Source organism: Massilia niastensis DSM 21313 (assembly GCF_000382345.1).
In the GTDB taxonomy this organism is placed as follows: domain Bacteria; phylum Pseudomonadota; class Gammaproteobacteria; order Burkholderiales; family Burkholderiaceae_D; genus Telluria; species Telluria niastensis.
Genome location: NZ_KB908088.1, coordinates 80,342 through 124,371, shown reverse-complemented (window position 1 = coordinate 124,371; position 44,030 = coordinate 80,342). Strand labels below are relative to the sequence as shown.

General features: G+C 68.7%; 37 protein-coding genes and 2 pseudogenes (1 of these 39 cut by a window edge). 7 read left to right on the top strand and 32 right to left on the bottom strand.

Features of this window, described 5'->3' with window-relative positions:
• The 8 genes and pseudogenes from H162_RS0110170 to H162_RS0110130 all read right to left on the bottom strand — a co-directional run.
• A pseudogene (locus H162_RS0110170) lies at window positions 1–228 on the bottom strand (NAD(P)(+) transhydrogenase (Re/Si-specific) subunit alpha); the annotation flags it as partial.
• A gap of 66 nt (window positions 229–294) precedes the next feature.
• Entirely contained in the window at window positions 295–1,086 is a 792-nt protein-coding gene (locus H162_RS0110165) for an enoyl-CoA hydratase/isomerase family protein (protein WP_026354475.1), read from the bottom strand.
• 101 nt (window positions 1,087–1,187) lie between these two features.
• On the bottom strand, window positions 1,188–1,802 hold the full coding sequence (locus tag H162_RS0110155; RefSeq protein ID WP_020653354.1) for a TetR family transcriptional regulator: 615 nt from the start codon (window positions 1,800–1,802) through the stop codon (window positions 1,188–1,190).
• A 44-nt stretch (window positions 1,803–1,846) separates the two neighbouring features.
• A complete protein-coding gene (locus H162_RS0110150) occupies window positions 1,847–3,475 on the bottom strand; it encodes an electron transfer flavoprotein-ubiquinone oxidoreductase (RefSeq protein WP_040787014.1) in 1,629 nt (542 codons plus the stop codon).
• Between the two features lie 29 nt (window positions 3,476–3,504).
• On the bottom strand, window positions 3,505–4,431 hold the full coding sequence (locus H162_RS0110145) for an electron transfer flavoprotein subunit alpha/FixB family protein (protein ID WP_020653352.1): 927 nt from the start codon (window positions 4,429–4,431) through the stop codon (window positions 3,505–3,507).
• A gap of 46 nt (window positions 4,432–4,477) precedes the next feature.
• Window positions 4,478–5,230, bottom strand: coding sequence for an electron transfer flavoprotein subunit beta/FixA family protein (locus H162_RS0110140; RefSeq protein ID WP_026354474.1), 753 nt, complete (start codon window positions 5,228–5,230; stop codon window positions 4,478–4,480).
• A 42-nt stretch (window positions 5,231–5,272) separates the two neighbouring features.
• Window positions 5,273–7,675 carry an efflux RND transporter permease subunit gene (locus H162_RS30515; RefSeq protein ID WP_040786998.1) on the bottom strand — a complete coding sequence of 801 codons (2,403 nt, stop codon included), beginning with the start codon at window positions 7,673–7,675 and terminating at the stop codon, window positions 5,273–5,275.
• Window positions 7,672–8,685, bottom strand: coding sequence for a WD40/YVTN/BNR-like repeat-containing protein (locus H162_RS0110130; protein ID WP_026354473.1), 1,014 nt, complete (start codon window positions 8,683–8,685; stop codon window positions 7,672–7,674). Before H162_RS0110130 ends, H162_RS30515 begins: the two co-directional genes overlap by 4 nt.
• Before the next feature lie 184 nt (window positions 8,686–8,869).
• Here H162_RS0110130 and H162_RS0110125 point away from each other — a divergent pair, with 184 nt between their 5' ends.
• Window positions 8,870–10,084: a thiolase family protein gene (locus H162_RS0110125; RefSeq protein ID WP_020653348.1), complete on the top strand. Its 1,215-nt coding sequence runs from the start codon at window positions 8,870–8,872 to the stop codon at window positions 10,082–10,084.
• Between the two features lie 2 nt (window positions 10,085–10,086).
• Window positions 10,087–11,028: a bifunctional OB-fold nucleic acid binding domain-containing protein/MaoC family dehydratase gene (locus tag H162_RS0110120; RefSeq protein WP_020653347.1), complete on the top strand. Its 942-nt coding sequence runs from the start codon at window positions 10,087–10,089 to the stop codon at window positions 11,026–11,028.
• 210 nt (window positions 11,029–11,238) lie between these two features.
• On the opposite strand, the gene H162_RS0110115 is transcribed toward H162_RS0110120, so the two are convergent.
• Both H162_RS0110115 and H162_RS0110110 read right to left on the bottom strand, forming a co-directional pair.
• On the bottom strand, window positions 11,239–12,837 hold the full coding sequence (locus tag H162_RS0110115; RefSeq protein ID WP_026354472.1) for a DUF1302 domain-containing protein: 1,599 nt from the start codon (window positions 12,835–12,837) through the stop codon (window positions 11,239–11,241).
• Between the two features lie 38 nt (window positions 12,838–12,875).
• Window positions 12,876–14,255, bottom strand: coding sequence for a DUF1329 domain-containing protein (locus H162_RS0110110; protein WP_020653345.1), 1,380 nt, complete (start codon window positions 14,253–14,255; stop codon window positions 12,876–12,878).
• 313 nt (window positions 14,256–14,568) lie between these two features.
• Between H162_RS0110110 and H162_RS0110105 the strand changes: the two genes are divergently transcribed.
• Window positions 14,569–16,407, top strand: coding sequence for a long-chain-acyl-CoA synthetase (locus H162_RS0110105; protein ID WP_020653344.1), 1,839 nt, complete (start codon window positions 14,569–14,571; stop codon window positions 16,405–16,407).
• A gap of 97 nt (window positions 16,408–16,504) precedes the next feature.
• Here H162_RS0110105 and H162_RS0110100 read toward each other — a convergent pair whose 3' ends face one another.
• The 16 genes from H162_RS0110100 to H162_RS0110025 form a co-directional block, all read right to left on the bottom strand.
• On the bottom strand, window positions 16,505–17,569 hold the full coding sequence (locus H162_RS0110100; protein WP_026354471.1) for an alkene reductase: 1,065 nt from the start codon (window positions 17,567–17,569) through the stop codon (window positions 16,505–16,507).
• Window positions 17,570–17,580: 11 nt separating this feature from the next.
• A complete protein-coding gene (locus H162_RS0110095) occupies window positions 17,581–18,204 on the bottom strand; it encodes a nuclear transport factor 2 family protein (RefSeq protein ID WP_020653342.1) in 624 nt (207 codons plus the stop codon).
• Window positions 18,205–18,212: 8 nt separating this feature from the next.
• Complete coding sequence (locus H162_RS0110090; RefSeq protein WP_020653341.1) at window positions 18,213–18,995, bottom strand: SDR family NAD(P)-dependent oxidoreductase; 783 nt, start codon at window positions 18,993–18,995, stop codon at window positions 18,213–18,215.
• A gap of 10 nt (window positions 18,996–19,005) precedes the next feature.
• Window positions 19,006–19,746: an SDR family NAD(P)-dependent oxidoreductase gene (locus H162_RS0110085; RefSeq protein WP_026354470.1), complete on the bottom strand. Its 741-nt coding sequence runs from the start codon at window positions 19,744–19,746 to the stop codon at window positions 19,006–19,008.
• Between the two features lie 106 nt (window positions 19,747–19,852).
• On the bottom strand, window positions 19,853–21,451 hold the full coding sequence (locus H162_RS0110080) for a FadD3 family acyl-CoA ligase (RefSeq protein ID WP_020653339.1): 1,599 nt from the start codon (window positions 21,449–21,451) through the stop codon (window positions 19,853–19,855).
• A 5-nt stretch (window positions 21,452–21,456) separates the two neighbouring features.
• On the bottom strand, window positions 21,457–22,491 hold the full coding sequence (locus tag H162_RS0110075; RefSeq protein ID WP_020653338.1) for a ferredoxin--NADP reductase: 1,035 nt from the start codon (window positions 22,489–22,491) through the stop codon (window positions 21,457–21,459).
• Window positions 22,488–24,230 (bottom strand): FAD-dependent oxidoreductase, encoded by a 1,743-nt coding sequence (locus tag H162_RS0110070; protein WP_020653337.1) that lies wholly within the window; start codon window positions 24,228–24,230, stop codon window positions 22,488–22,490. Before H162_RS0110070 ends, H162_RS0110075 begins: the two co-directional genes overlap by 4 nt.
• A gap of 142 nt (window positions 24,231–24,372) precedes the next feature.
• The gene (locus H162_RS0110065) at window positions 24,373–26,064 is read right to left on the bottom strand and encodes a class I adenylate-forming enzyme family protein (protein WP_020653336.1); all 1,692 of its coding nucleotides are present in this window, start codon (window positions 26,062–26,064) and stop codon (window positions 24,373–24,375) included.
• Window position 26,065: 1 nt separating this feature from the next.
• Window positions 26,066–27,202: an acyl-CoA dehydrogenase family protein gene (locus H162_RS0110060; RefSeq protein ID WP_020653335.1), complete on the bottom strand. Its 1,137-nt coding sequence runs from the start codon at window positions 27,200–27,202 to the stop codon at window positions 26,066–26,068.
• A gap of 22 nt (window positions 27,203–27,224) precedes the next feature.
• Window positions 27,225–28,409, bottom strand: coding sequence for an acyl-CoA dehydrogenase family protein (locus H162_RS0110055; protein ID WP_026354469.1), 1,185 nt, complete (start codon window positions 28,407–28,409; stop codon window positions 27,225–27,227).
• 26 nt (window positions 28,410–28,435) lie between these two features.
• Window positions 28,436–29,482 carry an MBL fold metallo-hydrolase gene (locus H162_RS0110050; protein ID WP_020653333.1) on the bottom strand — a complete coding sequence of 349 codons (1,047 nt, stop codon included), beginning with the start codon at window positions 29,480–29,482 and terminating at the stop codon, window positions 28,436–28,438.
• A gap of 1 nt (window position 29,483) precedes the next feature.
• Window positions 29,484–30,662 (bottom strand): acyl-CoA dehydrogenase family protein, encoded by a 1,179-nt coding sequence (locus tag H162_RS0110045; protein WP_020653332.1) that lies wholly within the window; start codon window positions 30,660–30,662, stop codon window positions 29,484–29,486.
• Window positions 30,663–30,678: 16 nt separating this feature from the next.
• Window positions 30,679–31,857, bottom strand: coding sequence for a lipid-transfer protein (locus H162_RS0110040; RefSeq protein WP_020653331.1), 1,179 nt, complete (start codon window positions 31,855–31,857; stop codon window positions 30,679–30,681).
• A 25-nt stretch (window positions 31,858–31,882) separates the two neighbouring features.
• Window positions 31,883–32,284 (bottom strand): MaoC family dehydratase, encoded by a 402-nt coding sequence (locus tag H162_RS0110035; RefSeq protein WP_229452004.1) that lies wholly within the window; start codon window positions 32,282–32,284, stop codon window positions 31,883–31,885.
• A complete protein-coding gene (locus H162_RS0110030) occupies window positions 32,274–33,404 on the bottom strand; it encodes an acyl-CoA dehydrogenase family protein (protein WP_020653329.1) in 1,131 nt (376 codons plus the stop codon). The genes H162_RS0110035 and H162_RS0110030 overlap by 11 nt, the downstream gene beginning before the upstream one ends.
• 10 nt (window positions 33,405–33,414) lie before the next feature.
• Complete coding sequence (locus H162_RS0110025; protein WP_020653328.1) at window positions 33,415–34,311, bottom strand: Zn-ribbon domain-containing OB-fold protein; 897 nt, start codon at window positions 34,309–34,311, stop codon at window positions 33,415–33,417.
• A 180-nt stretch (window positions 34,312–34,491) separates the two neighbouring features.
• Between H162_RS0110025 and H162_RS0110020 the strand changes: the two genes are divergently transcribed.
• Entirely contained in the window at window positions 34,492–35,589 is a 1,098-nt protein-coding gene (locus H162_RS0110020) for an aromatic ring-hydroxylating dioxygenase subunit alpha (RefSeq protein ID WP_020653327.1), read from the top strand.
• A gap of 36 nt (window positions 35,590–35,625) precedes the next feature.
• Here H162_RS0110020 and H162_RS0110015 read toward each other — a convergent pair whose 3' ends face one another.
• Genes H162_RS0110015 through H162_RS0109990 form a run of 6 tightly spaced genes read right to left on the bottom strand, consistent with a single transcriptional unit; the run spans window position 35,626 to window position 40,756 of the window.
• Window positions 35,626–37,095 carry an FAD-dependent oxidoreductase gene (locus tag H162_RS0110015; protein WP_020653326.1) on the bottom strand — a complete coding sequence of 490 codons (1,470 nt, stop codon included), beginning with the start codon at window positions 37,093–37,095 and terminating at the stop codon, window positions 35,626–35,628.
• A 13-nt stretch (window positions 37,096–37,108) separates the two neighbouring features.
• Entirely contained in the window at window positions 37,109–37,567 is a 459-nt protein-coding gene (locus tag H162_RS0110010; RefSeq protein ID WP_020653325.1) for a MaoC family dehydratase, read from the bottom strand.
• A 7-nt stretch (window positions 37,568–37,574) separates the two neighbouring features.
• Window positions 37,575–38,360, bottom strand: a complete 786-nt coding sequence (locus H162_RS0110005; RefSeq protein ID WP_026354467.1) for an SDR family oxidoreductase — start codon at window positions 38,358–38,360, stop codon at window positions 37,575–37,577.
• 28 nt (window positions 38,361–38,388) lie between these two features.
• Complete coding sequence (locus tag H162_RS30510) at window positions 38,389–38,577, bottom strand: hypothetical protein (protein WP_020653323.1); 189 nt, start codon at window positions 38,575–38,577, stop codon at window positions 38,389–38,391.
• Window positions 38,578–38,580: 3 nt separating this feature from the next.
• On the bottom strand, window positions 38,581–39,426 hold the full coding sequence (locus H162_RS0109995; RefSeq protein ID WP_040786992.1) for an SDR family NAD(P)-dependent oxidoreductase: 846 nt from the start codon (window positions 39,424–39,426) through the stop codon (window positions 38,581–38,583).
• 16 nt (window positions 39,427–39,442) lie between these two features.
• Window positions 39,443–40,756 (bottom strand): spinster family MFS transporter, encoded by a 1,314-nt coding sequence (locus H162_RS0109990; protein ID WP_020653321.1) that lies wholly within the window; start codon window positions 40,754–40,756, stop codon window positions 39,443–39,445.
• A gap of 102 nt (window positions 40,757–40,858) precedes the next feature.
• Between H162_RS0109990 and H162_RS35225 the strand changes: the two are divergent.
• The 3 genes and pseudogenes from H162_RS35225 to H162_RS0109980 form a co-directional block, all read left to right on the top strand.
• A pseudogene (locus H162_RS35225) lies at window positions 40,859–41,905 on the top strand (acyl-CoA dehydrogenase family protein); the annotation flags it as partial.
• 150 nt (window positions 41,906–42,055) lie between these two features.
• Window positions 42,056–43,180 (top strand): acyl-CoA dehydrogenase family protein, encoded by a 1,125-nt coding sequence (locus H162_RS35220; protein WP_051109911.1) that lies wholly within the window; start codon window positions 42,056–42,058, stop codon window positions 43,178–43,180.
• Window positions 43,181–43,255: 75 nt separating this feature from the next.
• Window positions 43,256–44,030, top strand: partial view of an amidase gene (locus H162_RS0109980; RefSeq protein ID WP_020653319.1) — the beginning only. The gene runs 788 nt beyond the window's last position; the window shows 775 of its 1,563 coding nt (coding positions 1–775); the start codon lies at window positions 43,256–43,258; the stop codon falls past the right edge of the window.

The following is a 44,030-nucleotide window of genomic DNA, read 5'->3' as shown; positions in this document are numbered from 1 at the left end:
CGCATCCGGTGCGCGCACCTTGAGCACGATATCGGCGCCGAGCGCCTCGCCGGCGCTGCCGATCCGCGCGCCGGCCGCCGCGTAGGCCGCATCGGCCAGCGAGGCCTTTTCCCCAGCGCCCGCCTGGATGATGATCTCGTGCCTGAGCGCCAGCTTCTTGACGGTCTCCGGCGTTGCTGCGACGCGGGTCTCGCCTGACCGCGTCTCGGTGGGTATGCCAATTTTCATGCGTTTCTTTCCGTAGTGTTTCTACATGTTGGGATAGGCCTGGCTAACGCTGGCCAGGATCGGAGCTCAGCGCCCCGCGAACAGCGGATGACGTTTCTCCAGGAATGCGCTCACGCCTTCCCTGAAGTCGGCCGTCCGGGTAGCGGCGACGAATGCCGACCGCTCCGCCTCCAATTGCGCTGCCAGGGACAGGCTTGGGGCTTCATCGATCAGGTGCTTGAAGCGTCCGAAGGCAGAGGTGGGGCCGCTGGCGATCCTGCTGGCCAGTGCACTGGCGCGCGCGTCCAGGGCGTCGTCGGCAACGATCTCGTTGACGATCCCGTAAGCAAGCGCGTCGTCGGCGTTCAAGCGTTTACCTGTGAACATCAGTTCGAATGCACGGCCGCGTCCGACCCGGCGCTCCAGGAACCAGGTGCCGCCGCAATCCGGCTGCGCGCCCAGGCGATCGTAGGCGATCTGGAAGATCGCGTTGTCGGACGCCAGCACGACATCGGCGCTCAATACCAGGCTCATTCCCGCCCCTGCCGCAGGTCCACGGACCACGGCGACCACCGGGGCCGAAACCCTGCGCAATGCCAGCAGCGCGGGGTTGAGGGCGTCCAGCAGGCCATGGATGAGCGCGCTGGCATCGTCGATATTCCGGGCAAACGCGCCCACGTCGCCGCCTGCGACGAATGCCTTGCCGGTCCCTGCAAGGACGATGCAGCGTGTGCGCGGATCCGCGCACACGCACTGCACCGCAGCATGAAAGGCCGTGGCGCTCGACAGGTCGATCGCATTCAGGACTGCGGGACGCGCGAAGCGGATGGTCGCGACACCGGAAACCTCATCCAAAGTCCACGTAACGGGAGCGTTCATTTCACATCCTTTGTCAGCGTCATTGCAATACCGAGGGAAGCCAACGGGCTGTGCGCTTCCTCTGCGGCGAAATCCATCATCATCGGCTTGCCGGGCATTGGTCAGGTTCGAAGCGCGTCGAGATGCGCACCAATGATTTTTTCGCCCATCACGGTCAGGCCGAAAGACTCCGGAGCGATCATCCAGGCGCGCAGCAGGCCGTCGATCAGCGCCCAGAATGCCAATGCGGTCTCGCGGGGGTCCGTGCTGGACCTTGCCACCCCGATGCGCGCGGCGACCGATACGCTCCGCTCGGCCATGGCGATGCAGCGTGCGGCCATGTCGGCGCGGCGCTCCCGTACCGCTGCCATCTCATGGGTATACTCGAGCTTCAATGTGGCAATCTCGAATACGCGGCGCGCCCGCGGGTCGTTTTCCATCAAGCGAAACGCAGCCATCGCATAGTCCTGCAAATCGGCCAGCGGGTCTTCAAGGCTTGAAGACTGCAGGATCTGCATGGCTGATTCCAGCGGCATCTTCACTCGCTCCATCATTGCGTTGAACAGCGCCGCCTTGTCGTCGAAATGCCAGTAGATCGCACCGCGGGACACGCCAGCCTTCACGGCAATATGATGCAAGGTAGTACGGGAGACACCCTGTTCCGCAAACAGGCACTCGGCGCAATCCAGGATATTCATGCTTGTGGCCAGCGCATCGGCCTTGGTGCGGCGGACCATTTCCCCTCCTCTAAGGTGTGGTGGTGTCGGGCAGCAGGCCAGGCCTACATGGCCGCGTAGCCCGGTCCGCCACCGCCCTCCGGCGTGGTCCACACGATGTTCTGCGTCGGGTCCTTGATGTCGCAGGTCTTGCAGTGCACGCAGTTCTGCGCGTTGATCTGCAGCCGGTCCCCGCCCTCGTCGCCGGGGACGAACTCGTACACGCCGGCCGGACAATAGCGCGCTTCCGGCCCCGCGTACCGGGCCAGGTTGATCTCCACCGGCACCCTCGGGTCCTTCAGCGCCAGGTGGACCGGCTGGTCTTCCGCATGGTTGGTATTCGAGATGAAGACCGACGACAGGCGGTCGAAGCTCAGCTTCCCATCCGGTTTCGGATAAGCGATGGGCTTGTAACCGGCTGCGGGCTGGATGCGCTCGTGGTCGGCGTGCGCATGGTGCAGGGTCCACGGCGCCTTCCCGCGGAAGACCAGCTGGTCGATGCCGGCCATGACCGCGCCGAGGACCAGGCCTTTCGACAGCCAGGGTTTCACGTTGCGCGCCACGTGCAGTTCTTCCTTCAGCCACGACTGCTCGAACGCGGCAGGATAGCCGGCCAGTTCATCGTGCCGGCGGTGTTCGCCCAGCGCCGCGAACGCCGCTTCGGCGGCCAGCATGCCGCTCTTGATCGCGGCGTGGCTGCCCTTGATGCGGCTCATGTTGAGGAAGCCGGCATCGCAGCCGATCAGGGCGCCGCCCGGGAACACCAGCTTCGGCAGCGACTGCAGGCCGCCGGCGGCAATCGCGCGCGCGCCGTACGAGATGCGCCTGGCGCCCTCGAAGAAGTGGCGGATCGCCGGGTGGGTTTTATAGCGCTGGAATTCCTCGTACGGCGACAGGAAGGGGTTCTCGTAATCGAGGCCCACCACGTAGCCGACCGCGACCTGGTTGTTCTCCAGGTGGTACAGGAAGGAGCCGCCGTAGGTGTCGGCGTCGAGCGGCCAGCCGGTGGTGTGGATCACCAGGCCGGGCTGGTGCCTGCCTGGCGCGATTTCCCACAGCTCCTTGATGCCGATGCCGTAGGACTGGGGGTCCTTGCCCTTGTTCAGGTCGAACCTGGCCATCACCTGCTTGCCGAGATGGCCGCGCGCGCCTTCGGCGAACAAGGTGTAGCTCGCATGCAGTTCCATGCCGGGCTGGAAGTCCGGACCCGGCATGCCGTCGCGCCTGACGCCCAGGTTGCCGGTAGCGACGCCCCTCACCGAGCCGTCCTCGCCGTACAGGATCTCGGCTGCGGAAAAGCCAGGAAAGATGTCGACGCCCAGGCTGTCCGCCAGCTGGCCCATCCAGCGCACCACCTTGCCGAGCGAGATCACGTAGTTGCCGTGGTTCCCGAAGCACTTCGGCAGCATGAAGCCCGGCGTCCGGTAAGCCCTGGTGCCGGTCAGGAACAGCACGCGGTCTTCGGTGACGGGCGTGTCCAGCGGCGCCCCGCGTTCCTTCCAGTCCGGCACCAGTTCGGTCAGCGCGCGCGGATCCATCACGGCGCCGGACAGGATGTGCGCACCCAGCTCGCCGCCTTTCTCCAGCACGCACACCGACACCTCCCTGCCCTGCGCGGCAGCCATCTGCTTGAGCCGGATCGCGGCCGCCAGGCCGGCGGGGCCGCCGCCGACGACGACCACGTCGTACTCCATCGCCTCGCGGGCGCCGTGCGCGTCGATACTCACAATGCCTCGGCGAGTTGGGGAACGATATCGAACAGGTCGCCGACGATGCCGTAGTCGGCAACACCGAAGATCGGCGCTTCCGGATCCTTGTTGATCGCCACGATGACTTTCGAGTCCTTCATGCCGGCCAGGTGCTGGATCGCGCCCGAAATGCCGACCGCGATATACAGCGTCGGGGCGACGATCTTGCCGGTCTGTCCGACCTGCCAGTCGTTGGGCACGAAGCCGGCGTCGACCGCCGCGCGCGAGGCGCCCATGCCGGCTTTCAATTTGTCGGCAAGCGGCTCGAGGATCTTGAAGTTGGCGCCCGATCCCATTCCCCGGCCGCCGGAGACGATGATCTTCGCGGCGGTCAGCTCGGGACGGTCGGAGGCGGCCAGCTCGCGCGCGACGAAGCGGCTGCCGCCGTCCGGCGCAACCGGCTCGACCGCCGTCACCGGCACGGCGGGACCGCTGCCGGCGGCATCGAACCCGGTGGCGCGCACCGTGATCACCTTGACCGGGTCGGTCGAGCGCACCACGGCGATCGCATTGCCGGCGTAGATCGGCCGCTCGAAGGTATCCGGAGCCACGACCCTGGTGATCTCGGAAATCTGCGCCACGTCCAGCAATGCGGCGACGCGCGGCAGGATGTTCTTGCCGTAGGCGGTGGCGGGCGCCAGGATGTGCGAATAGCCTGGCGCCAGCGCCAGCACCTGGCTCGCCACGTTCTCGGCCAGCCCGTGCTCGAACTGCGCGCCGGCGGCGACCAGCACCCGGCCCACGCCGGCGATGCGCGAGGCCGCGTCGGCCGCGGCCTCGCAATCGTGGCCGGCGACCAGCACATGGACCTCGGCGCCGCAGGCAAGCGCCGCGCTGACGCAGTGCAGCGTGCTGGCTTTCAGGTTGAGATGATCGTGTTCCGCAATGACTAATGCTGCCATGGTAATGTTCCAATCAGGAGTGAAGATGCTGCGATGGGAGTGCGATTCACGCGATGACCCTGGCTTCGTTCTTGAGCTTCTCGACCAGGCTGGCGACATCCTTGACGATCACGCCGGCGCCGCGTGCGACCGGCTCGTGCATGCCCAGCGTCTGCAGCCGCGGGGTGCAGTCGACCCCGAGCGCCGCCGGCGTCAAGCTGTCGAGCGGCTTCTTCTTGGCCTTCATGATGTTCGGCAGGGTCACGTAGCGCGGCTCGTTCAGGCGCAGGTCGGTGGTCACCACCGCCGGCAGGCGCAGGCACAGGGTCTCGAGGCCGCCGTCGATTTCGCGTGTCACCGTCACCGTCTCGCCTTCGATCGCCAGCTTCGAGGCAAAGGTGGCCTGCGGCCAGCCCAGCAGGGCCGCGAGCATCTGGCCGGTCTGGTTCGAATCGTCGTCGATCGCCTGCTTGCCGAGGATGACCAGCTGCGGCTGCTCCTGCTCGGCCACCGCCTTCAACAGCTTGGCCACGGCCAGGGGTTCGAGCGGATCGCCGGTCTCGACCAGGATCCCTCGGTCGGCGCCGAGCGCCAGCGCGGTGCGCAGGGTTTCCTGGCACGGGCCGGGGCCGCACGACACCGCGACCACCTCGGCCGCCTGCCCTCCCTCGCGCAGCCGGATCGCCGCCTCCACCGCGATCTCGTCGAAGGGATTCATCGACATCTTGACGCCGGCAAGCTCGACCCCGCTGCCGTCGGACTTGACGCGTACCTTGACGTTATGATCGACCACGCGCTTTACTGGCACTAACACTTTCATGCATGACTCCTTTTGATGAATTGAACGAACGGGCGCCGACCATCAGATATGACTGCTTGCCTGCTCATGCCGCTTTCCTGTCGCACTCGATCGCGCCAGGCGCCGGGTTCCGACATCGAGCCAGCACGCCAGCGCCGGCAGCAGGAAGATCGCGCCGAGCAGGTTCACCAGGAACATGAAGGCGAGCAGGATGCCCATATCGGCCTGGAACTTGAGCGCCGAGAAAGCCCAGGTGCCGACGCCGAGCGACATCGTGATGGCGGTGAAGACGGCGGCGGTGCCGCGCTGGCGCATGGCCTGGTAGAAGGCTTCGCGCAGCGTCGCGTTCCCGTGCGTGATCTCGTGCTGCATCCGTTCGAACAGGTAGATGCCGTAATCGACGCCGACGCCGACGCCCAGCGCGATTACCGGCAAGGTCGATACCTTCAGCCCGATCCCCAGCAGCGCCATCTGGGCGTTGCACAGGATCGACACCAGCAGCAGCGGAATGATGATGCACACCACCGCCTTCCAGGAGCGGAAGGTCAGCCAGCACAGCAGCGAGATGGCGCCGAAGATCGCCGCCAGCATCTGCACCTCGGCCTGCTCGACCGCCTCGTTGGTGGCGATGGCGACGCCCGCATTGCCTCCCGCCAGGCGGAAACGCACATCCGGCGTGCGGTCGGCCGCGATGAACTTGCGGATCTCGCCCACCACGTGCCGCAGGGTGGCGCCCTGGTGATCCTTCAGGTAGACGATCAGGTTGATGGCGGAGCAGCCTTCGGTATTCAGCCCGAGATCCGGACTGGCCGCGCGGGCGCCGGTGCGCAATGCCGCTTCGGTGCGCTGCAGCGCCGCCCAGCGCGGATTGGCCTCGTTGTTGGCGGCCGCCGCCAGCTTGGCCAGGCCGGCCACCGTGCTGACCATCTGCACGCCGTCGACCCCGCGCATGGCGAAGTCGAAGCGCTCCACCGCATTCATCACCGGCCACTGCAGGCAGGCCTCGCCGGATTTTCCGGCTTCGACGTAGACGGACAGGGTATCCATGCCGATCGAGTAGTTGCGCACGATCTGCTCGTTGTCGCGGTTGTAGCGCGAATCGGCGTGCAGTTCCGGCACCCCGACCCCGATGTCGCCGGTCTGCAGGCCGCGCGAGTAGATGGCGCCGGCGGCGAGCAGCAGCAGCGACAGCGCCAGCGTCGCCAGCGCGCCGCGCGGCTCGGCCAGCGCCGATACCGCCCACCAGGCGCGGTGGCGCGCACCCGCGGCGGCGCGCACGGCGGCCGGCACGGGTGCGGGACGCAGGTAGGACAGCACGATCGGCAGCAGCAGCTTGTTGGTGGCGATCATCAGCAGAACGCCGAGGCAGGCCGTGATCCCCAGTTCATGCACGATCGGGATGTCGATCAGCATGATCACCATGAAACCGAGCGCGTTGGTCAGCAAGGCCACCGAACCGGGGATCGCCAGCTTGCGGAACGCGCTCTCGGCCGCCATGGCGGCGCCCTGGCCGGCGGCCACTTCCTGCTTCCAGGCGTTGGTCATCTGTACCGCATGCGAGACCCCGATCGAAAAGATCAGGAAGGGCACCAGGATCGACATCGGGTCGATTCCCATGCCGATCAGGGGCAGCAGTCCCAGCAGCCAGACCACCGGCAGCAGGGCCACGACCAGGGCCAGCAAGGTCAGGCTGGCCGACCTGGCGTACGCCAGCAGCAGCAGCGCGGTGATGGCGAAGGCGATCGCGAAGAAGGTGACGACGCTGGACAGGCCGTCCATGACATCGCCCACCACCTTGGCGAAGCCGATGATGTGGATCTCGACCTGGTCGCTGGAGAAGCGGCTGCGGATCTCCTCGAGCTTGCGCGCCACCGCGCTGTAGTCGAGCCGCTTGCCGGTCTGGGGATCGACCTCGAGCAGGTCGGCCTGCACCAGCGCAGACTTCTGGTCATTCGCGACCAGGCGCCCGATCACGCCCGACTTGGCCACGTTCGAGCGTACCTGCGCCATGCCCTGGGCGTCGGCGACGAAGTGCGAGGGGACCAGCACTTCGCCGACGAAGCCATCCTCGGTCACCTCGATGTACTTGACGTTCGGCGTGAACAGCGAGAACACCTGGCCACGGCTCACGCCCGGCGTGAAGAACACCTCGTCGGTCACGCCGCGCAGGGTTTTCAGGAAGTCCGCGTTGTAGATGTCGCCCGGTCCTTTCCAGCGCACGCTGACCAGCACCCGGTTGGCGCCGGAAAAGGTGGAGGCATATTGCTGGAACGCCGCCATGTATTCGTGCTTCAGCGGGATCAGCTTGTTGAATCCCGGATCGAGGTGGGTGCGGGTGGCGGACCAGCCCAGCAGCACCGTGACGATGACGAACAGGCAGCCGAGCGGCTTGCGCCAGCCGATCAGGGCGGCGGCGATGCGCGCCACCATGGCGTCGGCGCGGGAAACGGAAGAGTGCTGCTTCATTGGGAAGGTCCTTGGTTCGGTTGCGCGGCCGCCGCGCTCGTGGAAGGAGTCGGCGCGATGGAAATATCGCGCTTCAGGCCGCGGTCGCTGGCGAACAGCCAGTCGCCACTGCGCAATTGCGTCATGTCGGTCAGGGTGGCGCGCCCGCCGGCCTGCACCACCTTGAAACTGGCGCCGTCGTCATCGCTGGCCACTACCATCCCGCCCTGCCCGGCCAGCAGCAGCCGGCCGTCCGTCCCGAGCCCATGCGCCAGCAGCGAGACCGGCGCCGGCAGCGTCGACTTCACCCAGCTGCGGCCGTCGTCGGTGCTGCGAAAGACGTTGCCGCGCATGCCATGGACGACCCAGGTCGACTTGCCCAGATGCACGGCGCCATAGAAGGAGCCGGCATAGAAGGGCGTCACCGTTTCCCAGGACTCGCCGCCGTCGCCGGAGCGCAGCACCAGGCCGCGCTCGCCGACGATCAGCCAGTGCCGCCCATCGCCGGATGCCGCGATCCGGTTCAGGTGCCGGTCCTCGACCGCGGCCAGCGCCAGGCGCCGCCAGCTCTTGCCGTCGTCGTCGGAAGCGAGCGCGCGGCCGAACGCGCCGACCGCCATCCAGCGTCCCGACGGCAGCCTGGCCACGCTCATCAGCGGCTCGCCGTCCTTCCGGTCGAAAGCCTGCTCTTGCCAGCTGCGGCCGCCGTCCGTGGTGCGCAGGATCCATCCCTCGTGGCCGACCGCGATGCCGGTCGCCGCGTCGGCGAACGCCACCTGGGTGATCAGCGCCTGGCGCTGCGCCGGCAGGACGGCCGGCTGCCAGGTCAAGCCCTGGTCGCGCGACAGCATCAGGTAGCCGAGTTCGCCGCCGGCCACCAGGCCGGCCCCGGACCGGGCGATGCTGTTCAACTGCATCCGGTCGACCATGTCCGGTATAGTCGGGATGGATTGCGCCTCGCGCGGCGAAAACGACCACAGCGCGGCCATGATCACGACGCTCGCTACTGCTACACCAACTGGCGTACGCATCATCTGTCTCCTTTGTTGTAGTGCCGTGGTCCCGAATCGGCCCGGCATGTCGAGATTCTTGGCCAACGGCGGTGGAAAACATCGTCCGAAAGGAGTACGGTCAGGAACGTAGTCCGCCCGGACGATGGCAGGCGGGCAGCGGCTGGCACACTACATCCATAGCCAGAGACGATGAAGGAGACACATGGGACTCAAAGGACACGCCGCCCTGGTCGGCGCCGCACAATACAAACCAGAGAAATACGCGACCGCACCGCGCATGTTCCACCTCGAGCAGGTGGCCGACCTGGCGCGCCAGGCGCTGGACGATGCCGGCCTCGCCTTGAGCGATGTCGACGGGCTGGTCGTCCCGGGCGCGCAATTCCATGAGGCGAGCATGTTCGTGCCGGCGATGGTGGGCGAATACCTGGGCGTGCAGCTCGACTTCGCCGAGGTCGTCGACCTGGGCGGCGCCAGTTCGGTCGGCATGGTGTGGCGCGCCGCCGCCGCGATCGAGCTGGGCCTGTGCAATACCGTGCTGTGCGTCCTGCCATCGCGCATGGCGCCGGTCGGGATCCAGGACGACCATGCCATCCAGGTGATGAAGGCATCGCGTTTCGGCGGCCACAGCACCCACTTCGGTGCGCCGGAAGCCGAGATGGACCTGCCCTACGGCCACATGGCGCAGAACACCGGCTATGCGATGATCGCGCAGCGCTACGCCGCCGTGCATGGCTACGATGCCGCCGCGCTGGCGCGGATCGCCGTCGACCAGCGCTTCAATGCCTGCGCCAATCCCCTGGCGATGTTCTACGGCCAGCCGATCACGATCGACGACGTGCTGAATTCGCGCATGGTGGCCGAGCCGCTGCGCATGCTCGAAATCGTCATGCCGGTCGCGGGCGGCGCCGCCGTCATCGTCACCCGCGCCGACATCGCGCGCCGCTGCCGGCACCGCGCGGTGCAGGTGATCGGCTGCGGCGAGCACGTGCAGTCGAAGTCGCCCACCTATGCGCGCGACATGCTGTCCACGCCGATCGGCCCGGCCTCGCGCAAGGCCTTCGCCATGGCCGGCCTGGCGCCGGCCGACATGCACATGGCGCAGGTGTACGACTGCTACACCATCACCGTCATGCTGACGCTGGAAGATGCCGGGTTCTGCGAAAAGGGCCAGGGCATGCGCTTCCTGCTCGACAACGATTTTACTTACAAGGGCAACTTCCCGATGAATACCCATGGCGGACAATTAAGCTTCGGCCAGACCGGCACGTCCGGCGGCATGACCCAGGTGATCGAGGCCCTGCACCAGGTGCAGGGCCGGGCCGGCCAGCGGCAGCTGGCGCGCCACGACCTGGCCTACGTGTCGGGAACCGGCGGCGTGATGAGCGAACAGGGCGCCCTGATCCTGCGTGGAGCCTGAGCATGGACTGGAACAAGCCCCTGCCCCAGCCGACCCCCATCTCGGCGCCCTTCTGGGACGGCCTGAAAGCGCACCAGGTGCGCCTGCAGCAATGCGCCGACTGCGACCACTGGATCTTCTTCCCGCGTGCGCATTGCCCGCGCTGCGCGTCCGACCGGCTGGCCTGGCACGATGTGTCGGGCGCGGCCACCCTGTACACCTACACCGTGGCGCGCGTACCGACCCTGCCGGAATTCGCCGACGAGATGCCGCAGATCCTCGCCGTGGTCGCCTTCGAACAGGGCCCGCACCTGAACACCACGCTGGTCGGCATCGATGAAGCCGCGCTGCGCATCGGCATGCGGCTGCGGCCCGTGTTCGACGAGCGCCCCGGCGCCGTGACGCTGCTGCGCTATACCGCGCTCGAATCCGGGCAGCCCGGCGTGATCGCCGCCGCCACGGCCGCGCCCGCGCCTGCCGAAGCTGTGCCGGAGGCGCCGCGCCGCCAGGTCAGCTGCAAGGACCTCGCGGCCATGCGCGCGCTGGTCAGCCAGGAGTTCTCGGGCTGGTCCAACCAGTTCGTGGTGACCCAGGACCTGATCGACCAGTTTGCCGCGCTGACGGGCGACGATTACTGGATCCACACCGATCCGCAGAAGGCGCGTGCGCAGAGTCCGTTCGGCGGCACGATCGCACACGGCGCGCTGGTGCAGGTGCTGATCAGCCGGCTCACGCTGCCGCTCGATGTCGAGGTCACCGGCTTCAACAACATGGTCAACTATGGCTCCGACCGGCTGCGCTTCGCGGCGCCGGTGCTGGCCGGCAGTGCGATCCATGCGCGCTACCGCATCAAGGCGGTCGAGCAGGTCAAGAGCGGCCTGCAGATGACCATGGAGATCAACATCCATGTGGTGGGCGAACCGCGGCCGTCGGTCGTCAACGACCTGATCGTGCTCTACATGTAGACACGGCGTCGGCACCTCATCCGCCTCTTCCCAGGCGCCAGTGCCGGCAACGGCCTGGCGCCTTTTCCTTGGGCGCCGTCACCGTAACCTGTGGGTGCGCCATGAACTGTCGGGCTTCTGCCCGTTCAACGTCCATCGCATCGACGCTGACATCGTGAAAAAGCCCGCCGAACTTCCGTTCGGCGGGCTGGCGCCTGGTCGCGGGGAGGCTTAGAACGCGTACTTGACCACCATCGACAGCTGGTCCCTGTCGGTCAGCAGGCGGTTATGCGGCAGCGTCAGGTTGGGCTCTCCGAAGAAGCCGAGATAGGTCAGGCCGATCTGCAGGTTGCTGCGATAGGTCCAGGTCATGCCGATGCTGGTGCGCCGGTCGCCCTGCCCGCCGACGCCGCCCACCAAGGTCCGGCCGCGGAGCTGGTGCGAATAGCTGATCGGCACCGACAGGTCCCAGCCCTCGAACACGCCCGGATAGCCGAGCACCATCTGGACGGTGGCGGCGACGCCCGAGCGGGTGAAGCTGAGCGTGTCGCTGGCAGGGAAGAATGCGGCCGAGGCCCCCAGCGCTTCGACCCCCGGCGCCTTGCGGGCCTCGACGCGCGACACGCGCACTGCCGAGATCTCCCCCAGCAGGATGGTCGAATCGGCCAGCGGGTTGCGGCCAAGGTTGGCGAACGCATTGATGTTCAGCTGGGCGACGTCGGCGCGGGTCGGGGTGGGGATGCTTGCACGCGTGGCCGGATTGACGACCGTATCGACCAGCACGGGCGCACCGCGCTTGTACGACAATTCGCCCGCCAGGGTGGTCTTGCCGAAGGTGGTGCTCAAGGTCGCGCCGGCCAGCTTGATATCGTCGAAATAGCGGATCCGGTAGGAACTGTTGAATGCGTTAATCTCCGGTATCGGCGAACGGTCATGGTAGTTCAGGTAATACAGCCCCACCTCGGTCTCGTCGGTGACGCGGTAGCGGCTGCCCACGCCCCACTGCCCGGTCTTGCCAGGCAGGATATCCGGGCCGCGCAGGCCGAAGCTGCACCTGTCGTTGATGTAGGGATTGAGGCAGGTGCCGCCCTCGCCGACACCGTCCGAAGTGCTCAGGTACGAACCCGGCGCCGGCGCCAGGGTCTCATGGAAGTTGAACTGCGCATGCGCCAGCAAGGACCAGCTGGGGGACACTTCGATGATGGCCGATACCTGGTCCTCCGGCAGCAGCTGGTCCTTGGTCTCGGTGCCCGGAATATTGGTCTTGGTGCCGTCGGCCGGCCCCTGTGCCAGCGAAATCCCCGGGAAGAACAGCGCTTCGCCCCATGACACCGCGTGCCGGCCGACCCGCACGGTGGCGCGGCTGGTGCCGCCCAGCGAGAACGAGGTGTAGCCGTAGGCGTCGAGCAGCCGGCTATAGCCGCCGTGATAGCGGCGCGCCTCGTCGGTGAAGACGTTCACCGGCCCCGGCTTGTTGACCGGTCCCCGGTTGTCGTTGGTGCGATGGTAGGCGTCGTCGTAGAAGGTACTGCCCGACAGCACCAGGCCGCTCTCGCCGCGCGACAGGGTCGCATCGATCAGGACCGCGGCGCGGTTGGCGGTCAGCGCATGCCGGTCGAAGTTGTTGTCGCCGTCGTTGCTGCCGGCGGCGCCCTTCAGCACCGGATCCTGAGACTCGAGCCGGGTCGCCACCGTGTACGAGGCGTTGGCGCGCCAGTCGAGCTTGAAGCCGTTGCCGAATTCGATCGGCTCGCCCGCGAACGCCGGTCCGCCGCCCCACAAGGCGAGCATGGCGGACGCGATCAGCGTCGGTTGTGTCTTGATTCTCATTGTACGATTCCCGTAATGGCTTTTTTATGTGACAGGATTCAGTTGCCGGCGGAGCGCGCGGCCTCCGGCGTGAACATCGATGCCTTCAGGTCGCCGCGGTTGAGGATGGGACCGAGCTTGGCCTGCTGGAACAGGTTGTAGGCCACGTAGCCGCCCGAGTTGAGGTCGTAGTAGAAGCTGCTCCCCGCATGCCAGGCCTGCATGTCGAAGGCATAGTAATAATTGATCAGCCCATGCTGCCACAGCTGCCCGCGCGCATCGTAGTAGTCGGCCATCACCGCATGCCAGGTATCCTCGTCGAGGAACAGCACGCGCCTGGCGTACAGGTGGCGATAACCTTCCTTGAGGTTCGCTTCGAGCACCCAGACGCGGCGCAGCTCGTAGCGCATGAAGTCCGGATTGGCGTGGCCGGGCTTGATCAGGTCGGCGTACTTGACGTTGCTGGCGTGGATCCTGTAGCTGTTGGCGGGAATGTACATTTCGCGCTTGCCCACCAGTTTCCAGGTGTAGCGCTCGGGCGAACCGTTGAACAGGCGATCGGAGTCGATCGTCATCTTGCCGCCCGTGCCATTCATGGGTTGGTCGAAGCCGTATTCCGGCAACTGGCGTACGCGCCGCGTACCCGGGTCGTAGCTCCAGGCCAGCCGCTTCGACTTGGCGAAATTGGTCGGCTCGGACGACACGCTGATGATGCCTTTCTCGCGTTCCGGCAGCAGGGTCAGGCTGCGCGTGAAGGCCTGGACGCCTTCCATCGGCTGGCCGCGCCGCTCCGGCGAATTGACCTCGTTCAGGCTGCGGTTCCAGCCGCGGCCCCACGACACGCCGCCCTTCGAATCGACGTTGGCGAAGTCGCGCACCGTCTCTTCGTTATAGGCGCGGAACGGGTAGGTATGGTTCATCACCGCCTCGTCGCCATTCTTCGGGATCGGGAAAGGAATGCCGCCCTTCAGGCCCTTGAAGCCAAGGCCGCCATCGGTGATCTCGGCCTCGATCGCGTTCTTCTTCACCACCGCGCAGACCGCGTCCGGATAGCGGAAATCGCGGTGTCCCGGGTAGACGGGAATGCGGAAGGTCGCGGGGTGCTTCGCGAACATGGCCTTCTGGCCCTCGCTCAGCCGGGCGGCATACTGGGCCTGGTTCTGCGCGGTGATCACGTACAGCGGCTTCTCGTTCGCGTACGGGTCGACCGGGTGCTGGCCGGCATTCGGCTTGTAGTCGATGCCCGGCGGCGTACCCAGCCACTTGCCCGAAAACTCGGGGATCGCGCCGTCCTTGCTGGCAGCCGCTTCAGCCCCCACGCAAGTGAGGTCCTTGCCCAGCCTTTCGGCCTCGGCTGCGGGCGCCTTTGCCAGCGCCTGGCCCGCCACCAGCACCATGACTGCCGCCGCCAGCGGCGTCCGATGGATCGTCTTTTTCATGTGTGTCTCCTTCATAACCTACAAGATGGGCGTAAGACCATGAAGCGGCTGATAGAGCGCTGCGTGCACGCTTCATGTGAGCGATTGCCAATATCGACAAGCTCATTGTCGGACGCGATCGGGGCAGCTTCATCGTCTGTTTGAACTACGCCAGGAGCGCTTTGTTTTTAGTCTGCTCAGACGATGTTGAGCAGATCGCGGCGGTCCATCATCGCTGTCGGAATGTGCACGATCGCGCCCTTCGGCGCAGGTCTGTCCGCACACTTGTTCAGCGATTTCTACGATAGGGAGAAGCGGATATGGAGCAGCGCGCATGAGCAACAACACCGTACTAGGAAAGGGTGCGCGCGTATCGCGCGACATCACCCAGGCCAAGCTCGACCGGCGCAACGCGGCCAGCACGGCGATCAGGCCAAAGGACCCCTACACCATCGCCGACCGCGTCGAGCAGCTGGCGCGCGACGCCGGCGAGCGCCTGTTCCTGGCCTATGGCGAGCAGCGCTTCACCTACGCCGAACTCGATGCGCGCGCCAACCAGTTTGCGCATGCCGCACTGGCGCGCGGGATCGGCCCCGGCGACGTCTGCGCGATCGCGATCGAGAACCGGCCGGCGTTCTATTTCGCCTGGTTCGGCCTGCTCAAGATCGGCGCCGTGGTGGCCTTCCTCAACACCAACGTCAACGGACGCGCGCTGGTGCACGCCATCACGAGTACCGGCGCCAGCGCCGTGATCGTCGGCGAGGAATGCCAGGCCAATTTCAGCGCGACCCCGGAGCTGCCGGCGGTGACCCAGCACCTGTTGCCGGACCCCGAAAAGCCGCTGCAGGCGGGGCTGCGCGACAGCCTGGACTGGTCGTTCGCGCGGCAGCTGGACGCCGCGCCGCGCACCGCGCCGCCGCCCGGGCTGCGCGCCGGCATCACTGCCGAACAGCCCGCCGTGCTGGTGTTCACTTCCGGCACCACCGGTCTGCCGAAAGCCGCGGTGTACAGCCATTTGCGCTGGCTGATGTCGGGCGACGTCATGCAGGTGACCATCGATGCCAGGGCCGACGATGTGTTCTACTGCTGCCTGCCCCTGTACCACGGGGCCGCCTCGCTGGCGGTAACCTCGACCGCGCTCAAGGCCGGCGCCGCGATCGCGCTGCGGCGCAAGTTCAGCGTGCGCGCCTTCTGGCACGACATCCGGCAGTACCGGGTCACCGTCTGGCAGTACATCGGAGAAGTCTGCCGCTACCTCGCCAACCAGCCGCCCGATCCCGCCGACCGCGACCACCGGCTGCGCTGCATCATGGGCGCCGGCTTCAACACCGATGCATGGAACCGCTGGGTGGCGCGCTTCGGCCCGATGGACATCTACGAAGGCTGGGGCGGCACCGAGTCGAACACCAACCTGATCAACGTGGACAATTATCCCGGCTCGGTCGGCCGCGTGCCGTACTGGGAAAAGACCAACTTCCGCCTGCTGCGCTACGATATCGAGAACGACAGGCTGGTGCGCGGCGAGGACGGCTTCTGCATCCTGTGCGAGCCGGGCGAGATCGGCGAGGGAAGCGGCTTGATCGTCACCGATCCGGACATCGGCGGCGGCCGTTTCGAAGGCTATACCTCGGCCGAAGCGACCGAGAAGAAAATCCTGCGCAACGTCTTCCGCAGCGGCGACGCCTACTGGAGTTCGGGCGACCTGCTGCGCTACGACGCCGACGGATATTTCTACTTCGTCGACCGGATCGGCGACACCTTCCGCTGGAAGAGCGAGAACGTGTCGACGCAGGAAGTGGCGGAAACGCTGGCCGAACTGCCTGGCGCGGAGCTGATCAACATCTATGGCGTGACGGTGCCGGGGCACGAAGGCCGCGCCGGCATGGCGGCGATCGTCATGCAGCCGGGGGCGCAGTTCGATCCGGCGGCCTTCTATGCGCTGACGGAAGCGCGCCTGCCCCGCTATGCCGCGCCGCTGTTCGCGCGGATCGCGCCGGCGCCCGAACTGACCAGCACCTACAAGCTGCGCAAGGTCGACCTGCAGGCCCAGGGCTACGATCCGCGCGCGTTCGACGATCCACTGTTCGTGCGCGACGAGCAGGGTCGCACCTACCGGCCGTATTCGATCGAAGCGCTCGAGCAGGCGGGACTGCCGCCGTTCCGCAGTCAGTAAGCGCATGGTGGACGGGAAACCCGTCCACCTGCTTGTATCGGCAGCAAAAAAAAATGGGGCAGGCCTGGCATCAGGCCTGCCCCATAGCCATTCCTGCCTAGGAAAGCGAGGGATAGTCGCTGTAGCCGGCCGCACCCGGCGTATACAGCAGCTTGCGGTCGAACTTCGACAGGGCCTGCCCGCTACGCCAGCGCCGCACCAGGTCGGGATTGCCGATGAAATGGCGCGCAAACGACACCGCTTCGCCCTGCCGCTGCGCCAGCGCCTGTTCCGCGCTGTCGATCCCGAAGCCGTCGTTGAGGATCAGGCGGGCGCCGAAGTGCTGACGCGCCAGCGCGAACGCATCGATCTCCGGCACCGGGGCGCGCATCACGTGCAGATAGGCCAGCTGCAGCGATGCCGCCTGGCGCATCAACTCGGCATGCGTGGCGGCCGAGTCCTCGTCGAAGGTATCGTTGTAGGTATTGCCGGGATTCAGGCGCAGCCCCACCCGTCCGGCGCCGATCGCGTCCGCCATCGCCGCCAGGCACTCGAACGCGAAGCGCGATCGTGCGGCGGCGTCGCCTCCATACCGGTCGGTGCGCCGGTTGCTGCCCGAACTGAGGAACTGCATCGGCAGGTAGCCGCTGGTGCCATGCAGCTCGACGCCGTCGAACCCGGCCGCGCGCGCGTTCAGCGCCGCGCACCGGTGTTCGCGCACCACCGCCTCGATCTCGTCGGCGCCGAGTTCACGCGGGTGGTCGAACGGCTGCATGCCGGCGCTGTCGGTGAACACCTCGCCCGCCGCCTGCAGCGCCGACGGCGCCACCGTGCCGACACCGGGCGGCTTGATGTGGCGGCTGCCGATCCGGCCCCCATGCATCACCTGCAGCACGATCAGGCCGCCGCGCGCGTGCACCGCATCGGTCACCCGGCGCCAGCCGTCGATCTGCGCATTCGTGACGATGCCGGGCTGGCGGCAATACGCCTGCCCGGCGGCGCTGGGCCAGCTGCCTTCGGCCACGATCAGGCCCGCCTCGGCGCGCTGCGCATAGTGGTCGCGCATGATCGCGGTCGGGACGCCCTCCGCGGTCGCGCGATTGCGCGTCATCGGCGCCATCACGATCCGGTTCGCCAGGCGCAGCTCGCCGAGGGTGACCGGCTCGAACAAATGTGTGCTCATGGGCTTGTCCCTCATCGCACGCGGATCCGCGGCGCCGGGGTACCGCGCCGCATCGTTTCGAGGAACTGCTCCAGCGGCGCCGGCGCAGCCACTTCGGGCAAGGCCTCCTTGTCCGGCCGGCTGGCCCAGAACTCGGCCCAGGACGGGAACAGGTCGTGGAAGCTGCCCGCATACGGCGCGCGCCCCGGCCAGCGCATCTTCATGTCGCCGATCGGCGGCTTGTTCTGGTCGCTGGCATACCAGTAGCACGGCAGGCGCCGGCGGAAATACCAGGCGCCGTCGATGCGCTCGTAGTCGTCCCAGTACAGCATCTGCATGGCCACCCACTCGGCCCCGCATTCATGCTCGTTCTTGGAATACACGACGCCGGTGGCCTGTTCGCTGTTCCTGAATTCGATGATGTGCTGGCCGAGGTGGTGCGAGGTGCCGGTGAACTGCTCGCGCAGGGTATCGGACTGCCAGGCCTTGAAGTGGGCGCGCCCGACCTTGTCCTTGCCGACCCGGATGTCGGGCGCGAACAGGTTGACGTGCGCGTCGAGGTCGCGCATGTCGAGCGACAGGGAGTATTTGGCCGCCAGCTGGCGGATGGCGTCGATCGATTCGAGCCGGTCGATGCGCTGTTCGAGCGTGGTCATGGCCGCCCTCATCCGAGTGCGGTCACCAGCACCGCCGAGCGGCCGCCGTCGACCGCCAGCGTGGCGCCGGTGACGTAGGAGGCTTCGTCGCTGGCCAGGAACAGGATCGCGTTGGCCAGTTCGGCCGGCTGGCCGACCCGGCCCAGCGGGATCAGCTTCTCGGTGTTGCGGCGCGCCGCCTCGTCGGACAGCATGCCTGCCGTTGCGGGCGTCTCGACCACCGCCGGAATGACCACGTTGACCCGGATATTGTCGGGCGCCCCTTCCGCCGCCGCCACCCGCGAAAAATTGATCACCGCCGCCTTGGCGGCGGAGTAGCCGGCCATCCAGGGCGAACCCAGCGTGCCGCAGATCGAGGACAGGTTGACGATCGCGCCGCCGTCCTGCTTCATCAGCTGCATCGCCGTGCGGGTACCCCAGAAGGTGCCGTCGACCGAGGTGGTGAAGTTGGCGCGCCAGTCCTCGGTGCTGATCGAGTCGATCGCGCCCCAGGTATAGGCCATCGCGTTGTTGACCAGGATGTCGAGGCGGCCATGGCGCCGCGCCGCGCCTTCGATCGCGCCGACATACTCGGCTTCGATGCCGACGTCGGCCTGCACCGCCTCCGCCACGCCGCCGTCCTGCGCGATGCGCGCCACCACCTCGTCGAGCATGCCCTTGCGGCGCCCGCAGATCACCACCGTCGCGCCCTCCTGCGCAAAGCGGATGGCGGTGGCCGCGCCGATCCCGCTGCCGCCGCCCGAAACGAATGCTACCTTGCCTGCCAGCCTGCCTGCCGGTTCGTGTGTCATGTCGTGCTCCTTAGATGAATGCCATGCCGCCGTTGACGGCGATGTTCTGGCCGGTCATGAAGCTGCTGTCCTCGCTGGCCAGGAACAGGGCGGCGCGCGCGATTTCGTCCGGCTCGCCCATGCGTCCCATCGGCACCGCCTTCAGGATCGCCTCCTCCCATTCGCCGGGCAGGCCCTGCATCATCGGCGTATTGGTCGGGCCGGGCACGATGGTATTGATGCGGATGCCGCTGGCGGCCACCTCCTTCGCGGCGCTGCGCGTCAGTCCCATGACGCCGGCCTTGGAGGCGCAGTAATGGGCCGGTCCGTCGCCATTCAGCGCCGCCGTGCTGGACAGGTTGATCACCGTGCCGCGGGTGCCGCCGGCGCTCATGCTGCGCACGGCCTCGCGCACGCAGTGGAAGGTGCCGGTGAGGTTGACGCCGATGACCCGGGCCCAGCTTTCGTCGGGCGTCTCGGCCAGCGTGTCGAACGAGCCGATGCCGGCGCTGTTGACCACGATATCGATGTGCCCGTAGCGCGTTATCGCCTCGTCGAACAGCGCGCGCACGGCGCCGCTGTCGGCCACGTTGACCGCGCGCGCCATGCCGGCGCGCTCCGGGACGCCGCCTTCGATGGTTTCCTGCGCCGCGTCCAGGTTCAGGTCGACCGCGACCACCACCGCGCCATGCTCGGCAAACAGGCGCGCGATCGCCCGTCCCATGCCCTGCCCCGCGCCGGTCACTACCGCTACTTTTCCACTGAGTTTCATCTGCTGTCTCCACGCTTGGTTGTATGCTGCATCGGCCGGATAGTCGGCCGCTGTCAGTCACAACCAGCGTAGCGCGGTGCGCGGGGTACACCATCGTCCGGGCGGACTACAGCACCTGCAAGCGCGCCTGTGCAGTCTGCGCGAGCTCGCGCTTGAGCACCTTGTTCGAGGCATTCAGCGGGAAGGCCTCGAACTCGAGCTGGTAGCGCGGCACCTTGTAGTTGGCCATGTGCTGGCGCGACCAGGCCGCCAGCTCGCCCTCGCCCAGCCTGGCCCCGGGACGCAGGATCACGCAGGCGCAGCCCACCTCGCCCATGCGTTCGTCCGCCACGCCCACCACGGCCACCTGGGCAATGGCCGGATGGGCCGCCAGGATGCGCTCGATCTCGGCCGGATAGCAATTGAAGCCGCCGACGATGAACATGTCCTTCAGGCGGTCGGTGATGCGCAGGTAGCCGCGCTCGTCGAGCACGCCGATGTCGCCGGTATGCAGCCAGCCGTCGGCGTCGATCGCTTCGCGCGTGGCTGCTTCGTCGTCGAAATAGCCCAGCATGACGTGGTAGCCGCGCAGCAGCACTTCGCCGGGCTGGCCGGTGGGCACCGGCTGGCCATCGGCGTCGGCGCAGCGCACTTCGGTGCCGGGCAGCGCCTTGCCGCAGGTGGTGGCGATGGTCTCGGCGCTGTCGGACGGGTCGCACAGCGTGGCGCAGCCGCCGCACTCGGTCAGGCCGTAGGCGGTGGTCACGCTGCGAAAGCCCAGTTCCTCGCGCATGCGCCTGACCAGGATCGGCGGCACCGTGGCGGCGCCGGTGCAGGCGGCCTTCAGCGAGCCGAGGTCGAAGGACTTCAGCTGCGGATGCGCCAGCATGCTCTGGAACAGCGTCGGCGGTCCCGGCAGGAAGCTGATGCGGTCCTCCTCGATGCGCCGCAGCACCAGGGCGGCATCGAACACCTGGCAGGGATAGACGGTTGCGCCGCGCAGGAAGGCCGCCACCCAGCCCGCCTTGTAGCCGAAGGAGTGGAAGAAGGGATTGATGATCAGGTAGCGGTCGCCCTCCTCCAGGCCGGTCACGGCGGACCAGGCGCTGAAGGCGCGGATGGCCGGGCCGTGCGCCGACAGCACGCCCTTGGCGCGTCCGGTGGTACCGGAGGTGTACATCAGGTCGGCGACGCTGTTGCCGTCGAGCGCAAGCTCGCGCGCATGCACGCGGGCCGGTGCGACCTGCGCCGCCAGCGCCAGGAAGGCCGGCCAGGCCATGTCGCCGCCCCCTTCCGGGCAGCCTTCGCGCAGCACGACCACGTGGCGCAGGCCGGCCGGGCGCAGGCCCTCGAGCAGGCCCGGATAATACTGGCCAAGGAAATCGCCGATGCAGAACAGCACCCTGGCGTCGCAGCGCTGCAGGATCTCGGCGGCCTCGGGTCCCTTCATCCGCGTATTGATGGGCACCAGTACCGCGCCGGCGGCGTGGATGCCGCAGGCGGCGATGATCCATTCATGCAGGTTCGGCGCCCAGATGGCGACCCGGTCGCCGGCTTCCACGCCGAGCGCGATCAGCGCCGCCGCCGCCTGTTCGCCGCGCAGCGCCAGTTCGGGATAGGCGATCGTCTGCGCGCCGTCGACGATCGCGAGGCGATCCGGGAACCTGCGCGCCGCCTGGCGGACCATCTGCGGCAGGGTCTGCGGCAGCAGTTCAACTTCACTCATATCGATTACTCCGGAAACTTGACACGGACTCGGGGAGTCAGGGGGACGGCCTGGCAGCTCAGGGTCCAGGCCCTGGCCAGGTCCTTCTGGTCCAGTACGTCGTTGTGGCGCAGGTGGACGCTGCCCTCCACGACCTGGCACATGCAGGCGGCGCACATGCCGGCCTGGCAGGAATGGGGCAGCGTCACGCCGGCGCGGGCGGCGGCGGCAAGCAGGGTTTCGTCACCGCCGCAAGGAATGTGGTGGGACACGCCGTCGAGCACGATCTCGAGTTCGGCGCTCTCCACGCCTCCAGGGGGCGCCGGCGCATGGAGCGGCGCGGCATCCTCGTCGGGCAGCGACACGAAGCGTTCGATATGTACCTGTGTCTCTGGCATGCCGGCCTGCCGCAGCGCGGTGGCCGCGGCATCCATGAATGGCCCGGGCCCGCAGATGAAGGCCTCGGCGTGGCGCCACGGACCTGCCAGTTCCGCCAGTCGCGGCGCCGTCGGCACCCCGTGCTCCGCGTCCAGCAAGTGGATCACCTGCAGGCGTTCCGGGTGGGCCGCCGCCAGCGCATCGAGCGCCTCGCGAAAGATCACCGACTGGCGATCGCGGTTGGCGTAGACCAGGCAGGCCCTGGCCAGGCCCGCCGCAAGCACGGAACGCAGGATCGACAGCACCGGCGTGATGCCGCTGCCGCCGGCGAACAGCAGGACGTCGCGATCGAGCGCCGCCGGCGTGAACACGCCGGCCGGCGGCATCACCTCGAGCAGGTCGCCGGGCTCGACGTGGTCGCAGATCCAGTTCGAGCCGCGCCCGTCGCGCACGCGCTTGACGGTGACCCGCAAACCCTGGTCGAGCGCGGGTGCGCTCGACATCGAATAGCAGCGCAGCAGGGTGCGGCCGTCGCATGGCAGGCGCAAGGTCACGAACTGGCCGCAGCGGTAGCGGAAGGCCTCGGACAACTCCGGCGGGACGTCGAGGTGCAAGGACCTGGCGTCCGCGCTTTCCTCGATCACGGCGCCTACCCGCAGGCCGTGGTAGCGCAGGCCGCTCACGACACACCCTCGGGAACGGTACGCGCCAGCAGGTCGGTGCGTTGCAGCGCGATCGGCTTGCCGGCCATGTGGGCGACAGCCCGGTAGCCGAAGGTCATGGCCGGGCCCAGGGTGGAACCGGCGCCCGGATAGGCCGGTCCCATCACCGACGCCGCGTTGTTGCCTGTGCAGTAAAGGCCGGCGATCGGCTGGCCGTCGCCGTCGAGCACGCGCGCGTCCTGGTCGGTCAGCAGCCCGCCCTTGGTCCCGATGTCGCCCGGGTACAGGCGGATCGCATAGAACGGCGCGCTGGCCAGCGGCGCCAGGTTGGGATTCGGCTTGACCGCGGGGTCGCCGTAGTAGCGGTCGAACACGTTGCCGCCGCGGTCGAAGTCGAGGTCCTTGCCGCTGGCGGCGAAGCCGTTCATCCGCGCGGCGCTCGCGGCCAGGCCTTCCGCATCGACGCCGATCTGCGCTGCCAGTCCGGCCAGCGTATCGGATTTCCAGTAGACGCTGCCATGCCACTTCTTCGGCAGGCGGTGGTCCGGCTGCGCCTCGCCCGGACCCAGCGGGCCCATCGGATACTTGCGGCGGAACTCGGCATCGAACACGATCCAGGCCGGGATGGCGCCGCCGCCCCTGGCCTGGTCGGCGAACATCGCCTGCTGGAATTCCGGATACGGACAGGATTCGTTGAGGAAGCGCCGGCCGGCGGCGTTCACCACCATGCAGCCCGGCAGCGAGCGCTCCACGAACAGCGCGCGGAAGCGGTCCTCCTTCGGCACCGACAAGGTCGGCGCGCCCCAGGTATGGGCCATCAGGTGGAGCGCCCCGCCGGCGTCAGAGCCGGCGCGGATCGCGTCCCCGGTGTTGCCGCCGGGCGGCGTGGCGGTCCAGGCCTGGTCGGTCGGCTTCGGCAGGTACTGCTCGCGCATCGCCTGGTTGCGTTCGAAGCCGCCGGCCGCCAGCATCACGCCCTTGCGGGCATTCACCGTGACCAGCTTGCCGTCGCGCTCGACGATCACGCCGGTGACGCGGCCGCCTTCGCTGCGCAGCGAATGCAGCGAGGTGTCGAGCCAGAGCAGGACCGGGCGCTTGCGCAGGGCCGCCAGCAGGCCGCCGACCAGGGCCTGGCCGCCGGTCATGCGGCGGTCGCGCCGGGTCTTGCGGCGCCACGGATAGTCGATCGCGTAGCGCAACATGATCCACATCAGCCTGAGCTTGGCGGTGCGCTCGCGCGACAGGATGGTGTGGGCCTCGAAGGCGTTCATGGTCATCCGGCCCAGGATCAGCTGGCCCGGATTGGTGGGGCGCAGCTGGGCCAGTCCCTCCAGCCCCAGCCTGGCCGCGTTGAAGTCGGCCGGATCCATGGTGCGTCCGCCCGGCAGCGCGCCGTCCATGTCCGGATAATAGTCGGAATACTTGGGCATGCTGCGGTAGCGCACCCCGAGCTGCTCGAGGTAGCGCGCCATGTCGCGCGCCGTTTCCACATAGGCCAGGATGCGCTCGTCGCTGGCCAGCCCGCGCGCGCAGGCGCGCACGTACCTGAAGGCGGCATCGACGCCATCGCGCAGGCCGACGCGCGGCATGTCGTGGTTATCCGGGATCCAGATGCCGCCGCCGGAGGTCGCCGAGGTGCCGCCCACCACCTGGGCCTTTTCCACCACCAGCACCGTCATGCCGGCGTCGGCCGCGCGAATTGCCGTGAGCAGCGCACCGGCGCCCGAGCCGATCACCACCACATCGAAAAAGTGTTCCACTACCGCTCCTTGGGGTTATCCATGAGGGTGCAAGCCGGGCTTCGGCTTGCCCGCCGGGACACGGTCCCGGCGTAGTGAATCGTCCCATTTCGTGCGGTCCGGTGAATCGTCTGTCCGGACTAAACAGACGCCGCGGCGTGTTTCAGGTACCGGCGTACTCGCGCTTGAGCGCCGTCTTGAGCAGCTTGCCGACCGCGTTGCGCGGCAGCGCACCGGTATGCAGGTGCACCCTCGCCGGCACCTTGTAGGGGGCCAGCCTGGCGGCCACGTGGGCCTGGATGTCGGCGCCGGACAGCGCGGCGCCGGGCCTGGGCACCACCACCGCGACCACCGCCTCGCCGGCCCGCTCGTCGGCCGCCGCCAGCACCGCCACCTCGAGCACCTGCGCATGCTGCAGGATGCAGGACTCGACCTCGCTGGCGGCGATCTTCTCGCCGTTGCGGTTGATGACGTCCTTGATCCGGTCGATGACGAACAGGAAGCCTTCCTCGTCGAGATAACCGATGTCGCCGCTGCGGAACCAGCCGTCCTGCATGGCGCCGGCCGTGTTGACGGGATCGCCCCAGTAGCCGTCCATCAGGCTGACGCCGCGCAGCCAGATTTCCCCCGGCTGTCCGGCCGCGAGCGGCGCGCCGTCGCTGCCGGCCACGCGCAGCGTCATGATCGGCGACAGCCGTCCCGAACTGCGCGGCTTGTAGACGAAGACGTCGCCCGAGGCCGCCGTGGCGACGCCATTGGTTTCGGTCAGGCCGAAACCGACCCCGGACATCGACTCCGGCTTGCGCTGCATCAGCTCGTCGACCGCGCGCTGCGGCAGGCCGGCCCCGCCGAACCCGAGTCCGGCCAGGCTGGCGGTGGCCTCGTCGAAGCCGGGTTCGGCCAGCAGCTGCATCACCATCGACGGCGCGCCGTTGAACTGGGTGACGCGCTCGGCGCGGATCAGCTCGAGCGCACGCGCCGGATCCCAGCGGTGCATGAACACGATGCGCCGGCCATGGCGCAAGGCCGACAGCAGTTGCGCATGCAGGCCGCTGACGTGGAACAGCGGCACCGCCGCCAGGATGGTGGGCGCAAGGCCGCGCTGCACGATCGCCGCCACCCGCTGCGGCGAGGCGAGTGCCGACACCGCGCCGATGTAGTCGATGTTGTACAAGGCCTGGCAGACGGCGCGCTGGCACGACAGCACGCCCTTGGCCTTGCTGGTGGCGCCCGAGGTGAACAGGATCAGCGCCGGGTCGTCCGGCGCCAGCCGCACTGCACGCGGCGCCTGCGCCGGCCCGTCCAGCAGCTCGTGCAGGCGGTGCACGCGCGGCAAGGGCCCCGGCGGGTCGTCGACCACGATCGCCGTCCAGTCCAGCGCCACCAGGTCCGGAGCGATCCGCTCCAGGCGCTCGCCGTCGCACAGGATCACCCGCGGCTGGACGTCGCGCACGCTGCCCGCCAGCTCGGCGCGCAGGCCGAAGCTGTTGATCGGCGCCGGCACGGCGCCGATCTGCGCCGCCGCCACGAAGGCCACCGCCCACTCGGGCCGGTTGCGCATCATGATCGCGACCCGGTCGCCCGGCGCGACGCCGAAGCGCTGCTGCAGCTGCGCAGCCAGCGTATCGGCCGCGGCGAAGAAGCGCGCGAAGCTCCAGCGCTCGCCTTCGTACACCATGAATTCCTTGTCTCCATGGACGCGCGCGGCCGCGAACAGCTCGGGCAGCGTGGCGAAGGCATTGCGGTACATCGGGACCGGCACGCCACCGATCTCGTGCTGCACCAGTTCGAACGGCGCGCCGGCGGCGGTCAGCTGCTGCTGGCTGCGGCTGGCGATCTGCTCAATGTCGGACATGTCAGAAACCCTTCAGGATGGCGTAGCGGTCGCGGTGGAAGACCCCGTCGCCGAATGTTTGCTGGATCACCCGGCCGCGCTTGACGAACAGGCCGAGCTCGAGTTCATCGGTGACGCCGATGCCGCCATGCAGCTGGACCGCCTCGTTGAGCGCGCGCTCCGCGAGGTCGGCCGAACGCGCCTTGGCCAGGCTGGCCAGCGGCGCGACCTCGGCGCTGCCGCTGTCGATCGCCTCGAGCGCCGCGGCGACACAGCTGCGCAGCAGCTCGATATCGACATACAGGCGCGCCATCCGGTGCTGCAAGGCCTGGAACGAGCCGATCGCGACGTCGAACTGGACCCGCTCCTTCAGGTAGGCATTGGTGCGCTCGAACACCTCGCCGATCACGCCGAGCGCCTCGGCGGCCAGGCAGATGCGGGCGCGGTCGAGCACCGGATCGAGCAGCGCGAAGCCTTCGTCCGCCCTGCCCAGCAGCGCCGTGTCGTCCAGCCGCACGCCGGACAGGCGCACCCGCGCCGCGTTGCGGCTGTCGGCCATCAGGCTGCGCCGGACCTCGACGCCTTCGGCGCGCGGATCCACCAGGAACAGGCTCAGGCCATGGGCGTCGCCCGGCGCGCCGGCGCTGCGCGCCGCCACCACCAGCAGGTCGGCCACGTGGCCGTCCAGCACGAACCATTTTTCACCGTCCAGCACCCAGCCGCCGGCCTCGCGGCGCGCCGTGGTGCGCACCGCGCAGGGAGCGTGGCGGCCCTCCTCTTCCAGCGCCAGCGCCAGCAGCTTGCCGCCGTCGATGACTTCCTTGATCAGCGCGCGCTGGCGCGCATCGCCGCCGGCCAGCAGCAGGCCGCCGCCCAGCACCACCGACGACAGCAAGGGCAAGGCCGCCAGGGTGCGGCCGGCCTGCTCGAAGACCGCGCCCAGGCCCTTGTAGCCGAAATCGAGCCCGCCTTCGGCTTCCGGAAACACCGCGCCGGCCCAGCCCAGCTCCGTCACTTCGCGCCACACGGCGGGATCGTAGCCGAGGGGGTCGCGGGTGTCGCGCAGGCGGCGCAATGCGCTCGCCGGCGAGCGGGCGGACAGGAATTCACGCGCGGTATCGCCCAGCAGGCGCTGCTCCTCGTTCAATAACATGCTCATGCTGATTTCCTCATGTCGTTCCTCATGCCGGCAGTCCGAGGACCCGCTTGGCGATAATGTTCAGCTGGATTTCCGACGATCCGCCCGAAATGGTATAGGTCTTGGCCAGCAGCCAGAAGCGGCAGATGTCATGCTCCTCGTCGCTGAATTCCTCGCCTTCCCAGCTCAGGCCGCGATGGCCCATCAGCTGCATCAGCAGCTCATACTTGGCCACCTCGTGCTCGGTCATCACCAGCTTCATGATCGAGGCCAGCGCGCCGACATCCATGCGCGCCGTCGCTTCCTCGGTGAGGCGGCGGTGCGTCAGCGTGAATGCATGGCCGTCCATCAGCAGCGCCGCCAGGCGGTCGCGCCAGACCGGTTCGCGCAGCCTGCCGTCGGCGTCGAACAGGTAGCGCCGCGCCACCGCCAGCGCATCGTGCGAGGGCGCCGCGCCTTCGGTGAACTTCGCCATGGCGGCGCGCTCGTGCAGCAGCAGGCGCTTGGCCACCGCCCACCCGCCGTCGAGCTCCCCGACCAGGTTCGCGGCCGGCACCCGGACCTCGTCGAAGAACACTTCGCAAAAGCTCGACTTGCCGCTGATGAGTTCGATCGGCTTGACCGTCACCCCGGGGCTGCGCATGTCGATCAGCAGGAAGCTGATGCCGTCCTGCTTGCGCGCCGTGTTGCTGGTGCGGACCAGGGCGTACATCCAGTCGGCCTGGTCGCCGTAGGAGGTCCAGATCTTGGCGCCGTTGACGATGAAGTCGTCGCCGTCGCGGCGGGCCGAGGTCTTGAGGCTGGCCAGGTCGGAACCGGCGTTCGGCTCGCTGAAGCCCTGGCACCAGCGCACCCGCCCCGCCATCATCGGCGGCAGGTGCGCGCGCTTCTGCTCCTCGCTGCCCACCGCCAGCAGCACCGGGCCGAGCATCCAGACGCCCAGGTTGTATTGCGGCTGGCGGCAGCCGAGGGCCGCCATTTCCTGCTCCAGCACGGCGGCCTGGGCGGCGCTCAGGCCGCCGCCGCCGTATTCCTTCGGCCAGTCCGGCGCGAACCACCCGCGCTCGCGCATGCGCTCGAACCACAGGCGCTGGTCGGCGTTCCTGAATTCGAGGCGCGAGCCGCCCCATACCATCTCGTCGGGCACGATCGGCGTACGCATCGACGGCGGGCAATTCGCCAGCAGCCATGCGCGCACCTCGTCCCGGAATGTCTCCATCTCACTCATCTCGTCTCCTGTTGAGCCGCATTTTTTTACTTCATTATGCTGAATGTATACCTGCCGTCGTCATCGAGCACGCGCCGGATCGTCCCCGCGTAGCGCAGCCAGGACAGGTGGGCGATCGCTTCGCCCAGTCCCAGCAGATGGTCCATCGGACTGCGCAGCTTGGGAAACATGCACATCATCGCCTCGAAGGCGGTGCAGTCCGGATTCTCCCTCACATAGGCGCCGACCTTGTCGAATTCGCGCGCATGGTGCTCGCGCAACTGCTGCACCCTGGCGTGCAGGCCGCGGTAGACCCGCTGGTGCGACGGCAGCACCAGCGTGTCCGCGGCCAGCTCGTCCAGCCGGTCGAGCGACTCCAGCCACAGCTGCAGCGGATTGGCCTCCGGCTCGACGCAGGTCACCGCCACGTTCGAACTGATGCGCGGCAGCAGCTGGTCGCCGGCGACCAGGATCCGGTCGTCCTCGCAGTACAGGCAGGCATGCTCGGGCGAATGGCCTTCGCCGATCACCACGCGCCAGCGCCGCGCCCCGATCTCCAGCACGTCGCCGCCACGCAGGCGCCGGAACGCCAGCGGCGCGGGCGCCAGGAAGGGATCGGCGTGCAGCGCTTCCATCATGGGCGCCATCACGGCGTCCGGCATGCCGGCGCGCGTGAAAAAGTCCCGGTGCGCGTCCGGCATCGGATCGCTTGGTGGCAGCGAGGCCATGCGCAGCATGTAGTATTCGCCATGCGTCATGTACAGCGGCACCTTGAAATGCCCGGTCAGCCAGTGCGCCAGGCCGGCATGATCATAATGATAATGCGTGCACAGCACGGCCTTGACCGGCAGGCCTTCCAGGTGGGTGGCGGCGATGTGCAGCCACAACCGGCGTACCGCCTCGGTATTCAGCCCGGTGTCGACCAGGGTCCAGCCGTCGTCGGCGCGCAGCAGGTAGACGTTGATGTGGTCGAGCGACATCGGCATCGGCATCCGCGCCCACAGGATGCCGGGCGCCACCTCGACCACGGAACCGTCCGCCAAGGGCGGCTCCAGCGGATAGTCGAGCGCGGCCGGGAGGGAGTCGGGCGCCATGTCAGCGTACCGGACGCGGCATGCCGAGCCCGAACTGGGCGATCAGCTCGCGCTGCAGCTCGTTGGTGCCGCCGCCGAAGGTCAGCAGGGTCGACTCGCGGATTTCATACTCGATCTCGGCGCACAGGCGCGCCGCCGCGCTACTTGCGGCGCCCGCGCGCACCATCGCACCGGCGCCGAGGATCCCGCTCAGCGCGCGCAGCACCTCGATCACGCCCTCGGAGCCGTAGACCTTGGTGGTGGAGGCCAGCGCCACGTCCAGCCCACCGCCTTCCAGCTCGGCCGCGATGCGGAAGTTAATCAGGCGCATCGCCTCCAGCCTGGCATAGCACTCCGCCAGCGAGCGCCGCACCCAGGGCTGGTCGACCGCGCGGCGGCCGTGCTCGTCACGCGCCTTGGCCCATTGCAGCACCTTGCAGAACGGTCCGAACACCTTGTCGGACCAGGAACCGAGACCCAGCCGCTCATGGTTGAGCTGGGCGGTGATCAGTTTCCAGCCGCCGTGCAGTTCGCCGACCAGCATGTCGCGCGGCACCTCGACCTCGTCGTAATAGGTGGCGGCGGTCGAGTTGGCGGTGGTCTTGATTAGGGTGTGCGAAAAGCCGGGCGAGCTGGTGTCGACGATCAGCAGCGAGACGCCCTTGTGGCGCTCCAGCTCGGTGCTGGTGCGCGCCGCCAGCCAGACGTAGTCGGCCGACTCCACGCCGGAGGTAAACAGCTTGTTGCCGTTGACAATGAAACGGTCCCCTTCCAGGCGCGCGTGGGTGCTCAGCGCGGCCAGGTCGGAGCCGGCGTTCGGCTCCGAATAGCCGATCGCAAAGATGATGTCGCCGCTCGCCATACCCGGAAGAAACTTTTTCTTCTGGGCTTCGGTGCCGTGCGCCATCAGCGCCGGTCCGACCGTGCTGATGGTGACGAAGGGCAGCGGCGCGCCGGCGATGTTCGCTTCCTCGAAGAAGATCAGCTGCTCGGTCGGGCCATAGCCCTCGCCGCCGTGCTCCTTCGGCCAGCCCACCGCCAGCCAGCCGTCGCGGCCCATCTGGCGGATCGTGTTGCGGTACAGGTCGCCGCCTTCGGAACCGCGCAGCGCCAGGCGCAGTTCGGGGATCATCAGTTCCTGGAAGTAGTCGCGCACGCGGATGCGCAGGCGATGCTGTTCGGGAGTCAGGTCTACCAGCATGGAATGCTCCGTTCTGTCAGGTGTTGCTCAGGATAAGACCGCTGGTGGGCACGCCGCTGCCGGCGGTCACCAGCACGTTGTGCACATCCTTGACCTGGTTGACGGCGCTGCCGCGCACCTGGCGCACGCCCTCGGCGATGCCGTTCATGCCGTGAATGTAGGCTTCGCCCAGCTGGCCGCCGTGCGGATTGATCGGCAGCGAACCGCCGCGCGCGTGCTGGCCGGCGCGGATGAAGTCCTTGGCCTCGCCGCGGTCGACGAAGCCGAACTCCTCGAGCTGGGGCAGCACGAAGGGGGTGAAGTGGTCGTAGATGATGGCGGTCTGGATATCGGCCGGCGTCAACCTGCTCTGCTGCCACAGCTGGCGCGCCACCAGCCCCATTTCCGGCAGGCCGGTGATGTCGTCGCGGTAGAACGAGGTCATGCTCTGCTGGCCGCTGCTGACGCCCTGCGCCGCGCCCTTGATCAGCACCGGCTTCTGGCGCAGGTCGCGCGCGCGCTCGGCCGAGGTGATCACCAGCGCCACCGCGCCGTCCGACTCCTGGCAGCAGTCCAGCAGGCGCAGCGGCTCGCAGATCCAGCGCGAAGCCTGGTGCTCCTCGAGGGTGATCGGCTTGCCGTAGAAGAAAGCATTCGGATTGGTGGCGGCAAACTCGCGCACCGCCACCGAGATGCGGCCGAAGTCCTCGCTGGTGGCGCCATACAGGTGCATGTAGCGGCGTGCGAACATCCCGACCCAGGCCGCCGGCGTGTGCAGCCCGTAGGGCATGTACCAGCCGTAGTTGACGTTGTCGAAGATCGGGGTCGAGCCGAAGCCGTAGCTGCCGCTGCCGAAGCGGTACCAGGAGCGCTCGTTCATGGCGCGGTACACCACCACCGTCTTGGCGGCGCCGGAGGCCACCGCCATCGCGGCGTGCATCACCGGTGCGCAGGCGGCGCCGCCGCCGTGCGGGATCTGGGAAAAGAAGGTGACGTCCCTGGCGCCGAGCAGGCGCGCGATCTCGTACTCGGGCACCTTGTCGACCGAGTAGGAACAGAAGCCGTCCACCTCGGACGGCGCTATGCCGGCGTCGGCCAGCGCCTGCAGCGTTGCCTCCATCGCCAGCCGCAGCTCGGTACGGCCGGAGTTCTTGGAAAATTCGGTGGCGCCCAGGCCGACAATGGCCGCGCGTCCGGAAAGGGAATCAAGTGACATGGTAGGGTTTCCTTGGATGCGCGGTTCAGGGCAGGTGCACGCGCACCGTGCCGCTGACGTGGGTGCCGATCGAATTGGTGCCGGCCAGGGACAGCTCGACGCTGCGGTCCTCGGGCCGGACGGCGCTGACCTTGCCGCTGAAGGACATGGTGTCGCCCGGGTAGTTCGGCGCCCCCAGCCTGATCTTCAGCGAGGCCAGGCGCGCTTCGGCGCCGGCCCAGGATTCGACGAAGCGCTGCACCAGCCCGTTGGTGGTGAGGATGTTCATGAAAATGTGCGGCGAACCGAGCGCGCGTGCGGCTTCCAGGTCGTGGTGGCCGGGGAAGTAGTCGCGGGTGGCGATCGCGCCGCCGGCGATCAGGGGCACGGTGATCGGCACCGCCAGCGCCGGAAGGGCGTCGCCGACGGCGACATCGTCAAACCGCATGGTCTTCTGGGAGGTCATATTTCCAGCCTAAGTGAGTATGATCGGCAAGCCAGTCGCCCAGCTTGGCAAGATTCTGTTCGACGCCGCCCAGCGTCAGGCCCAGCACGCGGCTCCAGAACAGGAAACGGTGGATGTGGAAGGTGATGTCGACGCCGATGCCGCCGTGGACGTGCTGCGCCATGTGGCCGATCTGGTGGCCGGCGCTGCAGGCCAGGTGGTGGGTCGCCCAGCCCTGCGGCGCGGCGCCGAGACCGGCGTCGATCCGGTAGACCAGCTGCCACAGCGAACTGCGCAGGGCCTCCAGCGCGATGTGGCCGTCGGCCATCTGCCCGGCCACCAGCTGGAACGAGCCGATCACGCGGTTGAACTGCCTGCGTTCGCTCACGTACTCGACGGTCCGGACCAGCTGCTGCGCGCTCACGCCCAGCTGCAGCGCGGCCAGGCAGGCGATCGCGCGCGGCTCGACCCAGCCCAGCGCCCCCTCGTCCAGCAGGGCCGATGCGGCCACGGCCACCCCGTCGAAGCGCAGGTCCGCCACCGCCAGGTGGTGCTGGCTGCTGCCTTCCACCTTGCCGATTGCGGCGTGGTCCAGGTTGATCAGCATCAGGCGCGCGGCGCCGTCCAGCGCCACGCCGGCCAGCAGCCATGCCGCTTGCGCGCCCAGCGGAACGGCGGCGGCAAAGCCGTCGAGCCGGTAGCCGACGCCCTCGCGGCGCGCCTGCAGGGCCGGTCCGCGCGCTTCGGCCAGGCCGCCCAGCGACACGGTCAGCAGCGCATCGGGCGGCAAATCCTTCAGCGCCGAACGCAGCGGCGCCGAACCGAAGCGCAGCGCCGCGGCCAGCGCCAGCTGGTGCTCCCACAGCGGCACCAGCGCCAGTGCGCGGCCCTGCTGTTCCAGCACGCCCATCAGCTCGGCCATGCCCAGTTCCAGGCCGCCGTCGGCCTCGGGCACCAGGATCGCCTGCAGGCCGCCGGCGACGCACTGCCGCCACAAGTCCTGCATGTAGGGCTGTCCGGAGGCGTCGAAGGCGCGCAACTGCTCGTCGCTGCAGTAGTCGGCGAACAGGGCCTGGGCGATGTCGGCGAAGGCGCGCTGGTCTTCAGTGAGTTGAAAGTCCATGGTGTCCCCTTCAGGCGGCCGCGGGCCGGAATTGCGGCAAGGTCAGGTCGCCGTCGAACTGCTGGAATTCGACCTCGAGCTGCTGGCCGATCTCCAGTTTGGCGGGATCGACCCCGACCAGCTGGGCGACCAGGCGCGTGCCCTCCTCCAGTTCGACCAGGCCGATCGGGTTCGGATGGTCAAAGGGCGCCACCTCGGGGTAATGCATCACCACGAACGAGTACAGGGTGGCGCGGCCGGAGGCTTCGAGCGCATCCCATTCGAAGCTGTGGCAGTCGGGGCATACCGGGCCGGGCGGGTGGCGCAGGCTGGCGCAGGCCTTGCAGCACTGGATCAGCAGCTTGCCCTGGCGCGCGCCTTCCCAGAAGAAGCGGGTGTCGTCGCTGACGCCCGGCATCGGGCGCTTGACCTTGGGCGCCGGCGCGCTGGCCGGACGAAACTTGAACACCCGGAACAGCAGGGTGCCAACCTGCTCGTCGCCGTCCTCGCGCTGCGAAAAGTAGGTCATCACCAGGGTGACGAAGAAGCCGGTCCCCAGGCCGGTGGTCTTTTCCTCGCCGACGGCGTCGAGGCGGGTGGTGTAGTACAGCTTCTCGCCTTCGCGCAGGTAGCGGGCGAACTCCAGCTCGGAATTGACCGCCACCACCGACCCATAGCCCTGGGCCTCGATCAGCTGCAAGGCCTCGTAGGGATTTTCCTTCGTCGAGCCAGGCGGATAATTATTCTGGTGCAGGCCTTCCATGCACCAGACCTGCAGCATGGCCGGCGGCACCAGCCCCTCCCCGCCATGCACCGGATGGGCCACCCCCATCACCTCGCACCACTGCCTGGCCATCGGCGCATTCACCGGGTCCCAGGCATACACGCGACCGTATTCCTTGCCCACCAGGGCACGGACCTCTGTCATCCAATCTTGTTCAACCAAGGCAGTTCTCCTCAAGATCATTCGTCGTTGCGACTGCTGCTGACTACGAATTTACAAGGAGCGCCCCGGCCCGCATACGTCCGTGTGGACGATGCCGGACTTGCGCCGGCCGCCGAACATGAGCGCACAACAGCCCGATCGACACAACTATTTGGAGGATGTATGGCAACATCGAAGGAGTACCGCCTGGGGGACTTCACTTTCCCGCGCGGCTGGTTCATGGTCGCCGACAGCGCCGAGCTGGACACCCACAAGCCGGTGGCCGTGCGCTTCTTCGGCAAGGATTTCGCGCTCTACCGCGGCCGCGCCAGCGGCAAGGTGGTGCTGCTCGATGCCTACTGTCCGCACATGAAGACCCACCTGGCCGCGCCGAACACCACTTCCTACGTCGTCATCGACGGCGGCGGCAGCAATGTCGAGGGCGACGGCATCCGCTGCCCCTACCACGGCTGGCGCTTCGGCGCCGACGGCAAGTGCGACGACATCCCGTATCACCAGGGCCCGATCCCGGCCGCGGCCTGCGTCAAGTCCTGGCCCGTGGTCGAGAGCCTGGGCGCGGTCTGGGTCTGGCACGATCCGGAAGGCGGCGCGCCGGAATGGGAACATCCATCGCTGCCGCAGTGGGACGATCCGGCCTGGGTGCGCTGGAAGTTCGACCACCTCGGCATGCTGCAGCAGCATCCGCAGGAAGTCATCGACAACATCGCCGACTACGCGCACCTGAGCCCGATCCACGGTTCGACGGTCCAGCAGTACGAGAACATCTTCGCCGGCCATACCGCCACCCAGCGCCAGTGCGGTCCGCACCGCACCCTGGTGGCGGAAGACGGCGTCAGCACCATCCTGCATACCGACACCACCTATCATGGCCCGGGGGTCCTGATTTCCTACCTGACCGGCTATCTCGAGTCGATCCTGATGATCACCCATACTCCGGTGGAGGATGGCAGCATCAAGGTCTGGCATGCGCTGCTGGTCAAGTCGGCCGGCAACCATGAACGGGCGACGGTGGCCGACCTGGTGGCGGCGCGCCAGTTCCAGGAATCGAGCCGGCTCGCCTTCATGCAGGATTTCGAAGTCTGGACCAACAAGGCGCCCTGCCTGCAGGGCCTGTTCCTGCCCAGCGACGGCCCGTTCATGAAGACCCGCATCTGGTACAAGCAGTTCTACAACCCGCGCGCCAGCAAGCACGAGTACCTGGACCAGTGCGAAGGCAGCTATGTGCCGCGCGGCGCGCTGGCCTATTCGGAAGCGCTCTAGCGGGAAGCGGCGCGGCATGCCAGCCGCGCCGTCCTGTCAGCGCCTGGCCGCGTGCAGTCCCGCCATGCGGCCGAAGAAGGTGGAGTCGCCCAGCGACATCCCGGAACTATAGCCTTCTCCCCAGCGCGGCAGGCCGCAGGCGGTGCGCCCGGCCGCGTACAGCCCGGCGATCGGCGCGCCCCCGCCGTCGAGCACCTGCCCGTCCGGCGTCGTGGCCAGCCCGCCGAGCGTGAAGGCGTGGGCGGGCATGTCGGCCGGACAGTAGCTCAGCGCGGCGAAGGGCCCCCTGGCCAGCGGGCGCAGCCAGGCGGCGGCCTTGTGGAAGGCCGGGTCCTGGCCGGCCGCGGCGTGGCGGTTGAATTCCTCCACCGTGTGCACCAGCGCGCCGGCCGGCAGCCCCAGCTCCTGCTCCAGTTCTTCCACGCTGTCGCCCACCGCCGCCACCGTGATGTCCGGATGGATCATCGGCCGCGCGAAGATGCCTTCGTCGACCAGCAGCCAGGCCCGCCCGCCGGGCTGGCGCAGCACGTAATGGGCGACCCGGCCGTGATACGCGTCCTCGTTGATGAAGCGGCTGCCCCGCTCGTTCACGAAGATGCCCTTGACCAGCGATTCGGGCGGAAAGAACGGCAAGGTGGCGAAGAACTGGTCCATGTGGATCGCCGCGGCGCCCACCCCGATTCCCATCCGGATGCCGGAGCCGTCGTCGTTGCCGGCCGAGACCACCTGCTGGCAGCCGAGTGCGGCGGGCGCGTACTGCGCCACCATGTCGCGGTTGACGATGAAGCCGCCCGCGCACAGGATCACGCCGCGCAGCGCGCGCACGAACCGCGGCGCGCCGTCGACCCGCGCCACCAGGCCGACGATGGCGCCGGCATCGTCCACCACCAGGGTCAGCACGCGGCTGCTGACATGGGCGACGGCGCCCAGGGCCAGCGCGCGCGCCGACAGCCGCGCCATCAGCATCTTGCCGGCGCCCCAGCCGTCCAGCTGGGCGGCGTGGCCGCGCGGCGCCGGCCTGGCGCTTTCCGAGAACGGCCAGGCCTGCTCGGAGCCGGACCACACCAGGGTGTCGTCGGTCAGCGGCTCCAGCCACTTGCCGGGCAGGTAAGTCCCCTTGAAGGGCACGCCCTGCTCCTGCAGCCAGCGGAAATGCGGCTCGGCCTGGGCGGCGTAGAGTGTGGTGCGCGCCGCGTCCGCGCCCGGTCCGCCCGCCATCATCAGGTAGTTGTATAAATCCTCGGTCGTATCCTCGAAGCCGGCGGCGCGCTGCACCGAGGTGCCGCCGCTGCCGCCGACATACACCTCCCCGCCCGACAGGGCGGCGCTGCCGCCGGCGGCGGCGGCGACCTCGAAGATCGTCACCCGGGCGCCCGCCTGCCGCGCCTCGATGGCGGCGCAGCTGCCCGCGGCGCCGAAGCCGACGACCGCGATGTCGGTCTCCTCATCCCATTGGGGAACGTCGGCCGCGCGGCAGGGCCGCGACGGCGAATACTGGTTCTGCATGGTTTTTCCTCGGCTAGTGAAAGAACAGGCGGCTGATGGTGTCCACCACGCAGCCGGGACGCTCGGATCCCTCGATCTCGACGGTGATGCGCACGGTCACCTGCACGCCGCCGCCCGCCTCCTCGGCGCGCAGCACCAGGCCGTGGCCGCGCACGCGCGCGCCGGCCCGGACCGGGGCCGGGAAGCGCACCTTGTCGCAGCCGTAGTTGACGCCCATTTTCAGCCTGTCGTAGGCGATCAGCTGCGGCAGGAAGCAGTTGGCCAGCGCCAGCGTCAGGTAGCCGTGCGCGACGCAGGCGCCGAAGGGGCCGTCCGCGGCGCGCACCGGGTCGACGTGGATCCACTGGTGGTCGCCGGTGGACTCGGCGAACAGGTCGATGCGTTCCTGGCCCAGGCTCAGCCAGTCGGTCACCCCGAGGTCGCGGCCCTGCGCCGCCAGCACCGCGGCGACGGAATCGAAGCGTGTGCCCATGTGGTCCTCACGCATGCTGCGAGCTGACCGAGAGCACTTCGCCGGTCATGTAGGACGAGTAATCGCTGGCCAGGAACATCATCACGTTGGCCACTTCCCAGGGTTCGGCGCCGCGTCCGAAGGCTTCCTTGGCGGTCAGTTCGCCGAGCAGTTCTTCCGAGGCGGATTTTTTCAGGAAGGCGTGCACCGCGATCGACGGCGCCACGGCATTGATGCGCACGCCGAAAGCGGCCGCCTCGAGCGCGCTGCAGCGGGTGAAGGCCATCACGCCGGCCTTGGCCGCCGCATAGTGGGCCTGCTCGGCCTGGGCGCGCCAGCCCAGCACCGATGCGTTGTTCACGATCACGCCGCGGCCGCGCGGCCGCATCGCCCGCATCATCGCGCGGGTCATCCGGAAGGTGCCGGTCAGGGTGACGTCGATCACCTTGTGCCACTCGTCGTCGCTCATCTCCAGCACCAGCTTGCTGGTGCCCAGGCCGGCATTATTGATCAGCACATCGGTGCCGCCCATGCGGCTTTCGGCCGCCTCGACCAGCGCCTGCACCTGGTCTTCCTTGCTGACATCGCACAGTTGGCCGTGGACCTCGCGCAAGCCGGTCTGGCTGCGGATCGCCTCGACCGCTTCGGCCAGGCGCCGCTCGTGCACGTCGGAGATGACCAGGGCGCGGCAACCCTCTTCGGCGCAGCGCAGGGCGGCGGCGAAGCCGATGCCGGCGCCGGCGGCGGCGGTGACGAGAACGGACTTGCCGGCCAACAGGGCGTGCGGCGGGACATACTCGGGAGCTGGTTTCATGGGGACTCGTTTCGGGATTCTGGGGAATTCAATGGTCGGACAGCGTGCGCGGGACGGCATCGTCCCGACGGACGATGGCTTCCGGCGCCGGGCGCGCCGCGCCCCATCCCACCGCGCGCCGGATCTCGGCGATATCGGGCAGCGGCGCCGGCTGGCGCTGGCGTTGCAGCATCCAGGCACGGATGCTGTGCTTGCAGGGTTGCTTGGTCGATCCCATGACTTACTCCTTGCCGGTCAGGGCATATTGGCGCGCCAGGTCCTGCAGGTCGAGCATGGCGGCCGAGCCGGCCAGGCTGGCCGCGCGTGGATCGGTGGCGAGCCACAGCAGGGCGGCGGCGATCGCGCCTGGGGCCATCGCGCCGTAGCGGCGCTCCAGGAAGCCGCCGTCGCCCAGCGTGGCGGCGACCGCCTCGGTGCTGACCAGGCCGGGATTGACGCTGAAGGCGCGCATGCCCTGCGCACCGTGTTCGCGGTTGATGCAGCCCGCCATGCGCGCCATCGCCGCCTTCGAGGCGCCGTAGGCGAAGCCCCAGCCGCCCTGGTTGGCGGCCACCGGTGGATCGTTCTTGCCGGCGCCGGAGCAGACATTGATGACCTGGCCCCCGCCCCGCGCCAGCATCGACGGCAGCAGGCGACGCATCAGGTGGAACGGCGCCACCACGTTGCCGTGCAGGGTGCGCGCCAGCGCCGCATCCTCCAGGTCCTGCAGCATGGCGTTCATTTCGGGGTCCTGGTAGACCGCGTTGTTGATCAACAGGTCGACCCGGCCGAAGCGCTCCAGCACCGCATCGGCGGCGCGGTCGATCGAGGCGCAGTCCATCAGGTCCATCGGCTGGGCGAACACTTCGGCGCCCGCCCTTTCCAGCGCGGCGGCCGTGGTGGCGAGGCTGCCGGCCAGCGCGCCGCCGTCGGGCCGGCGCAACTGATGGGCGAGCGGCTGGCCTTCGGACTGGCTGCGGGCGCAGACGGCGACGCGCCAGCCGGCCGTGCCGAAGGCCAGCGCGGTGGCGGCGCCGATGCCGCGGCTGGCGCCGGTGACCAGCACCACAGGGGAGTTTGCATTCATGGTCTTATCCGATCGATCACAGGGGGTTGGGCACGGGCAGCGCCATCGAGGCCAGCCGCGCGCGATAGGGACGCATGGCCATGCCATACAGGAGCACCGGGAACACCAGCAGGCACATCGCGCTGGCCAGCGCATAGCGCAGGCCCTGCTGGCCATACAGCGGCAGGAACAGGTCGCTCAGGAAGCCGGTCGCCATCGGGCCGATCCCGAGGCCGAACAGCGTGATGAACAGGTTCAGGGTGGCGGCGGCGGTGCTGCGCTGGTGCGCCGGGATCATGAGGCTGGTGGCGCTGTACGACAGCGCCGGCCACCAGCTGGCGAACAGCGAGAAGGCGAACGCGAACACGATCGTGTGCGGCACCAGGACCGTGCCCAGCATCCAGTGACCGCCGGACGGCCACAGGAAGAACGCGAGCGCGGCCGGGATGCTCAGCGCCACCCCCAGCATCGGCAGGCCGAGCTGCCAGCGCGCATCGCGCCGCGCCAGCCGGTCGCACAGCAGGCCGCTCACCAGCGAGCCGGCCACCGCGCCGACGCCGCTGATCACGCCGAACACCAGGCCGGCGTGGGCGATCGACATGCCGTGCGAACGCACCAGGAAGCTCGGGGTCCAGATCCCGTAGCCGTAGCCGGCCACGCCGGCCACGCCGCAGGCCAGGCAGACGTTGCGAAACGCCGGGATCGCCAGCAGGGCCAGCATCCGCGTCGGCGCGGCATCGGCCGGCGCGGCATCGAAGGCGCCGCGGCGCGGCTCGCGCACCAGCAGCCAGACCAGGGCCGCCAGCACCAGTCCGGGAGCGCCGAACCACAGGAAGGTGGCGCGCCAGCCGTACTGCTGGGCGATCCAGCCGCCCAGCGCCAGCCCGATCAGCACGCCCAGGTGGGGTCCCATCATGAACAGCGTGATCACCAGCGAGCGCCGCTCCTTGGGGTACAGGTCGGACACCAGGGAGATCGCCGGCGCCATGCCGCCGGCTTCGCCGATCGCCACCGACATCCTCGCCACCAGCAGCATCCAGAACCGGGGGACCAGTCCGCAGGCCAGGGTGGCCAGGCTCCACAGCCCGCAGCAGACCGCGATGATGTTGCGGCGGTTGCCGCGATCGGCCAGCTTCCCCACCGGCACGCCGAGGCCGGCGTACAGCAGCGCGAACGCCAGCCCGGTCAGCATCCCCATCGCGGTATCGGAGACGCCGAACTCGCGCTTGATCGGTTCGATCAGGATCGAGATGACCTGGCGGTCGATATAGGAAAAAACATACACCAGCGCCAGCAGCGCAAGGCTGAGATGGGCGCGCGGCGAAACGGTCGGAATACGTGAGTGCGGCATGACGGGTCCAGGTTGGGGGCGTTGGCATATCCTCGCGCCGCCCCGCAAGCCCGGCATCGTCCCTTCGGACGACGCTGCCCGGCCGGTCGCGCCCTATCTTGCATGGAGACCAAACGACAAGGACATCCCATGGATTTCAGCCTGAACCCGGAGCAGGAAATGATCCGCGACGCCGCCGCCACCTTCCTGGCCGAACAGTGCGATTCGCACGCCGTACGCAAGGCGAACGGCCACGATGCCGGGCTGTGGCGCGCCATGCGCGAAGAACTGGGCTGGTGCGGGGTCGCCATCCCGCTTGACCTCGGCGGCATGGGCATGGGCCAGGTCGAACGCGGACTGCTGGTGGAACAGATGGGGCGCCGCCTGGCCGGGGTGCCCTACCTGGCCAGCGCCTGCCTGGCCACCGACGCGCTGCTGCATGCGGCCACACCAAAGGCGCAGCAACGCTACCTGCCGGCGCTGGCCGCGGGTGAACTGGGCGCGGCGCTGGCGCTGCCGGCGCCGGCCGGCTGGGATCCGCGCGCGTGCTGCGTCACCGCCCGGCGCAGCGGCGCCGGCTACGCCTTGGAGGGACAGGTGGCGCAGGTGCCCGGCGCGGCCCAGGCCGGGCTGCTGCTGGTGCCGGCGCGCCTCGAAGGCCAGCGCGGCGGGTTCGGCCTGTTCGCCGTCGACGCGGATGCCGCCGGCCTCGGGGTGACGGCGCTGGCGACGCTCGATGCGACCCGGCCGATTGCCCGGCTGGAGCTGGTGCAGGTCGCCGGCGTCCGGATCGATCCGGAAGACGATCCGTCCGCCTTCGACGCCGGCCTGCGCCGGGCCGTCCACCTGGCCATGCTGGCCCTGGCGGCCGAGCAGGTCGGCAGCGCCTGGCAATGCCTGGACCTGAGCGTGGCCTACGTCAAGGAGCGCCGCCAGTTCGGCCGTGCGATCGCCTCGTTCCAGGCCGTCAAGCACCGCTGCGCGCAGATGCTGGTGATGCTGGAGGCCGCCCGTTCGGCCGTGTACGGCGCGCTGCGGGCGGCGCCCGCCCTGGCGGCGGACGCGCTGGCGTTCGAAGCCGCCTGCGCCAAGGATGCCGCCAACGGGGCGCTGTTCTTTTGCGCGCAGGAGGCGATCCAGCTGCACGGCGGCGTCGGCTTCACCTGGGAATACGATCCGCAGCTGTACTTCAAGCGCGCCCAGGCGTCCCGCCACTGGCTGGGCGACGAGGCCGGCTGCGCCGCCCTGCTGGAACAAGCGCCGGCGCCGGCGGCCGCGGACGGGCAGGACGCGGGCCTGCGGACCGAGGTCGCGGCCTGGATGGAGCGGCACCTGCAGGGGCCATACGCGCCGCTGCGCCATCGCGGCGGGCCCGGCGACGAAGACGCCTTCCCGCGCGAGCGCAAGGAATGGGAAGCCCGGCTCGCGGCCGGCGGCTGGACCTGCGTCGGCTGGCCGCGCAGCGCCGGCGGACGGGAGCTGGCGGCCGCCCAGCAGCTGATCGTCCACGAAGAGTACGCGCGCGCCGGCGGCCCGGGCCGGATGGGCCACATCGGCGAAGGCCTGATCGGCCCGACCCTGATCGCGCACGGCAGCGCCGACCAGCAGGCGCGCTTCCTGCCCGGCATCCGCAATGGCACCACCTTCTGGTGCCAGGGCTTTTCGGAGCCGCAGGCCGGCTCCGACCTGGCCAACGTCCAGACCAGGGCGGTTCAGGACGCCGGCGGCGACTGGCGCGTGCACGGACAGAAGGTCTGGACCTCGCTGGCGCACGAATCGGACTGGATCTTCGTGCTGGCGCGCTGCCAGCCGGGTTCGCACGGCAGGCAGGGACTGATCTTCCTGCTGATGCCGCTCGACCAGCCCGGCATCACGGTGCGGCCGATCCGGCAGATGGGCGGCTCGGCCGAATTCAACGAGGTCTTCTTCGATGGCGCCCGGGCCAGCGCCGCCAACGTGGTCGGTGCGCCCGGCGACGGCTGGCGCATCGCCATGGACCTGCTGGGCGCCGAACGCGGCATGTCGACCCTGGGCCAGCAGATGCATTTTCGCCATGAGCTCGCGCTGGTGGCCGAAGCGGCGCGCGCCAACGGCGCCTGGGACGACCCGGTGCTGCGGCGCCGCATCGGCCAGGCCCGGGCCGGCCTGCAGACGATGCGCTACAACGCGCTGCGCATGCTGTCCGGTTCACCAGGCCAGGTCGACCTGATCTACAAGTACTATTGGTCGAACTGGCACCGGGCGCTGGGCGAACTGGCGATGGACGTGCTGGGCGCGGACGGCAACCTGGTGGCGCCCGGCGATGCCCGCCGCACCCGGCTGCAGGGCCTGTTCCTGTTCAGCCGGGCCGATACGATCTATGCTGGCACCAATGAAATCCAGCTCAACCTCATTGCCGAGCGCGGGCTCGGCATGCCGCGCGAGCCGCGCGGGGCCGCGGCCTAGTCCGATCGGACGATGCAGCCCCCTATCCGCCCTGCAACCATCGCCTTGCTCCCCCTTTATCGACAGGAATCCAGCATGACCAAGCCACCTCCCTCCGACGCGCCCGACAGCGCACGCCGCCGCCTGCTCGCGGGCGGCACCCTGGCCGCCGGCGCAGCCCTGCTGGCCCCGTTCGCGCGCGCCGCCCGGTCGGCCCCCGCCGGCGCCATCGGCAGCGCCGACTACCTGGCGCTGGACGCTACCGCCATGGCCGAGGCGGTGCGGCGCCGCCAGCTCAGCGGGTCGGAGCTGATGGCGGCGGCGATGGCGCGCTGCGACGCGGTCAACCCGCGCGTGAATGCGGTGGTGATGCGCCACGACGAGCGCGTGCGCGCGCTGCTGGCCAAGGGCGCCGGCCGCAGCGGCCCCCTGGCCGGCGTGCCGATGCTGATCAAGGACCTGCACACCCACCTGGCCGGCACCCTCACCACCAACGGCAGCCGGCTGTTCCGCGACGCCGCGCCGTCCGAACGCAGCAGCACCATCGTGGAGCGCTACGAGGCCGCCGGTTCGCTGGTGTTCGGCAAGACCTCCTCGCCCGAATTCGGCCTGACCACCACCACCGAATCGCGCCAGTGGGGCCAGACCCGCAACCCGTGGAACCTGGCGCACAGCGCCGGCGGCTCGTCGGGCGGCGCGGCGGCGGCGGTGGCGGCCGGCATCATCCCGGCAGCCCACGCCACCGACGGCGGCGGGTCGATCCGCATCCCGGCCTCGTACTGCGGCCTGTTCGGCCTGAAGCCGAGCCGTTACCGCACCCCGTCCGGGCCGCAGCGCTTCGAAGGCTGGTTCGGCGCCAGCGTCGGCCACG

What these genes read in the sequence shown, in the direction of transcription:
- H162_RS0110165 (WP_026354475.1), bottom strand. Translation starts at nt 1,086, where the DNA reads ATGAACGCTCCCGTTACGTGGACTTTGGATGAGGTTTCCGGTGTCGCG.
- H162_RS0110155 (WP_020653354.1), bottom strand. Translation starts at nt 1,802, where the DNA reads ATGGTCCGCCGCACCAAGGCCGATGCGCTGGCCACAAGCATGAATATC.
- H162_RS0110150 (WP_040787014.1), bottom strand. Translation starts at nt 3,475, where the DNA reads ATGGAGTACGACGTGGTCGTCGTCGGCGGCGGCCCCGCCGGCCTGGCG.
- H162_RS0110145 (WP_020653352.1), bottom strand. Translation starts at nt 4,431, where the DNA reads ATGGCAGCATTAGTCATTGCGGAACACGATCATCTCAACCTGAAAGCC.
- H162_RS0110140 (WP_026354474.1), bottom strand. Translation starts at nt 5,230, where the DNA reads ATGAAAGTGTTAGTGCCAGTAAAGCGCGTGGTCGATCATAACGTCAAG.
- H162_RS30515 (WP_040786998.1), bottom strand. Translation starts at nt 7,675, where the DNA reads ATGAAGCAGCACTCTTCCGTTTCCCGCGCCGACGCCATGGTGGCGCGC.
- H162_RS0110130 (WP_026354473.1), bottom strand. Translation starts at nt 8,685, where the DNA reads ATGCGTACGCCAGTTGGTGTAGCAGTAGCGAGCGTCGTGATCATGGCC.
- H162_RS0110125 (WP_020653348.1), top strand. Translation starts at nt 8,870, where the DNA reads ATGGGACTCAAAGGACACGCCGCCCTGGTCGGCGCCGCACAATACAAA.
- H162_RS0110120 (WP_020653347.1), top strand. Translation starts at nt 10,087, where the DNA reads ATGGACTGGAACAAGCCCCTGCCCCAGCCGACCCCCATCTCGGCGCCC.
- H162_RS0110115 (WP_026354472.1), bottom strand. Translation starts at nt 12,837, where the DNA reads ATGAGAATCAAGACACAACCGACGCTGATCGCGTCCGCCATGCTCGCC.
- H162_RS0110110 (WP_020653345.1), bottom strand. Translation starts at nt 14,255, where the DNA reads ATGAAAAAGACGATCCATCGGACGCCGCTGGCGGCGGCAGTCATGGTG.
- H162_RS0110105 (WP_020653344.1), top strand. Translation starts at nt 14,569, where the DNA reads ATGAGCAACAACACCGTACTAGGAAAGGGTGCGCGCGTATCGCGCGAC.
- H162_RS0110100 (WP_026354471.1), bottom strand. Translation starts at nt 17,569, where the DNA reads ATGAGCACACATTTGTTCGAGCCGGTCACCCTCGGCGAGCTGCGCCTG.
- H162_RS0110095 (WP_020653342.1), bottom strand. Translation starts at nt 18,204, where the DNA reads ATGACCACGCTCGAACAGCGCATCGACCGGCTCGAATCGATCGACGCC.
- H162_RS0110090 (WP_020653341.1), bottom strand. Translation starts at nt 18,995, where the DNA reads ATGACACACGAACCGGCAGGCAGGCTGGCAGGCAAGGTAGCATTCGTT.
- H162_RS0110085 (WP_026354470.1), bottom strand. Translation starts at nt 19,746, where the DNA reads ATGAAACTCAGTGGAAAAGTAGCGGTAGTGACCGGCGCGGGGCAGGGC.
- H162_RS0110080 (WP_020653339.1), bottom strand. Translation starts at nt 21,451, where the DNA reads ATGAGTGAAGTTGAACTGCTGCCGCAGACCCTGCCGCAGATGGTCCGC.
- H162_RS0110065 (WP_020653336.1), bottom strand. Translation starts at nt 26,064, where the DNA reads ATGTCCGACATTGAGCAGATCGCCAGCCGCAGCCAGCAGCAGCTGACC.
- H162_RS0110060 (WP_020653335.1), bottom strand. Translation starts at nt 27,202, where the DNA reads ATGAGCATGTTATTGAACGAGGAGCAGCGCCTGCTGGGCGATACCGCG.
- H162_RS0110055 (WP_026354469.1), bottom strand. Translation starts at nt 28,409, where the DNA reads ATGAGTGAGATGGAGACATTCCGGGACGAGGTGCGCGCATGGCTGCTG.
- H162_RS0110050 (WP_020653333.1), bottom strand. Translation starts at nt 29,482, where the DNA reads ATGGCGCCCGACTCCCTCCCGGCCGCGCTCGACTATCCGCTGGAGCCG.
- H162_RS0110045 (WP_020653332.1), bottom strand. Translation starts at nt 30,662, where the DNA reads ATGCTGGTAGACCTGACTCCCGAACAGCATCGCCTGCGCATCCGCGTG.
- H162_RS0110040 (WP_020653331.1), bottom strand. Translation starts at nt 31,857, where the DNA reads ATGTCACTTGATTCCCTTTCCGGACGCGCGGCCATTGTCGGCCTGGGC.
- H162_RS0110035 (WP_229452004.1), bottom strand. Translation starts at nt 32,284, where the DNA reads ATGCGGTTTGACGATGTCGCCGTCGGCGACGCCCTTCCGGCGCTGGCG.
- H162_RS0110030 (WP_020653329.1), bottom strand. Translation starts at nt 33,404, where the DNA reads ATGGACTTTCAACTCACTGAAGACCAGCGCGCCTTCGCCGACATCGCC.
- H162_RS0110025 (WP_020653328.1), bottom strand. Translation starts at nt 34,311, where the DNA reads ATGACAGAGGTCCGTGCCCTGGTGGGCAAGGAATACGGTCGCGTGTAT.
- H162_RS0110020 (WP_020653327.1), top strand. Translation starts at nt 34,492, where the DNA reads ATGGCAACATCGAAGGAGTACCGCCTGGGGGACTTCACTTTCCCGCGC.
- H162_RS0110015 (WP_020653326.1), bottom strand. Translation starts at nt 37,095, where the DNA reads ATGCAGAACCAGTATTCGCCGTCGCGGCCCTGCCGCGCGGCCGACGTT.
- H162_RS0110010 (WP_020653325.1), bottom strand. Translation starts at nt 37,567, where the DNA reads ATGGGCACACGCTTCGATTCCGTCGCCGCGGTGCTGGCGGCGCAGGGC.
- H162_RS0110005 (WP_026354467.1), bottom strand. Translation starts at nt 38,360, where the DNA reads ATGAAACCAGCTCCCGAGTATGTCCCGCCGCACGCCCTGTTGGCCGGC.
- H162_RS30510 (WP_020653323.1), bottom strand. Translation starts at nt 38,577, where the DNA reads ATGGGATCGACCAAGCAACCCTGCAAGCACAGCATCCGTGCCTGGATG.
- H162_RS0109995 (WP_040786992.1), bottom strand. Translation starts at nt 39,426, where the DNA reads ATGAATGCAAACTCCCCTGTGGTGCTGGTCACCGGCGCCAGCCGCGGC.
- H162_RS0109990 (WP_020653321.1), bottom strand. Translation starts at nt 40,756, where the DNA reads ATGCCGCACTCACGTATTCCGACCGTTTCGCCGCGCGCCCATCTCAGC.
- H162_RS35220 (WP_051109911.1), top strand. Translation starts at nt 42,056, where the DNA reads ATGGAGCGGCACCTGCAGGGGCCATACGCGCCGCTGCGCCATCGCGGC.